General features: G+C 59.8%; 62 protein-coding genes (2 of these 62 running past the window's edge). 39 read left to right on the forward strand and 23 right to left on the reverse strand.

The window, feature by feature from the left end; genetic code table 11:
* The 12 genes from iolB to QF010_RS19405 form a co-directional block, all read left to right on the forward strand.
* Positions 1–33: the end of a 5-deoxy-glucuronate isomerase gene (iolB, locus tag QF010_RS19350; RefSeq protein ID WP_429533724.1), read on the forward strand. The gene continues 777 nt to the left of window position 1, outside the view; only the last 33 of its 810 coding nucleotides appear in the window; its start codon lies beyond the left edge, outside the window; its stop codon occupies positions 31–33.
* Between the two features lie 44 nt (positions 34–77).
* Complete coding sequence (locus QF010_RS19355; protein ID WP_033057631.1) at positions 78–1,580, forward strand: CoA-acylating methylmalonate-semialdehyde dehydrogenase; 1,503 nt, start codon at positions 78–80, stop codon at positions 1,578–1,580.
* A gap of 25 nt (positions 1,581–1,605) precedes the next feature.
* Positions 1,606–2,427 carry a TIM barrel protein gene (locus QF010_RS19360; RefSeq protein WP_429533725.1) on the forward strand — a complete coding sequence of 274 codons (822 nt, stop codon included), beginning with the start codon at positions 1,606–1,608 and terminating at the stop codon, positions 2,425–2,427.
* A gap of 11 nt (positions 2,428–2,438) precedes the next feature.
* Positions 2,439–4,370: a 3D-(3,5/4)-trihydroxycyclohexane-1,2-dione acylhydrolase (decyclizing) gene (gene iolD, locus QF010_RS19365; protein ID WP_429533726.1), complete on the forward strand. Its 1,932-nt coding sequence runs from the start codon at positions 2,439–2,441 to the stop codon at positions 4,368–4,370.
* Between the two features lie 39 nt (positions 4,371–4,409).
* Positions 4,410–5,420: a bifunctional inositol 2-dehydrogenase/D-chiro-inositol 1-dehydrogenase gene (gene iolG, locus QF010_RS19370; RefSeq protein ID WP_033057634.1), complete on the forward strand. Its 1,011-nt coding sequence runs from the start codon at positions 4,410–4,412 to the stop codon at positions 5,418–5,420.
* Between the two features lie 146 nt (positions 5,421–5,566).
* The gene (locus QF010_RS19375; RefSeq protein WP_429533727.1) at positions 5,567–6,619 is read left to right on the forward strand and encodes a Gfo/Idh/MocA family protein; all 1,053 of its coding nucleotides are present in this window, start codon (positions 5,567–5,569) and stop codon (positions 6,617–6,619) included.
* A 156-nt stretch (positions 6,620–6,775) separates the two neighbouring features.
* Positions 6,776–7,702 carry a sugar ABC transporter substrate-binding protein gene (locus QF010_RS19380; protein WP_033057636.1) on the forward strand — a complete coding sequence of 309 codons (927 nt, stop codon included), beginning with the start codon at positions 6,776–6,778 and terminating at the stop codon, positions 7,700–7,702.
* Between the two features lie 70 nt (positions 7,703–7,772).
* Entirely contained in the window at positions 7,773–9,338 is a 1,566-nt protein-coding gene (locus QF010_RS19385) for a sugar ABC transporter ATP-binding protein (protein WP_429509320.1), read from the forward strand.
* Positions 9,339–9,532: 194 nt separating this feature from the next.
* Entirely contained in the window at positions 9,533–10,555 is a 1,023-nt protein-coding gene (locus tag QF010_RS19390; RefSeq protein WP_008153855.1) for an ABC transporter permease, read from the forward strand.
* Between the two features lie 328 nt (positions 10,556–10,883).
* Positions 10,884–11,288: a TraR/DksA family transcriptional regulator gene (locus QF010_RS19395; protein ID WP_007907888.1), complete on the forward strand. Its 405-nt coding sequence runs from the start codon at positions 10,884–10,886 to the stop codon at positions 11,286–11,288.
* 582 nt (positions 11,289–11,870) lie between these two features.
* Positions 11,871–13,094, forward strand: coding sequence for a methyl-accepting chemotaxis protein (locus QF010_RS19400; protein ID WP_429533757.1), 1,224 nt, complete (start codon positions 11,871–11,873; stop codon positions 13,092–13,094).
* A gap of 759 nt (positions 13,095–13,853) precedes the next feature.
* Positions 13,854–14,069, forward strand: coding sequence for a hypothetical protein (locus tag QF010_RS19405; protein WP_033057639.1), 216 nt, complete (start codon positions 13,854–13,856; stop codon positions 14,067–14,069).
* On the opposite strand, the gene QF010_RS19410 is transcribed toward QF010_RS19405, so the two are convergent.
* The 3 genes from QF010_RS19410 to QF010_RS19420 all read right to left on the reverse strand — a co-directional run bounded on the left by QF010_RS19410 (position 14,066) and on the right by QF010_RS19420 (position 15,073).
* Positions 14,066–14,305 carry a DUF2789 domain-containing protein gene (locus tag QF010_RS19410; protein WP_008151672.1) on the reverse strand — a complete coding sequence of 80 codons (240 nt, stop codon included), beginning with the start codon at positions 14,303–14,305 and terminating at the stop codon, positions 14,066–14,068. The genes QF010_RS19405 and QF010_RS19410 overlap by 4 nt on opposite strands.
* 131 nt (positions 14,306–14,436) lie before the next feature.
* On the reverse strand, positions 14,437–14,667 hold the full coding sequence (locus QF010_RS19415; RefSeq protein WP_033057642.1) for a hypothetical protein: 231 nt from the start codon (positions 14,665–14,667) through the stop codon (positions 14,437–14,439).
* A 157-nt stretch (positions 14,668–14,824) separates the two neighbouring features.
* Complete coding sequence (locus QF010_RS19420) at positions 14,825–15,073, reverse strand: hypothetical protein (protein WP_033057781.1); 249 nt, start codon at positions 15,071–15,073, stop codon at positions 14,825–14,827.
* A gap of 413 nt (positions 15,074–15,486) precedes the next feature.
* On the opposite strand from QF010_RS19420, the gene QF010_RS19425 reads away from it, so the two are divergent.
* From QF010_RS19425 to QF010_RS19440, 4 genes are all read left to right on the forward strand, one after another.
* Positions 15,487–15,957: a hypothetical protein gene (locus QF010_RS19425; RefSeq protein ID WP_033057644.1), complete on the forward strand. Its 471-nt coding sequence runs from the start codon at positions 15,487–15,489 to the stop codon at positions 15,955–15,957.
* On the forward strand, positions 15,957–16,160 hold the full coding sequence (locus tag QF010_RS19430; RefSeq protein ID WP_033057646.1) for a hypothetical protein: 204 nt from the start codon (positions 15,957–15,959) through the stop codon (positions 16,158–16,160). Before QF010_RS19425 ends, QF010_RS19430 begins: the two co-directional genes overlap by 1 nt.
* A 118-nt stretch (positions 16,161–16,278) precedes the next feature.
* On the forward strand, positions 16,279–17,295 hold the full coding sequence (locus tag QF010_RS19435; protein WP_033057648.1) for an ABC transporter substrate-binding protein: 1,017 nt from the start codon (positions 16,279–16,281) through the stop codon (positions 17,293–17,295).
* 229 nt (positions 17,296–17,524) lie between these two features.
* Positions 17,525–17,962: a DUF3995 domain-containing protein gene (locus QF010_RS19440; protein WP_033057650.1), complete on the forward strand. Its 438-nt coding sequence runs from the start codon at positions 17,525–17,527 to the stop codon at positions 17,960–17,962.
* Between the two features lie 23 nt (positions 17,963–17,985).
* Here QF010_RS19440 and QF010_RS19445 read toward each other — a convergent pair whose 3' ends face one another.
* The 7 genes from QF010_RS19445 to QF010_RS19475 all read right to left on the reverse strand — a co-directional run bounded on the left by QF010_RS19445 (position 17,986) and on the right by QF010_RS19475 (position 25,322).
* Positions 17,986–18,348: a Na+/H+ antiporter subunit G gene (locus QF010_RS19445; protein ID WP_033057651.1), complete on the reverse strand. Its 363-nt coding sequence runs from the start codon at positions 18,346–18,348 to the stop codon at positions 17,986–17,988.
* Positions 18,345–18,623, reverse strand: a complete 279-nt coding sequence (locus tag QF010_RS19450; RefSeq protein ID WP_008151692.1) for a K+/H+ antiporter subunit F — start codon at positions 18,621–18,623, stop codon at positions 18,345–18,347. Before QF010_RS19450 ends, QF010_RS19445 begins: the two co-directional genes overlap by 4 nt.
* Positions 18,620–19,108, reverse strand: a complete 489-nt coding sequence (locus tag QF010_RS19455; protein ID WP_033057653.1) for a Na+/H+ antiporter subunit E — start codon at positions 19,106–19,108, stop codon at positions 18,620–18,622. The genes QF010_RS19450 and QF010_RS19455 overlap by 4 nt, the downstream gene beginning before the upstream one ends.
* Entirely contained in the window at positions 19,105–20,787 is a 1,683-nt protein-coding gene (locus QF010_RS19460) for a monovalent cation/H+ antiporter subunit D (RefSeq protein ID WP_429533728.1), read from the reverse strand. Before QF010_RS19460 ends, QF010_RS19455 begins: the two co-directional genes overlap by 4 nt.
* Positions 20,784–21,128 carry a Na+/H+ antiporter subunit C gene (locus QF010_RS19465; protein ID WP_007986256.1) on the reverse strand — a complete coding sequence of 115 codons (345 nt, stop codon included), beginning with the start codon at positions 21,126–21,128 and terminating at the stop codon, positions 20,784–20,786. The genes QF010_RS19460 and QF010_RS19465 overlap by 4 nt, the downstream gene beginning before the upstream one ends.
* Positions 21,128–24,046, reverse strand: a complete 2,919-nt coding sequence (locus QF010_RS19470; protein ID WP_429533729.1) for a monovalent cation/H+ antiporter subunit A — start codon at positions 24,044–24,046, stop codon at positions 21,128–21,130. Before QF010_RS19470 ends, QF010_RS19465 begins: the two co-directional genes overlap by 1 nt.
* Before the next feature lie 271 nt (positions 24,047–24,317).
* Positions 24,318–25,322, reverse strand: coding sequence for a DMT family transporter (locus tag QF010_RS19475; protein ID WP_429533758.1), 1,005 nt, complete (start codon positions 25,320–25,322; stop codon positions 24,318–24,320).
* Between the two features lie 15 nt (positions 25,323–25,337).
* Here QF010_RS19475 and QF010_RS19480 point away from each other — a divergent pair, with 15 nt between their 5' ends.
* The 5 genes from QF010_RS19480 to QF010_RS19500 all read left to right on the forward strand — a co-directional run bounded on the left by QF010_RS19480 (position 25,338) and on the right by QF010_RS19500 (position 30,715).
* Positions 25,338–25,901 carry a helix-turn-helix domain-containing protein gene (locus QF010_RS19480; RefSeq protein WP_429533730.1) on the forward strand — a complete coding sequence of 188 codons (564 nt, stop codon included), beginning with the start codon at positions 25,338–25,340 and terminating at the stop codon, positions 25,899–25,901.
* A 155-nt stretch (positions 25,902–26,056) separates the two neighbouring features.
* Positions 26,057–27,259, forward strand: a complete 1,203-nt coding sequence (locus QF010_RS19485) for an SfnB family sulfur acquisition oxidoreductase (RefSeq protein ID WP_429509325.1) — start codon at positions 26,057–26,059, stop codon at positions 27,257–27,259.
* Between the two features lie 10 nt (positions 27,260–27,269).
* Positions 27,270–27,707, forward strand: coding sequence for an acyl-CoA dehydrogenase (locus tag QF010_RS19490; protein ID WP_429509326.1), 438 nt, complete (start codon positions 27,270–27,272; stop codon positions 27,705–27,707).
* Positions 27,707–29,110, forward strand: a complete 1,404-nt coding sequence (locus tag QF010_RS19495; RefSeq protein WP_429533731.1) for an LLM class flavin-dependent oxidoreductase — start codon at positions 27,707–27,709, stop codon at positions 29,108–29,110. The genes QF010_RS19490 and QF010_RS19495 overlap by 1 nt, the downstream gene beginning before the upstream one ends.
* Positions 29,111–29,278: 168 nt before the next feature.
* Positions 29,279–30,715, forward strand: coding sequence for an FAD/NAD(P)-binding protein (locus QF010_RS19500; RefSeq protein WP_429533732.1), 1,437 nt, complete (start codon positions 29,279–29,281; stop codon positions 30,713–30,715).
* A 239-nt stretch (positions 30,716–30,954) separates the two neighbouring features.
* On the opposite strand, the gene QF010_RS19505 is transcribed toward QF010_RS19500, so the two are convergent.
* The 4 genes from QF010_RS19505 to QF010_RS19520 all read right to left on the reverse strand — a co-directional run bounded on the left by QF010_RS19505 (position 30,955) and on the right by QF010_RS19520 (position 32,753).
* Positions 30,955–31,179 (reverse strand): hypothetical protein, encoded by a 225-nt coding sequence (locus tag QF010_RS19505; protein ID WP_033057668.1) that lies wholly within the window; start codon positions 31,177–31,179, stop codon positions 30,955–30,957.
* Positions 31,180–31,286: 107 nt separating this feature from the next.
* A complete protein-coding gene (locus tag QF010_RS19510; protein WP_429533733.1) occupies positions 31,287–31,427 on the reverse strand; it encodes a hypothetical protein in 141 nt (46 codons plus the stop codon).
* Positions 31,428–31,512: 85 nt separating this feature from the next.
* On the reverse strand, positions 31,513–31,815 hold the full coding sequence (locus QF010_RS19515) for a phage infection protein (protein ID WP_429533734.1): 303 nt from the start codon (positions 31,813–31,815) through the stop codon (positions 31,513–31,515).
* A 197-nt stretch (positions 31,816–32,012) separates the two neighbouring features.
* Complete coding sequence (locus QF010_RS19520) at positions 32,013–32,753, reverse strand: response regulator (protein WP_033057672.1); 741 nt, start codon at positions 32,751–32,753, stop codon at positions 32,013–32,015.
* Between the two features lie 184 nt (positions 32,754–32,937).
* Here QF010_RS19520 and QF010_RS19525 point away from each other — a divergent pair, with 184 nt between their 5' ends.
* Positions 32,938–33,201, forward strand: a complete 264-nt coding sequence (locus QF010_RS19525; RefSeq protein WP_033057674.1) for a DUF2790 domain-containing protein — start codon at positions 32,938–32,940, stop codon at positions 33,199–33,201.
* A gap of 57 nt (positions 33,202–33,258) precedes the next feature.
* A complete protein-coding gene (locus tag QF010_RS19530) occupies positions 33,259–34,320 on the forward strand; it encodes an alpha/beta fold hydrolase (protein ID WP_429533735.1) in 1,062 nt (353 codons plus the stop codon).
* A 60-nt stretch (positions 34,321–34,380) separates the two neighbouring features.
* Here QF010_RS19530 and ppnN read toward each other — a convergent pair whose 3' ends face one another.
* Positions 34,381–35,754, reverse strand: coding sequence for a nucleotide 5'-monophosphate nucleosidase PpnN (gene ppnN, locus QF010_RS19535; protein WP_033057677.1), 1,374 nt, complete (start codon positions 35,752–35,754; stop codon positions 34,381–34,383).
* 211 nt (positions 35,755–35,965) lie between these two features.
* Between ppnN and QF010_RS19540 the strand changes: the two genes are divergently transcribed.
* The 3 genes from QF010_RS19540 (at position 35,966) to QF010_RS19550 (ending at position 39,401) form a co-directional block, all read left to right on the forward strand.
* The gene (locus QF010_RS19540) at positions 35,966–36,493 is read left to right on the forward strand and encodes a DUF3087 domain-containing protein (RefSeq protein WP_429509331.1); all 528 of its coding nucleotides are present in this window, start codon (positions 35,966–35,968) and stop codon (positions 36,491–36,493) included.
* 112 nt (positions 36,494–36,605) lie between these two features.
* Positions 36,606–37,022, forward strand: coding sequence for a hypothetical protein (locus QF010_RS19545; RefSeq protein ID WP_156363922.1), 417 nt, complete (start codon positions 36,606–36,608; stop codon positions 37,020–37,022).
* An 801-nt stretch (positions 37,023–37,823) separates the two neighbouring features.
* Positions 37,824–39,401 carry a sensor domain-containing diguanylate cyclase gene (locus QF010_RS19550; RefSeq protein WP_429509332.1) on the forward strand — a complete coding sequence of 526 codons (1,578 nt, stop codon included), beginning with the start codon at positions 37,824–37,826 and terminating at the stop codon, positions 39,399–39,401.
* A gap of 2 nt (positions 39,402–39,403) precedes the next feature.
* Here the strand turns inward: QF010_RS19550 and QF010_RS19555 are convergent, their stop codons facing one another.
* The 4 genes from QF010_RS19555 to QF010_RS19570 form a co-directional block, all read right to left on the reverse strand.
* Entirely contained in the window at positions 39,404–40,321 is a 918-nt protein-coding gene (locus QF010_RS19555) for a LysR family transcriptional regulator (RefSeq protein WP_033057683.1), read from the reverse strand.
* A gap of 21 nt (positions 40,322–40,342) precedes the next feature.
* Positions 40,343–40,717 carry a DUF2784 domain-containing protein gene (locus QF010_RS19560; protein WP_033057685.1) on the reverse strand — a complete coding sequence of 125 codons (375 nt, stop codon included), beginning with the start codon at positions 40,715–40,717 and terminating at the stop codon, positions 40,343–40,345.
* 60 nt (positions 40,718–40,777) lie between these two features.
* Entirely contained in the window at positions 40,778–41,653 is an 876-nt protein-coding gene (gene dapA, locus QF010_RS19565; RefSeq protein WP_033057686.1) for a 4-hydroxy-tetrahydrodipicolinate synthase, read from the reverse strand.
* 282 nt (positions 41,654–41,935) lie between these two features.
* Entirely contained in the window at positions 41,936–42,877 is a 942-nt protein-coding gene (locus QF010_RS19570) for a GGDEF domain-containing protein (protein WP_429533736.1), read from the reverse strand.
* 177 nt (positions 42,878–43,054) lie between these two features.
* Here QF010_RS19570 and QF010_RS19575 point away from each other — a divergent pair, with 177 nt between their 5' ends.
* The 3 genes from QF010_RS19575 to QF010_RS19585 are packed head-to-tail and all read left to right on the forward strand — an operon-like array spanning position 43,055 to position 44,283.
* Positions 43,055–43,753: an AzlC family ABC transporter permease gene (locus QF010_RS19575; RefSeq protein WP_008157336.1), complete on the forward strand. Its 699-nt coding sequence runs from the start codon at positions 43,055–43,057 to the stop codon at positions 43,751–43,753.
* Positions 43,753–44,064: an AzlD domain-containing protein gene (locus tag QF010_RS19580; protein ID WP_165353329.1), complete on the forward strand. Its 312-nt coding sequence runs from the start codon at positions 43,753–43,755 to the stop codon at positions 44,062–44,064. The genes QF010_RS19575 and QF010_RS19580 overlap by 1 nt, the downstream gene beginning before the upstream one ends.
* 60 nt (positions 44,065–44,124) lie before the next feature.
* Complete coding sequence (locus QF010_RS19585) at positions 44,125–44,283, forward strand: hypothetical protein (RefSeq protein ID WP_185753122.1); 159 nt, start codon at positions 44,125–44,127, stop codon at positions 44,281–44,283.
* A gap of 64 nt (positions 44,284–44,347) precedes the next feature.
* Here the strand turns inward: QF010_RS19585 and QF010_RS19590 are convergent, their stop codons facing one another.
* From QF010_RS19590 to QF010_RS19600, 3 genes are all read right to left on the reverse strand, one after another.
* Positions 44,348–44,575, reverse strand: coding sequence for a DUF6555 family protein (locus tag QF010_RS19590; protein ID WP_046053490.1), 228 nt, complete (start codon positions 44,573–44,575; stop codon positions 44,348–44,350).
* A 91-nt stretch (positions 44,576–44,666) separates the two neighbouring features.
* Positions 44,667–44,939, reverse strand: coding sequence for a hypothetical protein (locus tag QF010_RS19595; protein WP_033057786.1), 273 nt, complete (start codon positions 44,937–44,939; stop codon positions 44,667–44,669).
* A gap of 256 nt (positions 44,940–45,195) precedes the next feature.
* Positions 45,196–45,876 (reverse strand): SOS response-associated peptidase, encoded by a 681-nt coding sequence (locus tag QF010_RS19600; RefSeq protein ID WP_429533737.1) that lies wholly within the window; start codon positions 45,874–45,876, stop codon positions 45,196–45,198.
* Positions 45,877–46,177: 301 nt separating this feature from the next.
* Between QF010_RS19600 and QF010_RS19605 the strand changes: the two genes are divergently transcribed.
* The 3 genes from QF010_RS19605 to QF010_RS19615 all read left to right on the forward strand — a co-directional run bounded on the left by QF010_RS19605 (position 46,178) and on the right by QF010_RS19615 (position 48,535).
* Positions 46,178–47,125, forward strand: coding sequence for an ABC transporter substrate-binding protein (locus tag QF010_RS19605; protein ID WP_008157325.1), 948 nt, complete (start codon positions 46,178–46,180; stop codon positions 47,123–47,125).
* Between the two features lie 149 nt (positions 47,126–47,274).
* On the forward strand, positions 47,275–48,174 hold the full coding sequence (locus QF010_RS19610; protein WP_429533738.1) for a polysaccharide deacetylase family protein: 900 nt from the start codon (positions 47,275–47,277) through the stop codon (positions 48,172–48,174).
* A gap of 118 nt (positions 48,175–48,292) precedes the next feature.
* Entirely contained in the window at positions 48,293–48,535 is a 243-nt protein-coding gene (locus tag QF010_RS19615) for a DUF1652 domain-containing protein (RefSeq protein WP_429509338.1), read from the forward strand.
* Between the two features lie 30 nt (positions 48,536–48,565).
* On the opposite strand, the gene QF010_RS19620 is transcribed toward QF010_RS19615, so the two are convergent.
* Positions 48,566–49,450 carry a LysR family transcriptional regulator gene (locus QF010_RS19620; protein ID WP_033057700.1) on the reverse strand — a complete coding sequence of 295 codons (885 nt, stop codon included), beginning with the start codon at positions 49,448–49,450 and terminating at the stop codon, positions 48,566–48,568.
* A 127-nt stretch (positions 49,451–49,577) separates the two neighbouring features.
* On the opposite strand from QF010_RS19620, the gene QF010_RS19625 reads away from it, so the two are divergent.
* From QF010_RS19625 to benC, 7 genes are all read left to right on the forward strand, one after another.
* Complete coding sequence (locus QF010_RS19625; protein WP_429533739.1) at positions 49,578–50,726, forward strand: muconate cycloisomerase family protein; 1,149 nt, start codon at positions 49,578–49,580, stop codon at positions 50,724–50,726.
* A gap of 10 nt (positions 50,727–50,736) precedes the next feature.
* Positions 50,737–51,027 carry a muconolactone Delta-isomerase gene (catC, locus tag QF010_RS19630; protein WP_348123022.1) on the forward strand — a complete coding sequence of 97 codons (291 nt, stop codon included), beginning with the start codon at positions 50,737–50,739 and terminating at the stop codon, positions 51,025–51,027.
* Between the two features lie 55 nt (positions 51,028–51,082).
* Positions 51,083–52,012: a catechol 1,2-dioxygenase gene (catA, locus tag QF010_RS19635; RefSeq protein WP_429533740.1), complete on the forward strand. Its 930-nt coding sequence runs from the start codon at positions 51,083–51,085 to the stop codon at positions 52,010–52,012.
* 214 nt (positions 52,013–52,226) lie between these two features.
* Positions 52,227–53,186, forward strand: a complete 960-nt coding sequence (locus tag QF010_RS19640) for an AraC family transcriptional regulator (protein ID WP_033057708.1) — start codon at positions 52,227–52,229, stop codon at positions 53,184–53,186.
* A 283-nt stretch (positions 53,187–53,469) separates the two neighbouring features.
* Positions 53,470–54,834 carry a benzoate 1,2-dioxygenase large subunit gene (benA, locus tag QF010_RS19645; protein ID WP_033057709.1) on the forward strand — a complete coding sequence of 455 codons (1,365 nt, stop codon included), beginning with the start codon at positions 53,470–53,472 and terminating at the stop codon, positions 54,832–54,834.
* On the forward strand, positions 54,831–55,319 hold the full coding sequence (gene benB, locus QF010_RS19650; protein ID WP_429509341.1) for a benzoate 1,2-dioxygenase small subunit: 489 nt from the start codon (positions 54,831–54,833) through the stop codon (positions 55,317–55,319). The genes benA and benB overlap by 4 nt, the downstream gene beginning before the upstream one ends.
* A 10-nt stretch (positions 55,320–55,329) precedes the next feature.
* A protein-coding gene (benC, locus tag QF010_RS19655) for a benzoate 1,2-dioxygenase electron transfer component BenC (protein ID WP_033057713.1) crosses the window boundary here: on the forward strand, positions 55,330–55,430 show its start. Its footprint extends 913 nt past the window's final position; 101 of the gene's 1,014 nt are visible here — the first part of the coding sequence; its start codon is at positions 55,330–55,332; its stop codon lies beyond the right edge, outside the window.

The raw sequence follows: 55,430 nt of genomic DNA on the forward strand, positions 1-55,430 counted from the left end.
GATCCGCAGCACAGCTGGCTGCTCGATCTCTGAACTGAAAAGCCTGAATTCCAACCTCTGCATGGAGAACACGATCAATGAGCAGCGCCCCGATCATCGGCCATTACATCCACGGTCAAGTGCAAGACAGCAACAGCGAACGGTTCAGCAACGTCTTCAACCCGGCCACCGGCAGCGTCCAGGCGCGCGTCGGGCTGGCGAGCCAGAAGACCGTCGACGAAGCTGTCGCCTCGGCCCTGAAAGCCTTTCCGGCCTGGTCCGAGCAATCGTCCCTGCGCCGTTCGAGGGTGATGTTCAAGTTCAAGGAATTGCTCGACCAGCATCACGATGAGCTGGCAGAAATCATCAGCCGCGAACACGGCAAGGTGTTTTCGGACGCCAAGGGCGAAGTCACCCGGGGCATCGAAATCGTCGAGTACGCCTGCGGTGCGCCGAACCTGCTGAAAACCGAGTTCAGCGACAACATCGGCGGCGGCATTGATAACTGGAACCTGCGCCAGCCGTTGGGCGTGTGTGCCGGCGTGACGCCGTTCAACTTCCCGGTGATGGTGCCGCTGTGGATGATCCCGCTGGCGCTGATCACCGGTAACTGCTTCATCCTCAAACCGTCGGAGCGCGACCCGTCCGCCAGTTTGCTGATGGCCCGCCTGTTGAGCGAAGCCGGTTTGCCGGACGGTGTGTTCAACGTGGTTCAGGGCGACAAGACCGCGGTCGACGCGTTGCTGCAACACCCGGACATTGAGGCGATTTCCTTTGTCGGCTCGACGCCAATTGCCGAGTACATCCACCAGCAAGCCACCTCCCGTGGCAAGCGTGTGCAGGCACTGGGCGGGGCGAAAAATCACATGATCGTCATGCCCGACGCGGATCTGGATCAAGCGGCGGATGCCTTGATCGGTGCGGCTTACGGCTCGGCCGGCGAGCGCTGCATGGCGATTTCGATTGCCGTGGCGGTGGGTGATGTCGGCGACCAACTGATTGCCAAACTGCTGCCGCGTATTGATCAACTGAAAGTCGGCAACGGCCTGAAGGGCGACAGCGACATGGGGCCGCTGGTGACAGCCGAGCACAAGGCCAAGGTCGAAGGTTTCATCGACGAAGGCGTGGCCCAGGGCGCGCAGCTGATCGTTGATGGCCGTAACTTCAAGGTGCCGGGCGCCGAGAACGGCTTCTTCGTCGGCGCGACGTTGTTCGATAACGTCACGACCGAGATGAGCATCTACCAGCAGGAAATTTTCGGTCCGGTGCTGGGTATCGTTCGGGTGCCGGACTTCGCCAGCGCCGTCGCGTTGATCAACGCCCACGAGTTCGGCAACGGCGTGTCCTGTTTCACTCGCGACGGCGGCATCGCCCGCGCCTTCGCCCGCACCATCAAGGTCGGCATGGTTGGTATCAACGTGCCGATTCCGGTGCCGATGGCCTGGCACTCTTTCGGCGGCTGGAAGCGCTCGCTGTTCGGCGATCACCACGCTTACGGCGAAGAAGGCATTCGCTTCTACAGCCGCTACAAAAGCGTGATGCAGCGCTGGCCCGACAGCATCGCCAAGGGCCCTGAATTCAGCATGCCGACGGCCAACTAATTCACCTGTGCGGAGAACAATAATAATGAGCAAGCCCCTGCGTTTCGCCTTGAACCGTATGGTCGCCCCACGTTTGTCCCTGCCCGCGTTCATCGAGCTGGCGGTGACCCTCAAGGCCGACGCCATCGAAATTCGCAACGACCTTAAAGGCGTCGAGATCGAAGACGGCACCGCACCCGAGCGCGTCCGTGAGTTGTGTGCCGCCCAAGGCATTACCGTGCTATCGATCAACGCGCTGTATCCGTTTGATGTGTGGAATGACGAGCGCCGTGCGCACGCTTTGAAGCTGGCTGCTTATGCCCGTGATTGTGGCGCTCAAGGGCTGGTCATGTGCCCGCTCAATGACCGTGCTGACCCGCGTACCGAGGCCGCACGTGCTTCGGGTTTGCGCACGGCGTTGACTGAACTGGCGCCGATCCTGCGCGATCACGGCATTCTCGGTTTCATCGAGCCGCTGGGTTTCGAAGAGTGCTCGCTGCGCCGCAAGCGCACGGCAGTGGACGCGATCAAGGCCATCGGCGGGCTGGATGTGTTCCGGCTGGTTCACGACACCTTTCACCATCACCTGGCCAGCGAGCATGAGTTCTTCCCCGAGCTGACCGGGTTGGTACACATCTCCGGTGTCGAGGATGCGGAGGCACCACTGGCGAGCATTCGCGACGGCCACCGGGTGCTGGTGGGCGAGGGCGACATCCTCGGCAACGCGGCGCAAATCGACACCTTGCTCAGCAGCGGATACAGCGGCTACCTGTCGTTCGAACCGTTTGCCGACAGCGTCCATGGCCTGGCGGATATCCAGCAGGCGATCGGCGCGAGCATGGATCACCTGAAGAACTCTTTGGCCTGAAAGGTGCGGTTATGACCACAACAAGACTGACCATGGCCCAGGCCCTGGTGAAATTCCTCGATAACCAGTACATCGAGGTCGATGGGGTTCAAAGCAAGTTCGTCGCCGGGATCTTTACCATTTTCGGCCACGGCAATGTGCTGGGTCTTGGGCAAGCCCTGGAACAGGACAGCGGCGACCTGATCGTCCATCAGGGTCGCAACGAGCAAGGCATGGCGCACGCGGCCATCGGTTTCGCCAAGCAACACCTGCGGCGCAAGATCTACGCCTGCTCTTCATCGGTAGGCCCAGGCGCGGCGAACATGCTGACCGCCGCCGCGACGGCGACCGCCAACCGCATTCCCTTGCTGCTGTTGCCCGGCGATGTTTACGCCTGCCGCCAGCCGGACCCGGTGCTGCAACAGATCGAGCAGTTCCACGACCTGAGCATCAGCACCAACGACGCGTTCAAGGCCGTGAGCAAATACTGGGACCGCATCAACCGTCCCGAGCAACTCATGACGGCGGCGATCCACGCCATGCGCGTGCTCACTGACCCCGCCGAAACCGGCGCGGTGACCCTGGCCTTGCCGCAAGACGTGCAAGCCGAAGCCTACGACTACCCTGATTACTTCCTGCAAAAACGCGTGCACCGCATCGAGCGTCGTCCGCCGACTGAAGCGATGCTCGGTGATGCGCTGGCGCTGTTCAAAGGCAAGCGCAAGCCGCTGATTATTTGCGGTGGCGGGGTCAGGTACTCCGGTGCCAACGCGGCGTTGCAGGCGTTTGCCGAGCGCTTCGATATCCCCTTCGCCGAAACCCAGGCCGGCAAGAGTGCGGTGGTGTCCAGTCACCGGCTGAACGTTGGCGGGATTGGCGAAACTGGCTGCCTGGCGGCGAATCTGTTGGCCAGGGATGCGGATCTGATCATCGGTGTCGGCACCCGCTACAGCGATTTCACCACCGCGTCGAAATCCCTGTTCCAGCATCCGGACGTGCAATTTCTCAACCTCAATATCAGCCCCTGCGATGCCCTGAAACTCGACGGGGTGCAACTGTTGGCGGACGCCAAAGTCGGGCTGCAAGCCTTGGCTGAAGCCTTGGGCGGTTACCGTTCTGCGTGGGGTGATCAACCGCGCCAGGCCAAGGCGCAACTGGACGAGGAAGTCGACCGCATCTATCAGGTCGAATACCAGAGCAAAGACTTCATCCCGGAAATCAACGACCACATGGACCCGGCGGTGCTGCGCGAATTCATCGAGCTGACCGGTTCCTGCCTGACCCAGAGCCGCGTGCTCGGTGTGCTCAATGAAAACCTCGCCGATGACGCTGTGATCGTCGCCGCCGCCGGCAGTCTGCCCGGTGACTTGCAGCGCAGCTGGCGTAGCAAGGGGGTGAACACCTATCACGTCGAGTACGGCTATTCCTGCATGGGGTACGAGGTCAACGCCGCGTTGGGTGTGAAACTTGCCGAGCCGGATCGCGAGGTCTATGCGCTGGTCGGCGACGGCTCTTACATGATGCTGCACTCGGAGCTGGCGACCTCGATTCAGGAGCGACGCAAGATCAACGTGGTGTTGCTCGACAACATGACCTTCGGTTGCATCAACAACCTGCAGATGGGCAACGGCATGGACAGCTTCGGCACCGAGTTCCGGTTCCGCAACCCGGAAACCGGCAAGCTCGACGGCGGGTTCGTGCCGGTGGATTTCGCCATGAGCGCGGCGGCTTATGGCTGCAAGACCTACAAGGTGAACACGGTCGAAGAACTCAAAGCGGCATTGGTCGATGCGCGCTTGCAGACGGTGTCGACGCTGATCGACATCAAGGTGCTGCCCAAAACCATGATTCACGGCTACCTGTCGTGGTGGCGGGTCGGCGTGGCGCAAGTCTCCACCAGCGCCCGCACCGATGCGGTGGCCAAGACCCTGAATGAACGACTGGCCAAGGCCCGTCAGTACTGATTGCCCTGAACGAACAACAACAAATCCAGGAGTCATTAAATGTCTTTGAAGCTTGGCGTCATCGGTACCGGGGCCATCGGCCAGGATCACATTCGTCGTTGCAGCCAGACCTTGCTCAACAGCCAGGTGGTTGCTGTGACCGACATCAATTTGCAGCAAGCCGCGAAGGTCGTTTCCGACCTGAAGCTGACCGCCGAGGTCTATCCCGACGGCCACGCGTTGATCAAGGCGCCGGAGGTCGAAGCGATCCTCGTCACCTCCTGGGGCCCGAGCCACGAAGAGTTCGTGCTGGCGGCGATTGCCGCGGGTAAACCGGTGTTCTGCGAGAAACCGCTGGCGGTCACCGCTGAAGGCTGCCGCAAAATCGTCGAGGCCGAAGTGGCCCACGGCAAACGCTTGGTCCAGGTCGGTTTCATGCGCCCATATGACGAAGGTTATCGGGCACTGAAAGCCGTGATCGACAGCGGTCAGATTGGTGAGCCACTGATGTTGCACTGCGCGCACCGCAACCCGACCGTGGGTGAAAACTACAAGACCGACATGGCGATCACCGACACCCTGATCCATGAACTGGACGTGTTGCGCTGGTTGCTCGACGACGATTACGTGTCGGTGCAAGTGGTGTTCCCACGCAAGAGCAGCAAGGCGCTCGCGCATTTGAAAGACCCGCAGATCGTGCTGCTGGAAACCGCCAAGGGCACGCGCATCGACGTGGAAGTGTTTGTTAACTGCCAATACGGCTACGACATCCAGTGCGAAGTGGTGGGGGAGACTGGCATCGCCAAACTGCCGGAGCCGTCGCAGGTTCAGTTGCGCAGCGGCGCGAAGTTGTCCAACGCGATACTGATGGACTGGAAGGATCGGTTTATTGCTGCATACGACGTTGAGTTGCAGGCGTTCATTGATGGTGTGCGCGCTGGCCAGGTTGGCGGCCCATCGGCATGGGACGGCTTCGCCGCCGCTGTCGCAGCAGATGCGTGCATCGAAGCGCAAAACAGCGGCCAGATCGTAAAAGTAGCTCTCCCTGACCGCCCACACTTCTACGGCTAACCCGGATCCCCTGTAGGAGCGAGGCTTGCCCGCGAAGGCGCTGTGTCAGAGGACATCAATGTTGACTGTGCCGCCGCCTTCGCGGGCAAGCCTCGCTCCTACAGGGCTAAGCCCGCGGTTACATAACAATAAGAAGGAATGCACACATGCGTATCGGACTTGTCGGTTACGGCCATGGCGGCCGGTTTTTCCATGCTCCGCTGATCAGCAGTTTGCCGGCGGCGACGTTTGTGGGTGTGGTCACCCGTTCACCGGAACGCCGACAGTTGCTGGCGGCCGAGCACCCAGGAGTGCCCGCGTTCGACAGCATCGGCCAACTGGTGGAGGCCGGGATCGATGTGCTGGTGGTGTCCACACCGCTAAAGGGCCGTCCGGCGCTGGTGCTCGATGGCATCGAACACGGGGTGGCGGTGGTCAGCGACAAACCGTTCGCCGCTGATGCGCAGCAAGCCCAAACCCTGATCACCATGGCCGAGCGCCAGGGCGTGCAGCTCAGCGTCTACCAGAACCGTCGCTGGGATTCGGACTTCCTGACCGTGCGCAAACTCATCGAGTCCGGTGCGCTAGGCAAGGTCACCCGTTTCGAGTCGCGGATCGAGCGTTACTCGCCACAGGCGGTGAACAACGGCAGCGGCGGGGGCTTCCTTCGCGACTTGGGTAGCCATCTGGTGGATCAGGCGTTGCTGTTGTTCGGCCCGGTGACACGGGTCTACGCCGAACTGGATTATCTGGAAAAAAGCCAGGTCTTCGATAACGGCTTCTTTATAGCCCTGACTCATGCCAGTGGCGTCACCTCCCACCTGGGTGGCAGTTGCCTGCAAAACACCCCCGGCCCGCGCTTTAGGGTGACCGGCACCCAAGGTTGTTACAGCGTCGATGGTTTGGACGGGCAAGAAGCATCGGCACTCGCCGGGCTCTCGCCGAAATCCGAAGGTGAGCGCTGGGGTGTTGAAGAGCATCGCCGCTGGGGCTGGTTCGAACAGGGTGAGGTGCGCGAGCGGGTTCCCTCCGAGCGCGGTTGCTGGAATCAGTTCTATTTACAGCTACAAGCCGCGTTACAGAGCGGTGGCCCACTGCCCGTGGATGCCCGTGATGCACTGGCGACCACCCGTGTACTAGACGCTGCGCGACTGAGCGCCGAGCGGCATCAAGTGGTGGAATTGGGCCCCTTCAAGAGCCATGGAATAAATTTAGAATAAAATTCTAAAATGAGTTGATATGGAAATTAAATTCCAATAAAGTCATTTTCAGCGACCTGCCTCGCTACCTGTTTCAACTCTTTTCCCGCTTGCCTGCTTACTGAAATCGTCACGCCTCATCCATAAAACCAACAAGAATGTGGAGAAAGACTTTTCATGAAGACCAAGATCCGCTTCGCCTCACTTGCCTTGTCCCTGATGTTCGCCAGTGGCGCGGCGCTCGCCGATATGAAGATCGGCGTCAGCATGTCCCAATTCGATGACACCTGGCTCACCTATCTGCGCGAATCCATGGACAAGAAAGCCAAGTCCTATCCCGAGGGCGTACAGCTGCAATTCGAAGACGCCCGCAGCGACGTGGTCAAACAGTTGAGCCAGGTAGAAAGCTTCATCAGCCAGAAGGTCGATGCCATCGTGGTCAACCCGGTGGATACCGCCGCCACCAAAAAAATCACTGAAGCCGCCGTCAAGGCCGGCATTCCGCTGGTCTACGTCAACCGCCGCCCCGATGACCTGAAGCTGCCCAAAGGCGTGGTGACTGTCGCCTCCAACGACCTGGAGGCCGGTGAAATGCAGATGCAGTACCTGGCCGACAAAATGGGCGGCAAGGGCGACATCGTGATTCTGCTGGGCGACCTCGCGAACAACTCCACCACCAACCGCACCAAGGGCGTCAAAGACGTTCTGGCCAAATACCCGAACATCAAGATCGAGCAAGAGCAGACCGGCATCTGGTCGCGGGACAAGGGCATGACCCTGGTCAACGATTGGCTGACCCAGGGCCGCAAGTTCGATGCAGTCGTGGCCAACAACGACGAAATGGCCATCGGTGCCGCCATGGCCCTGAGTCAGGCCGGTGTCGACAAAGGCAGCGTTTTGATCGCCGGTGTCGACGGCACGCCCGACGGGTTGAACGCGATCAAGAAAGGCAGCATGGCGGTCTCAGTATTTCAGGACGCCAAAGGTCAGGCAGATGGTTCGATCGACACCGCCGTGAAAATGGCCAGGAACGAGCCGGTTGAACAGGCCGTTTGGGTGCCATACCGCTTGATCACCCCGCAAAACGTCGACACGTTCAAATAGCCCGCCCGTTCAATAACAACAATAAACACGCAAGGTTGCGACCGCGACCTTGCTGATGGAGTACCTGATCATGTTCGCTTCAGCGACTGCTTCGAGCACCCCGTTGGTGGGTATCCAGCCAGCTGCAACTCCTGTCGATGAGCCGTACCTGCTGGAGATCATCAACGTCAGCAAGGGTTTTCCCGGTGTGGTGGCCTTGTCCGATGTGCAGCTTCGGGTACGCCCGGGTTCCGTGCTGGCCCTGATGGGCGAAAACGGCGCCGGCAAATCCACCCTGATGAAAATCATTGCCGGCATCTATCAGCCGGACGCCGGTGAACTTCGCCTGAAAGGCAAACCGGTGGTGTTCGAAACGCCATTGGCTGCGCTCCAGGCCGGGATCGCGATGATTCACCAGGAACTCAACCTGATGCCGCACATGAGCATCGCCGAGAACATCTGGATCGGCCGTGAGCAGCTCAACGGTTTCCACATGATCGACCACCGCGAAATGCATCGCTGCACGGCGAAACTGCTGGAACGCCTGCGGATCAACCTCGATCCGGAAGAACAGGTCGGCAACCTGAGCATCGCCGAACGGCAGATGGTCGAGATCGCCAAGGCTGTGTCCTACGATTCCGACATCCTGATCATGGATGAGCCGACCTCGGCCATCACCGACAAGGAAGTGGCGCACCTGTTCTCGATCATTGCCGACCTCAAGAGTCAGGGCAAAGGCATCATCTACATCACCCACAAAATGAACGAAGTGTTCAGCATCGCCGATGAAGTGGCGGTGTTCCGTGACGGCGCCTACATCGGCCTGCAACGGGCCGACAGCATGGACGGCGACAGCCTGATTTCGATGATGGTCGGCCGCGAGCTGAGCCAGTTGTTCCCGGTGCGTGAAAAGCCGATCGGCGATCTGTTGCTATCTGTGCGTGACCTGAAACTGGACGGCATTTTCAAGGATGTTTCCTTCGACCTTCACGCTGGCGAAATCCTCGGCATCGCGGGGTTGATGGGCTCAGGACGCACCAACGTTGCCGAAGCGATTTTCGGCATCACCCCGAGCGACGGTGGCGAGATTCGTCTCGACGGCGAAGTGGTGCGCATCAGCGATCCGCACATGGCGATCGAGAAGGGCTTCGCGCTACTGACCGAAGATCGCAAGCTCAGCGGCCTGTTCCCGTGCCTGTCGGTGCTGGAGAACATGGAAATGGCAGTGCTGCCGCATTACGCCGGCCACGGTTTCATCCAGCAAAAAGCCCTGCGCGTCTTGTGCGAAGACATGTGCAAGAAACTGCGGGTGAAAACCCCGTCGCTGGAGCAGTGCATCGACACCTTGTCCGGCGGTAATCAGCAGAAGGCCTTGCTGGCTCGCTGGCTGATGACCAATCCACGGATCCTGATTCTCGACGAGCCGACCCGCGGCATCGACGTCGGCGCCAAGGCCGAGATCTACCGGCTCATTTCCTGCCTCGCCAGCGAAGGCATGGCGGTGATCATGATTTCCTCGGAGCTGCCGGAAGTGCTCGGCATGAGCGACCGGGTGATGGTCATGCACGAGGGCGACCTGATGGGCACTCTCGACCGCAGCGAAGCGACCCAGGAACGAGTGATGCAATTGGCCTCGGGTATGTCCCAGTGTCATTAATTCGAGTGTGAACACAGTCCTGTGGCGGGGGAGCTTGTTTGTGGCGAGGGAGCTTGCTCCCGCTGGGTCGCGAAGCGGCCCCAAAAGAATGGGACTGCTGCGCAGTCCAGCGGGAGCAAGCTCCCTCGCCACAGGCAATCACTGGCCACAGGGTATGTATTCGATGCCGGAATTCATTAGAAGGGTGAGTGTTTATGAACGCGATACTGGAAAACAAGCCAGCAACGGCACCGGTCAAGAGTCGCCGGCGCTTTCCGACCGAGTTGAGTATTTTCCTGGTGCTGATTGGCATCGGCCTGGTCTTTGAAGTGTTTGGCTGGATCGTGCGCGACCAGAGCTTCCTGATGAACTCCCAGCGTCTGGTGCTGATGATCCTGCAGGTGTCGATCATCGGTCTGCTGGCGATCGGCGTGACCCAGGTGATCATCACCACGGGTATCGACCTGTCCTCGGGCTCGGTGCTGGCGCTGTCGGCGATGATCGCTGCCAGTCTGGCCCAGACGTCGGACTTCGCCCGGGCGGTGTTCCCGTCGCTGACTGACTTGCCAGTGTGGATTCCGGTGATTGCCGGGCTCGGGGTAGGGCTGCTGGCGGGTGCGATCAACGGCAGCATCATTGCCATCACTGGTATCCCGCCGTTCATTGCCACCCTCGGCATGATGGTCTCGGCTCGTGGCCTCGCGCGTTACTACACCGAAGGCCAGCCGGTGAGCATGCTCTCGGATTCCTACACGGCGATCGGACACGGCGCGATGCCGGTGATCATTTTCCTGGTGGTCGCGGTGATTTTTCATATCGCCCTGCGTTACACCAAGTACGGTAAGTACACCTACGCCATCGGCGGCAACATGCAGGCGGCGCGTACCTCGGGGATCAACGTCAAGCGGCATCTGGTGATCGTCTACAGCATCGCCGGGTTGCTGGCAGGCCTGGCGGGTGTGGTGGCGTCGGCACGGGCCGCGACCGGGCAGGCCGGGATGGGCATGTCTTATGAGCTGGACGCGATTGCCGCAGCCGTGATCGGCGGCACCAGCCTGGCCGGCGGAGTAGGGCGCATCACCGGCACGGTGATCGGCGCACTGATCCTCGGGGTCATGGCCAGCGGTTTCACCTTCGTCGGCGTCGATGCTTACATTCAGGACATCATCAAAGGCCTGATCATCGTGGTCGCAGTGGTCATCGATCAGTACCGCAACAAGCGCAAACTCAAGCGTTGAGCCTCAGATAAAGCAGCCAATGCGCCACGCCTGACCCGCGTGGCGCAGCCGTTTGTCTTCTATATACAGCCGCTCGATTGAATTTCTTGCTATAAACGCACTCCGATAACCACCGCAAAGACTGCCATAGAGCACTTTCAGGGCTTTGTCGGACAAATTCGCTGTCTTTTCAGTTGCTGAGGCCTCAAGTCGGCCTTAGACTGCCGCCCCTCGTAAATTGAGTGCCGGGTGGCGCTTGGAATTACACGGCGCCGTTCCGATAGCCGACCCAGGTCTGCCGGAACGCTCCCTAATTCGCCTTAATGCACGTTTTTTTATAGAGATATCAATGACAAAGGACAAGTTGCTGGCCATGCCGGCGGATGACTACATGAATGCCGAGCAACATGCTTTTTTCTCTGAGCTGTTGCAGAACATGAAAGTCGAAACTCATGAGCGCATAGAACAGAACCGCATCGCCATCGAAAGCCTGGACACCCCGGCCGATCCGGCCGACGCCGCTTCTGTTGAAGAAGAGCGCACCTGGCTGGTGAACGCGATCGATCGCGACCAGCGCATGCTGCCTCAGTTGGAACAGGCTCTGGAACGCATCAAGGAAGACAGCTTTGGCTGGTGCGACGACAGCGGCGAGGCCATTGGCCTGAAGCGCTTGCTGATCAGCCCGACCACCAAGTACTGCATCGAAGCTCAAGAGCGTCACGAACAGATCGACAAGCACCAGCGTCAGGCCTGATTTCGTAACGCCCCGCATCGCGGGCAAGCCTCACTCCTGTCAGGAGCAAGGCTTGCCCGCGATGCTTTTTTTCGTCTGCGAAAAACCCGCGCACTTCTATTGATCTGCTGCAAGGCCCACTACTAATGGACCATAGATAATGGCCTTGTAGTGGCGTTTAATGCCGATACAACAATTAGAATGACTCGGGGGATGACGAAGATGACGCGTGACGGATCTGTGGTGGCAGCAGTGTCTGCCCCCGTGCTTTTGCCGAAAAACCTTTGGCTGACGCCGACTCTGCAAAGCATCGCCCTGATGCTCTTGTTGTGCGGCATGACGCTGGGCGGCTGGTCGCTTTACCTTGGCCTGCCATTGGCGGTGCTGGTGATCTGGGTACCTCGCTTGCGCTCGCGCGCTACCCCTGAAGCAACCCCCGTCGACAGCGCCAGCGCGATTGCCGAGTTGACTCGCGATCTTTCCTACACCACCAGTCATAACGCGTTGTCCGCCGCCGGTGTGGCCTTTTCGGTCAAGCAACTGGCCGACAAACTGCAATCGCAGCTCGGTGCCGCGGCGCAGATTGTCAGCAACGCCGAAGTGATGATCGCGACCGAACAAGCCACCTCGACACTCAGCCGGGAAGCCCTCAGTGCGGCCAGCGAGGCCCATCGGAGCAGCGCGGCAGGGCGTACGGAACTGATCGAGTCCATCGCCCGTATGCATCAACTCAGTCAGCGCGCCAGTAACAGCCGTGAACTGATCGAAGCCCTGAGCCTGCGCAGTGATGATATCCAGCGGGTCACCCTGGTGATTCAGTCCATCGCTAGCCAGACCAATCTGCTGGCATTGAACGCGGCTATCGAGGCGGCGCGGGCCGGGGAGCATGGTCGCGGATTTGCGGTGGTGGCCGATGAGGTTCGCGGTCTGGCCGCGCGTACTGCGACGGCTACTGGCGAAGTCGGGGAAATGGTCGCTGATATTCAGCAACGCACCTCGCAAGTGGTGGAGCAGATCCGCCAACTGTCCAGCGACCTCGACACCGGTGTCGAGCAGGTCGAGCACACCGGTCAGCATCTGGAGAACATTGCGCGTCTGGCTGCCGGCGTCGAAAGCCAGGTAGGGGAAATCGCCAGGGGTGCCGACACCAACCGCGAACAACTCGATAGCCTGTTTCACGCCATCGAACAGATGCGCAGCGACCTGGCGATCAGCGACCAACAGACCCAGCGCCTGGCCCAGGCCGCCGTGCAAATGGAAGGTCAGGCCGAAACCATCAGCGAACGCCTCGCCGAAGTCGGGCTGGATGACTATCACCAACGGATTTATGACCTGGCCCGCGAAGGCGCGAGTCAGATTGCGGCGCGCTTCGAGGCGGATATCGATGAGGGCCGCGTGAGCCTCGATGATCTGTTTGATCGCAATTACCAAACCATTCCCAACACCAGCCCGGCCAAGTACCAGACCCGATTCGATCGCTACGCCGATCAGGTCTTGCCGGCGATCCAGGAACCCTTGTTGCCGCGTCATGAAGGCCTGGTGTTCGCCATCGCCTGTACGCAGCAGGGGTATGTGCCGACCCACAACAAGGTCTTCAGCCAACCACTGACCGGTGATGCGCAGGTCGATACCTTGCAGAACCGCACCAAACGCAAATTCGCCGACCGCACCGGGATCCGCTGTGGCAGTCACCAGCAGGCCGTATTGCTGCAAACCTACACCCGCGATACCGGTGAACTGATGCACGACCTCTCGGTGCCGATCATGCTCAAGGGCCGGCATTGGGGTGGTTTGCGATTGGGTTACAAGCCGGAAAAATCTCGTTGAGTTGATTGTTGTTGTTGTTAACGGGGGTTGGGGTTGGGGCTGGATTGGGGGCATATCCGTTTCTGCGGTGATGGCTGATTACGGTTTCGCTTTTACAGCGAGTCACTTGGAAAAGCCCCAAGTAACCAAGGGCTCTTGCCCCGCCATTCGGTGCCTCGCCTAGGCTCGGCATGCCCTCACTCCGGCATTGCTCCGGGGGCCCGCCGCCATCGGCCATCCATGGCCGGGGGCGGCTACCGCGGCATCCTTGCCGCGGTGCCCCCTGCGCAACGCCTGCGTTCGGCCTCTGGGAAAGGGGCGGCAGATCTGAAGCCAAAGCAACGGCAACAACCACAGCCACAGCAAGATCAAAAGATCGTAGCCTCGTTTCACTCGACAGCTCCTACCGGGGGAGGGGGTGTACGCACGCTTCTCACCACTCAACAGGCCGAGCGTTAGCTCGCCTGCCGCTTTTGATCTTGATGCACCGCCGCCTCGAGAGGCCCACGGAGCAGGACCGGAGCGAGGGCATGCCGAGCCTGGGCGAAGCACCGAACGACAGGGGCAAGAGCCCTTGGTTACTTGGGGCTTTTCCAAGTGACCCGCTGTAAGAGCGGAACCATAAGTCGCCGTGACCGCAGAAACGGATATGTACCCAGCCGTCACGGCATTGTTGCGATTCTGACAATTAATCTGTGCAGCGCCGTTGCTGTTTCCTCGCCGATGAACTCATTACCATGCCTACATAGTTAGGTTGCTAATGAAACTCGAGAGGTCAACATGCAAAGCAAAGTCGATGTCGCAGTCATGATAGGCAGCGGTGTGCCTGCCAGTTTGCGTACGATGGGGAAGAGCGTGTGTTGGGTGGTGCTACTCAATGGCGAACGCCGCGGAACGGCGTTCTCAAGTCGCGAAGAGGCGCAGGAGTGCAGGGCTGCCTGGTTGGCGCAACTGAACGCCGAAACACCCGACAGCCTGCATGGAATCAGCGGCTAGTGAATCTGATGCATACGCAGGTTCAGGTCGTCGACCACCCGCGCCCAATCCGCGTCTTCACGCAATTGTTCTTTCAGGAAGCCGGCCTGCTGCGGGGTCCAGAACTCGGCATCGATGAGTTTCTTGTTGTCGGCCAGGGGTGAATGGCTGGCAATGAAATCGTCGATGGCCTTCTCGCTGGAGTCCAGACCGAGTTGGTCGAACAAACCTTTCAAGTCATGTGTCGGTGAATCCATGTTCATCTCCTTGCGGGTCGCGTCGAGTGCGAGATCTGAGGGGCGGCTTCAATACATCTGAGAGAGCCGCGCTTCAGGAGTTCGATGGCGATGTTCAAAAGCAGAAGAGAGCATAGACTGCAAACCGGCTATCAGGCTTTCAATGCGCCTTCATCGACGGCAAGTTTCAGCGCCTTGGCGGCTTCCTGGGCGGCAATGGCGGCGACGTCCGAGGTCTTGAACCAGCGATCTTTCTCGACCTGGTGATAGGTCACGGTGGTCAGCGGTGGTTTGGCGCGCATGATAATGACTGCCTGGAATTCGCCTTCAACTTCTCTGGCTTCGCCCCGGATAAAAAACTCACCGATATCAAATTCCGTCACGTAGCAGCCTTCCTTTGAAATATTCTGTTGTTTTGAACGCCGCCCACCCTGGGGACGGGTTTCATTGGTCGGGCAGTATGGCAGTAGTTGCATGCCGGCGGCTGAGTTAAGTCGCCGGCATGACGAAGCGTCTATGGAACTGAATGTGACGGGACCGTCAACCGCGTAACTCGAGCGAGCGGGCAAGGGCGCAGGCTTCGTTATGATTGCCGCGGAAACCTCTGACGCGGCCGGTGGAAATTTCCTTGATATGAAAAAAGGCATTGCCGGCCAGAATGACCTGAAAGCGTGGCGGGGCAAGCTCTTCAGGGTAGTATTCATACGATTGAAACATCCCTGGGGGCAGTGTTCTCGAACTGTTCGTGTTAGGCGCCTGGGGGGGAGCAAAATGTGTCAGCGTGCACATATGAAGTCCTTTTCGTTGTTTTACCGACGTGCGTACGTGGTTTTGGGTAGTCTCGATGAGCATCGCTGCTCTAGAATCACCGTCAGTGTTTGGCGATCGATGTTCATCTAAAGCAATTTTTTGCTGGCGATATGTCGGAAAAGTGCTTTTTTTAAAGAGTTTTTTCCCTAAAGTTGGTAGTCCCGTTTTTCTGGCCGTCGAAAGGGCTTTTTCCTTCAACCTCTGACGAACACCAGGCAAGACGACGTGAGTGTTGTTCCAGTAGTCTTCTAAAACCTCGCGATGAATGAGCGCTCCGCTCGTTTCAGGATGTCAACCCGGGTCATTTGGCTACACCTTCGGCATTGCCGCTTTTTTCTGCTGTGCGCTATTTTCCTGCGTGCAGCATCATTTTCAGATGTGGGGATGTTTCCTTGGCAGTAAGTAATCTCGATATGCATGCTTTGTTCGTGTTGGGTGATTTGCGCGCAAAGCTGGTTAAACAGTTCCAGTCACGTTTTGTTTACATCACCGAACAGAACGCTGAAGGCATTTATATTGCCGAGATCGACACCGAAGAGGCGCTGGTGGTTGATGACAAACCAGGGCTTAAACTCAAGGTCGGCGATCATTTCAGCGCCTCTGTATTGCCCAGTCGCGAAGGCGGCAAGCTGGACATCAAGTTCCGCGAAATCAAACTGACGGTGTACGGCCTGGGTGATTACGCTTTCGTCACCACCGCTGATGGCCACGGGATCGTGTTCAAGGAAGGGCATAGCGTGGTGATGGTGTTCGCCGCTCACCAACAGTTGCAGGAAGGCCTGACCAAAACCCTGAAAGCCGTGACCGGCAAGGCTGCCAAGTGGCGCAAGGGGGAACTGGTCACCTTCAAGGCCAGCGAATAATGACCCTGACCCGCGCCGACTTCCACGAACAGAACCAGGCCAACGCACAAGCTGAAGCCCAGCGGCTGTTCGACCAGAAGGCTGTTTTGCAAGGTGCATGGCTGAGTTGGGTGGCGTCACAGATCTATGCGTTGCGTCCGGCGGAGTACGCCAGCATGGTACGAAGAGCGTTGGCGCGTTTGCAGGAACCTCCCGAAAACTGATTGACCTCCCTCGAAAGCAGGAACCTCTACTACAGTCAGTTGACTGAGTATTCAGAGGCTTCGCGGTCTTCTGCCAGGCCATCCTGCTATTGCTGTGAACAGCACGAGGTGCAAAAGCATGAACGGATTTCGACGGTTGCTGGCCGCTACCCTGGCCACTTTCGGATTGTTGGCTTCACCCGTTCCGGTGTTCGCTGCCCAGGCGCCGATCCACTTCGCCGATCTGAACTGGGAAAGCGGCAGCCTGATCACCGATATCCTGCGGATCATCGTCGAGAAGGGCTACGGGCTGCCGACCGATACCTTGCCGGGGACGACCATCACCCTGGAGACCGCACTGGCCAACAATGACATTCAGGTCATTGGCGAAGAATGGGCCGGTCGCAGTCCGGTCTGGGTCAAGGCTGAGGCCGAAGGCAAAGTCGCGAGTCTCGGCGATACGGTCAAGGGCGCCACCGAAGGCTGGTGGGTGCCCGAATACGTGGTCAAAGGCGACCCGGCGAAAGGCATCAAGCCGCTGGCGCCGGGCCTGCGCAGTGTCAGCGACCTGCCGAAATACAAGGGCGTGTTCAGCGATCCGGAAACCCCGGGCAAGGGGCGCTTCCTCAACAGCCCGATCGGCTGGACGTCGGAAGTGGTCAACAAACAGAAACTCAAGGCTTATGGGCTTGACGACAGCTATGTGAATTTCCGCAGCGGCTCCGGTGCAGCGCTGGATGCGGAGATCAGTTCTTCGATTCGACGCGGCAAACCGGTGCTGTTCTATTACTGGTCACCCACTCCGTTGCTCGGCCGCTTCAAACTGATTCAGCTCGAAGAGCCGCCGTTCGACGCCGATGCCTGGAAAACCCTGACCGACGCCGACCACCCGAATCCGAAACCGACTCGCTCACTGCCCTCGAAGCTGTCCATTGGCGTGTCCACGCCATTCCAGAAACAGTATCCGCAGATTGCCGAGTTCTTCACAAAGGTCGATTTGCCAATCGATCCATTGAACAGGGCGCTGGCCGAGATGAGCGAAAAACATACCCCGCCACGGCAGGCGGCGCAGGCGTTCATGAAGGCGCACCCGGACGTGTGGCAGGCCTGGGTGCCCAAGGATGTGGCGGATAAAGTGTCTGCCGAGTTGAAATGATGTGGTGAGGCTGATAGCGCCTTTCGCGAGCAAGCCCGCTCCCACAGTTGATCGCGTCCCCCTGTAGGAGCGAGCCTGCTCGCGAAACTCTAAGAATCGGGTCTGAACTCGGCATACACCTCATTGGTCAGGTTTCGCACCCGGCCGGTGACGGGCGATGACGAATACCCTTACAAAATCGTTCAAGGAAGTTCATTCTGCTGCGACATTTCACGCTGGAAGTCCGAATATGAGCCTATTGATCGCGCAATGGATGGCTGCCATCTTCCTGTTGATCAGCCTGATCCACCTGTACTGGGCGGCAGGTGGCAAGTTGGGGAGCGAGGCGGCGGTCCCGCGAATATCCACGAAGGACGGCGGGGAATCCAGGCCGGCCTTCAAGCCTTCAGGCTTTGCCACGTTGCTGGTGGCGGTCGGGTTGCTGCTGATTGCGATGCTGGTGTGCTTGCGAGTCGGCCTGTATCTGCCGACGGTGCATCACTGGTCGCTGCAATGGGTGATCAGCGCGATTGCGATGCTGATGTTCGCCCGGGCGATCGGCGATTCGCATCTGATGGGGTTCTTCAAACAGGTGAAGGATTCGAAATTTGCCCGGCTCGACACCTGGGCCTATTCGCCGTTGTGCGTGGTGTTGGGGGCGGGGTTGTTGGCCGTTGCCTGGATCTGAGCTAAAGCAAGATCTTTTGGCGTCTAACTCCCGCTCTCGGTGCGCCGGCTACTCACCTCAGCCGGCACATCATCCCCCGCCATGCGCTTGCGAAACAGCGCCGCCCGCGCCAGCAACAGCGTGGTCACCGGCACCGTGATCGACAACAGAATCGGAATCAGCCAGGCATGCAACACCGGCCCGGACTTGAGTGCCGAAAAGTAAATGATCGAGGCCAGCGCCACGCACCAGGCGCCCAAGGTCGACGCCAGCGCCGGTGGGTGCATGCGCTGGAAATAGTCCTTCATCCGCACCAGGCCAATGGCGCCGATCAGCGCAAACAGGCTGCTGAGCACCAGCAGGATCGCCACCGGAATTTCAACCCACAGAGACAGTTCAGCGCTCATTCGATCACCTCGCCACGCAGCAGGAATTTCGCCAGGGCAAACGAGCCGACGAAACCGAACAGCGCAATCAGCAGCGCCGCCTCGAAGTAAGTGTCACTGGCATAACGAATGCCCAGCGCCAGCATCATCAGCATCGCGATGATGTACAGGTAATCCAGCGCCAGAACCCGGTCCTGGGCCGACGGCCCCTTGAACAGCCGGATCAGGGTCAGAATCATCGCCAGCGAAAAGATGAACAGGCTCAACAGGATCGCGTTCGACAGCAAGGCGCTCATTCGAAGATCTCCATCAAGGGGCGCTCGTAGGTCGCCTTGAAGTGCTGGATGAACAGCGCTTCGTCATCCAGATCAAAGACGTGCAGCAACAGAATGCTGCGGTCCAGCGCCAGTTCCGACCATACGGTGCCGGGAATCACCGTGCAGATCATCGACAACGCGGCCAGGCCATTGGCGTCACGCAAGTCCAGCGGCACTTTGATGAAGCGCGAACGCGGTGGACGGCGACCGGCGTTGAGCACGCCCCAGGCCACGGCGAGGTTGGACACCACCACGTCGCGACCGACAAGAAAGAACAAACGCACAATGACGCCCGGCCGACGAGTGCGGATCGGCAGCGGTCGCAGCTTGCGCATCATCAACGGCGCGCAGAACCCCAGCACCGCGCCCAGCAGCAGATTGCCGGGGCTCATCGACAGGTTCAGCACCAGCCACAGCAGCCACAGGGACAGCGACAACCAGGGAGCCGGAAACAGACGCTTCATGGTGTGACCTCCGCTACCGCGGCTTTGGCTTCCGGGCTTGGAATCGCACGGGTACCGAGCACCGCCATCACGTATTGCTGCGGGTTGTTCAAGGCTTGGGCGGCCGCCTGGGTGTAACGCAGCAGCGGTTCAGCCTGGAAGGTCAGCGCAATGCTCAAACCCAGCAGCGCGATGATCGGCACGCATTCGAAACGTCGCAGCAACGGCGACGGTCGCTCTTCAGGCGTCCAGAACCGCTGGATGCCCAAGCGCGAGAACGCGATCAACGACGCCAGCCCGGAGAGGACCAGCAACGCCAGCAAGCCCCACGCGGCATTGGAAATCGGCTCATCGCTGCCATTGCCCAGGCCCAACGGATTGAGCAAGGCGCTGAGCAGGCCGAGTTTGCCAATGAACCCCGAGAGCGGCGGCATGCCGATGATCAGCAGCGAGCAGGCAATGAAGCTCAACCCGAGGAACGCCATGGTCCAGGGAATCACCTGGCCGACCACGGCTTTCTGCTCGTCATCGAGGTTGATGCCTTTGGGCGGCTGCAAGGATTCCAACGGGCGCGGCAGATCGCCGTCATCGAACAACGGCATTTCATTGGCCGAACGCGAGCGCTCGATCAACTCGGCCAACAGGAACAACGCGCTCAGCGCCAGGGTCGAGCTGACCAGATAGAACAGTGCCGCGCCGATCAGGTTGGGCTGGGCGAAACCGATGGCCGACAGCAAAATCCCGGCCGACACCAGAATGCTCAGGCTGGCCAGGCGCTCCAGTCGTTGTGCGGCGAGGATCGCCACGGCGGCGCAGACGATGGTCGCCATGCCACCGTAGATCAGCCAGTCACCGCCAAAGTACGCCGAGGCGCCGGCCTGGCCTGAGAACAGCAGGGTCCACAAGCGCAGCAAGGTGTAGACGCCGACCTTGGTCATGATCGCGAACATCGCCGCCACCGGCGCGCTCGCCGCGGAATAGGCCGGCACCAGCCAGAAGTTCAGCGGCCACATCCCGGCCTTGGCCAGGAACGCCACGGCCAGAATCCCCGCGCCGGCATGCAGCAGGCCGCGATCGGCTTCCGGCACCAGCGGGATTTTCAGCGCCAGGTCGGCCATGTTCAGGGTGCCAGTGACGCCGTAGATCAACGCCGCGCCGATCAAAAACAGTGACGAGGCCAACAGGTTGATCGAGATGTAATGCAAACCCGCCGATACCCGCGACCGGCCCGAACCGTGGAGCATCAGGCCGTAAGAGGCCGCCAGCAACACTTCAAAAAACACAAACAGGTTGAACAGGTCCGCCGTCAGGAACGCGCCATACAGGCCCATCATCTGAATCTGGAACAGCGCGTGGAAACTCGAACCGGCGCCGTCCCAACGGGCCATGGCGAACAGCAGGGCGCTGACACCGATAATCCCGGTCAGCACCAGCATCAGCGCCGACAGTCGATCGACCACCAGCACGATACCGAACGGCACCTGCCAGTTGCCCGGCAGGTACACGCCGATGGAGCCGGGGACGCCCGTTTCCTGAGTCCATTGCAGCAACAGCACGGCAATGCCCAACCCCACCAGGCTGGATAACAGGTTGATCTTGGCCTTCAGCGGACGGTGTTTCTCCCCCAGCATCAGCATCACGGCGGCGGTCAGCAGCGGCAGCAGAATCGGTGCAGCGATCAGGTGCGGCATCAGATTCATTCTTTAGGCTCCCGGCCATCCACATGGTCGGTACCGGTCAGGCCCCGGGAAGCCAGCAGCACCACCAGAAACAACGCGGTCATGGCGAAGCTGATCACGATGGCGGTCAACACCAGCGCTTGCGGCAGCGGGTCGGTGTAGTGCAACAGGTCCTGCGGCACGCCGTCCTTGATGATTGGCTCCTTGCCGATAAACAGGCTGCCCATGCTGAAGATGAACAGGTTGACGCCGTAGGACAGCAAGCACAGGCCCATTACCACCTGAAACGTCCGTGGCCGCAGGATCAGCCAGACGCCGGACGCGGCCAGCACGCCGATGGCGATTGCGATGACTTCTTCCATCAGACGGTTCCTTGTGTGGCGACGGATCGAGGCAGGGCAGCGGTTTTGTGACCCCGTACCGATTGGTGGGCGAGGGCGGTGAGGATCAACAGGGTCGAACCGACCACCACGGCGTACACGCCAATGTCGAAGAACAGCGCACTGGCGATGTGAATGTCACCGAACACTGGCAGTTCGAAATGCCAGGTGTGGGTGGTCAGGAACGGATACCCGACGGCCATCGCTCCAAGCCCGGTGACCGTGGCAAACAGCAGGCCGGTGCCCATCCAGCGCAGCGGTCGCAGGCTCATTTGTGCCTCGACCCACTGCGTGCCGGCGACCATGTATTGCAGGATGAACGCTACGGACATCACCAGGCCCGCGACAAACCCGCCACCCGGTTGATTGTGGCCGCGCATGAACAGGTAGACCGACACGATAAATGCGATCGGTAGCAGCAGACGCACCAGCACCGCCGGCACCATCATGAAGCCGAGCGCGGTGTCACTGGCGTGACGCGGGTTGACCAGATCGGTGACCACGTCCGGTGCCAGCAAACGTTGCTGGGCGGGCAATTGCAGGCTTTCTTTCGGAGGTCGGAAGCGTCGCAGCAGGGCGAATACGGTCAGGGCCACAGCCACCAGCACGGTGATTTCACCGAGGGTGTCGAAGCCGCGGAAGTCCACCAGCATCACGTTGACCACGTTGCTGCCGCCGCCTTCGGGCAGGGCGCGGCTGAGGTAGAACGAGGAAATGTCGTTCGGGGTCTGGCGCGTCAACATCGCGTAGGCCAGCAACGCCATGCCGCCACCGACCACGGTCGACAGCAGCAAGTCACGGATACGGCGGATGCGCGCCTTGCGCAGGGTGCTCGGCAGCGGCGACACCTCTTCGATCCGTCGAGGTAGCCAGCGCAGACCGAGGAGGATCAACACTGTCGTCACCACTTCCACGGCCAATTGCGTCAGCGCCAGGTCCGGTGCCGAGAACCAGACGAAGGTGATGCAGGTCATCAGGCCGCAGACGCTGACCATGGTCAGGGCCGCGAGCCGGTGATACTTGGCCTGCCATGCCGCGCCGAGGGCACAGGCAATCGCCAGCAGCCAGAGGGTCACGAACACAATCGAACCCGGAATCTTCGGCCGGTCGCCCCAGCTCAGGCTGCTGTGGAGCATCGGGATCAACCCGGCCAGCACGGCCGCGAGCACCACCAGGAACAATTGGGTTTGCAGGCGCTTGGTGCTGATCCGCCGCTCGAGACGACGGGCCAGGCGCATCATGATCACCAGGCCGCGTTCGAACAGGCGCTTGCCGTTGAACCGGCCAATGATCGGCGGGTACTTGAAACGCCCGTGTTTGAGCTGATTGCGCAACAGCAGATAAAGCACGATGCCGCAGGACATGGCGATCAGGCTCATGATCATCGGCGCGTTCCAGCCGTGCCAGATCGCCAGGCTGTATTCAGGCAAAGTGCCGCCCACCACCGGCAGGGCAGCCGCGGCCAGCAACGGGCCGACCACCTGCGCCGGGAAAATCCCCACGACCAGACAGGCGAATACCAGCAACTCCACCGGCGCGCGCATCCAACGGGGCGGCTCGTGCGGCGTGTGCGGCAGGTCGGTGGCGGTCGGGCCGAAGAACACGTCGACGGTAAAGCGCAGCGAGTAGGCAACGCTGAAGGTCCCGGCGATGGTCGCGACGATGGGCAGCGTCATCTCGATCCAGGCCGTGGCATTGATGAACACGGTTTCGGCGAAGAACATCTCTTTGGAGAGGAAGCCGTTGAGCAGCGGCACGCCGGCCATGGAGGCGCTGGCGACCATGGCCAGGGTGGCGGTGAACGGGATCAGCTTGATCAGGCCGCTGAGCTTGCGAATGTCGCGGGTGCCGCTTTCGTGGTCGATGATCCCGGCGGCCATGAACAGCGAAGCCTTGAACGTGGCATGGTTGAGAATGTGGAACACCGCGGCCACGGCGGCCAGCGGACTGTTCAAACCCAGCAGCAGGGTGATCAGGCCGAGGTGGCTGATGGTCGAGTAGGCCAGCAATCCTTTGAGGTCATTCTGGAACATTGCGCAATACGCACCGAGCAACAGCGTGCAAGCGCCGGCGCCGCTGACGATGTAGAACCATTCTTCACTGCCGGACAGCGACGGCCACAGTCGTGCGAGGAGAAACACCCCGGCCTTGACCATGGTCGCCGAGTGCAGATAGGCCGAAACCGGTGTCGGCGCCGCCATCGCGTGGGGCAGCCAGAAGTGGAAGGGGAATTGCGCGCTTTTGCTCAGGGCGCCGATCAGGATCAGGGGTAGCAGAATAGGGTAGAGGGCGTGTGCGCGAATCAGATCGCCGGCGGCCAGGACCTTGTCCAGGTCATAGCTGCCGACCACATGGCCGAGCAGCATGACCCCCGCCAGCAGACACAAACCGCCTGCGCCGGTGACCATCAGTGCCATATAAGCACCGCGTCGCGCATCGGCGCGGTGGTGCCAGTAGCCGATCAACAGGAACGAAAAGAGGCTGGTCAGCTCCCAGAAAAACACGATCTGGATCAGGTTGCCGGAGATCACCAGCCCGAGCATGGCGCCCATGAACGCCAGGAAAAACGCGAAGAACCGTGGCACCGGATCGTCAGGTGACATGTAGTAGCGGGCGTACAACGAAACCAGTGTGCCGATGCCCAGCACCAGCATCGAGAACAGCCAGGCGAAGCCGTCCATGCGCAAGACGAAGTTCAGGCCAAGGCTGGGCAACCAGAAAAACTCTTCGCGGATCACGCCGCCATCGGCGATTTGCGGGTACAAGAGGGCGACCTGAACGGTGCCTATCAAGGCAACCAGACCAGCCAACAAAGATTCGGTGTTACGCGCGTTGTGCGGCAGCAAGGCTGCCAGACAGCTTCCGATAAAAGGCAGAAGCAGTAGAACTATCAGGGACATAGGCTTCTAATCTGCGGAAGTTTGTGAAGCATCATACGTGCCAGCTCCCGGATAACCAAACGCCAAGCTGTCGCAGAATCCTACAAGGTAGACGGAAAAAACCTGATTCACATTGTTTCAGGAAGTGCGATTTCGCCTGTGCTGGCCCCATCGCGGGCAAGCCCGCTCCCACAGGAATTGTGGTTGTACACAAAACTCATGTACACCTTCAGACCCTGTGGGAGCGGGCTTGCCCGCGATGGCTTCCTATCAAACACCGCAGAATGGCGGCTTATCGCTGTGTTTCCCGCTCCATCTCTTCTTCAGCCGCAGCAGCCTTACCCTTGGTCTTCAACTCACTGACAATCACCGCCGCCACAATCAACCCCGCACCCACCAGCGCAATCGCCGGCAACCGCTCCCCGGCGATCCGCCCGACAATCCCGGCCCACACTGGCTCACCGGCATAAATCAAGGTCGCCCGGGTCGGCGAAACACTCTTCTGCGCCCAGTTCATCGCCACTTGAATCGCCGCACTGGCCGCGCCCAAGCCCAACGCGCTGCATAACAGCAGCCAGGAGAAGTCCGGAATCCTTTCCTGAGTCGGCACCACCATCAAAAACGCCAGCGCCGAGGTGACCGCCAATTGCACCACCGTCACCCGCCGCACATCGACTTGGCCGGCATAGGTGCTGATCAAAATGATTTCTGCCGCAATCGCCACGGCGCTGATCAACGTGGCGATTTCACCCGGGCTGAAATTGAACGAAGCGCCGGCCGGTCCCGACAGCAACATCAACCCGGTAAACGCCAGCATGATCCCGATGCTCGGCATCAACCCCGGACGCCGCCCCAGCACCAGCCATTGCAGCAACGGCACGAAGGGCACGTACAACGCGGTAATAAACGCCGACTGACTGCTGGGAATGCTCTGCAACCCGACGGTCTGCAAACCATAACCAAGCATGATCGCCACACCGATAAAGGCCCCGGCCTTGAGTTCGAACAGCGTCAGCTCGCGCAGATGACGCCAGGAGAACAGCGCAACAATGATCGCTGCCGCGGTAAAGCGCAGGCCGACGAAGAACATCGGTCCGCTGACCGTCATCGCGTGCTGCACCAGCAAGAAGGTGCCGCCCCAGACCATGGTGATCAGCACCAGCACGCACTCGGCCTTGCTGAACCGCGAGAAACGGGGGGAAGTGTGAGGGGTATTCACCGACGTCATGACCTTGCGTGCTACCTGAGGGGGACGCACAATGCGCCGAATGTTGCGCAGTATACTGCCCAACCCCATCAAGTGAGCAATATAGTGCACAAAGATTCTACCCAGCGGGCTTCGGTCCTCCAGCACGTCAGCCTAAACGTTCGACGCTTGCGCCACGCCGCCGACATGAGCCAGGCGACGCTGGCGGAAAAATCCGGGGTCAGCCGCCGGATGCTGGTGGCCATCGAGGCCGGCGAGAAGAACGTCAGCCTGACCACCCTCGACCGCGTGGCCGAAGCGTTGGACGTCGCGTTCAGCGACCTGATCCAGGCCCCGGATGCCCGCGACCCGAGTCGCATCAACGAAGTGGCCTGGGCCGGGACGATTCCTGGCAGCAAAGCCGTTTTACTGTCCAAAGCCACCGCCACCCGTGAGGTGGAACAGTGGGAATGGTGCCTGCAACCGGGGGAAATCTACCCGTCGCAACCGGATGCCGAGGGTTGGAGTGAACAGATCTACGTGTTCGAAGGCTGCCTGACGCTGATGCTGGGCGATACACCGCATGAGATCGCTGCCGGCGAGTTCTACATGTTTGCCAGCAACCAGCCCCACGCCTATCGCAACGATGGGGCGGTGGCGGCGCGGTTTGTGCGAAATGTGGTGATCTAACTGTTTGCGGATCAACACTGGATAGACACTTTGCTGTTTTAAAGCGGCGAGCCGTTCTCGGATAATTCTTTAACCTATTGAAAATAAATTAATTTAGTTTCAGGCACGACTCCTGCAAAAGCTCTGGTGCATTCACCAGATCCCGGAGTCGGCCCATGACAGCCTCTGCCCAACCCCTTCGCACCGCCCATGTGATCCGCTCGGACGCCGAAGCCATCGCCGTCGCCCACAAGCTCGCCGCACGCTTCGCCATCGAGGCCAGCGTGCGGGATCGCGAGCGACGCTTGCCGGTCGCCGAGCTCGACGAGTTCTCCGCCAGCGGCCTCTGGGGCATCACCGTTCCCAAGGCATACGGTGGCGCCGGCGTTTCCTACGTGACCGTCGCTGAGGTGATCAAGATCATTTCCGCCGCCGATTCGTCCCTCGGCCAGATCCCGCAAAACCACCTCGGCGTGCTCGACATCCTGCTGCAAACCGCCACCGAAGAGCAGAAGCGTTACTACTTCGGCAAAGTCCTGCAGGGTTACCGTTTCGGCAACGCCTTCTCCGAATCCAAAAGTAAAAATGCCGGTGCCTTTGAAACCCGTATCCGCTTCGATAAAGACACCGCGCAGATTGATGGCGAAAAGTTCTACTGCACCGGCGCCTTGTTCGCGCACATCGTGCCAGCGGTGGCGGTCAATGAAGAGAACAAGGCTTTCATCGCCTTCATCGAGCGTGACACTCCCGGCTTGACCGTTATCGACAGCTGGGACGGTTTCGGCCAGCGCACCACGGCCAGCGGCGGTGTCACCCTGAACGCGGTGAAGGTTCCGCTCAGTGCTGTGATCCCGGCTCACAAGGCCTTTGACGAACCCACCGCCGACGGCCCGATTTCACAAATCATTCAGGCGGCCGTGGACACCGGCATTGCCGTCGGCGCCCTGGAAGAAACCAAACGCTACGCGCGCGAAGCCCGGCCCTGGATCGACAGCGGGCAGGATCACGGCTGGCAGGACCCGTTCAGCATCGCTGCGATCGGCGACCTCGAATGGCGGGTCCACGGCACCGAAGCGATCCTCAAAAAGTCCGGTCGCGCAATCGACCATGCCTTGCTCAACCCCAACGAAGACACAGTTGCCCGCGCCTCGGTGGTGGTTGCCCAGGCCAAAGTGCTGTCCGCCGAGATCGCCTTGCTTGCCAGCAGCAAACTCTTCGAACTGGCCGGTACTCGCTCGGTGCTCGGCAAATACAACCTCGACCGTCACTGGCGCAACGCCCGGACGCACACCCTGCACGATCCGGCACGCTGGAAATACCACCTGATCGGCAACTACCTGCTCAACGGCGTGAAGCCTGCGCGCCACGCCTGGAACTGAGGAGCCCACCATGAACGCTTTGACTCAACCGATTGTTGCCGGGCAGCCCCTGGCCAAAAGTCAGCATGATTTGCACAACGCTCGCAGCGTGCTTGATGCGACGTTGCGTTTCGTCCGGCAGCAGGCCCAAGCCACGGATGACCCTTACGTCATCAGCCGCTTCGGCGATTTGCACATCCGCATCGAAGTCGCCGCCGCGCTGCTCGAACGCGCCGAAGACTTTCTGAACCGCGTTGATGACGACACGGAAATCAGCGTCGCCATCGCCGAGTCGCACCTGGCCAGCGTCGACGCTTTAAATGCTGTCAGCAACGCCGAATTCGAACTCACCGGCCAACGCACTGTGTTGCCCGGATCGCTGCATGATCCGTTGCACCGCAAACTCCACCTCATCGGCAACTTCCGCCTCAACGGCATCCACCCCCCAAGCTTCAGGAGTGCTGTTTGATGGGCCGAGAAATTCGTCTCAACGCGTTTGACATGAACTGCGTCGGTCACCAGTCGCCGGGTTTATGGGCGCATCCACGAGATCGCTCCTGGCAGTACAAGGATCTGGAGTACTGGACCGATCTGGCGAAAATCCTCGAGCGCGGCAAGTTCGACGGTTTGTTCATTGCCGACGTGTTGGGCATCTACGACGTCTACAACGGCAATGGTGACGCGGCGATCCGTCAGGCGGCGCAGGTGCCGGTCAACGACCCACTGCAATTGATTCCGCCGATGGCGCTGGTCACCGAGCATCTGGGGTTCGGCCTGACCGCCTCGTTGTCGTTCGAACACCCGTATCCGTTCGCCCGACGCCTGTCGACGCTCGATCACCTGACCAAGGGCCGTGCCGGCTGGAACATCGTCACCTCTTACCTGGAAAGCGGTGCGAAGAACCTCGGCCAGAAAAACCAGACCGAACACGACGCCCGTTACGACTTCGCCGAAGAGTACCTGGAGGTTTGCTACAAACTGTGGGAAGGCAGTTGGGAAGAGGGTGCGATCCTGCGGGATCGCGAGCGGCGGATCTTCAGCGACCCGAGCAAAATCCACGAAATCCGGCACGTCGGTAAGCACTTCCAGGTACCGGGCATTCACCTCTGCGAACCTTCGCCACAACGCACACCGGTGCTCTATCAGGCTGGCGCATCGAGTCGCGGCAAGCAGTTTGCCGCCGAGCATGCCGAGTGTGTGTTCGTTGCTGCTCCGTCGAAAGTGCTGCTGAAGAAAACCGTTGCCGACATCCGTCGTCGCGCTGCCGAAGCCGGACGCGATCCGTCGAAGATCCTGATCTTCAACCTGCAAACCGTGATCCTCGGCGAGACCGACGCCAAGGCCAAAGCCAAGTTCGAGGAATACAAAACCTGGGTCAGTTATGAAGGTGCGATGGCGTTGATCTCTGGCTGGACCGGGATCGATTTCAGCCAGTTCAAACCGGATGAACCGCTCAAGCATGTGCACACCAACGCCATTCAATCGGCGGTGGAAGCGTTCTCCACGGCGGACCCGAACAAGGTCTGGACACCTAACGAACTGGCTGACTGGGTGGGCATCGGCGGTTTTGGACCGTTGTTTGTCGGCAGCCCGGAGACCGTCGCCGACTTGTTGCAGGAGTGGGTCGAGGAGACCGATGTGGACGGCTTTAACCTGGCCTATGCACTGACCCATGAAACCTTCATCGACGCTGTGGAATTACTGGTGCCGGAGTTGCAGAAACGTGGGGTCTACAAAACCGAATACGCGCCGGGGACCTTGCGCGAGAAGTTGTTTGGGGAAGGGCCGAGATTGCCGGAGACTCATCCGGGTGCGGGTTATCGAGACCTGTCTGCGTTGCGACAGCAGGAGAAGAAAGTGGTCTCCTATTGATGATCGTTTCCACGTTCTGCGTGCCAACGATCAGGATCAGAGGCAAGCGTTGCGAGTCAGCGGTATTTCTCCGTCCTACTTTGGTATTGCTTGATGAACCTTCATAGGTTTGGCGCCTATTATCGTCCAGGAGATTTTCGAGATGAAACATTGATCAGTGAGAACGCCATGACTGAAACCCAAAGCGGGCAGGCCACCGACGCCATTCGCCACGCGGACATCCTGATCGTCGGCGGCGGCCTCAGCGGTACAATGCTGGCGGCGCAGTTGCTGCGCCTGCCGGGCAAACGCCAAGTGCTGGTGATCGAACCCCGCGCCGAACTGGGACGGGGCGAGGCGTACAGCGCGGTCGAATTGGGCCATACGCTCAACGGCAACGCGGCGCGGATGAGCGTCGACCCGGACAACGCCGACGACCTGACCCAATGGCTGACCGAGTACATCGCGGCCGGCGGTTGGCCGGAGTCTGATGAGCAACATGTGCCGGTGAGCGAATTGTTCCCGCCACGGGGGATTTTCGGTTTGTACGTGCAGCAGCGCCTGGCGGAAGCGCAAGCGGTGGGGGTGGTGAACGGTTCAACGGTCGAGCATGTGCGGGCCGAGGTGGTTGACCTGCAAACCCGGGACGATTCTGTGTTGCTGACGTTGAGCGACGGGCAACGCTTGCAGGGCGCCTATGCCGTACTGGCGACCGGGATGTTTCCCGCTGCGCGTACCCCACAGACCGAATCCAGCGGCTTGAACGCCGCCGCGCTTGACCCGTGGGACGTCGCGGCGATGCAGCAACTCGATCCGCAGTCGACCGTGCTGATCATCGGTTCGGGCCTGACCATGGTCGATGCCGTGGTGTCGCTGGAACAGGCCGGGCATCGCGGGCCGATCGAAGTGTTTTCCCGGCATGGCTTGCTGCCTCATGTACGTCGTCAGCCACCGGCCTGGGTGGATTTTCTCGCCGAGGATCAGAGCCTTCGCACACCGCGACAGCTGGTGCGCGAACTGCGTCGGCATTGCCGGGACGCGATCGCTCAAGGCATCGACTGGCAGGCGCCGCTCGACACCGTGCGGGCACACATCGGCCGCTTGTGGAATCAGGCGACGGACGTGCAGCGTCGGCAGTTTGTGCGGCATGTGCGGCCATGGTGGGAAAGTCATCACCACCGCTCGCCGCCGTTGAGTGCCGAACTGGTAGAGCGCTTGCACAAGGAAGGGCGGTTGCGGATTCAGGCGGCATCGTTCAAAGGGCTGGAGCCTTCAGCGGACGGCGCAGTGAGCATCCGCATTCGGCGTCGTGGTGAAGCAGAAACTACCGTTGTCAGCGGCGCGGCGTTGATCAATTCCAGCGGCATCGAATACGACTGGCGCCGGGTCGCCCGACCGCTGCCACAGCAACTGCTGGCACGCGGACTAGTCCGGCCGGGGCCGTTGGCGCTGGGGATCGCGGCAGCAGTCGATGGCGCGGTGTTGGGCGCCGATGAACACGTCGCCAGCCGTCTGTTCGCAATGGGCCCACCGTTGCGCGGCATGTGGTGGGAAAGCACCGCGGTGACTGACGTCGCGAGCCAGGCCAAGGCGCTTGCCGCTCGCCTGACAACAACGCCCCTGTAGCAACTGCCGAGCCTGCGAGGCTGCGTTCGATCGCGCAGCGGTCGTAAAACCTGAGTGCACGATCTGGCTGAAAAAACGTATCACCTGATTCTGCGACCGCTGCGCGCTCGAACGCAGCCTCGCAGGCTCGGCAGCTGCTACAGATATCTCGAGCCTGTATTTCAACATTAAAGACAAGAAACCCCGGGGAGATCGGATCTCCCCGGGGTTTCTTGTTTCAAGCAGAGCAAATCCGTTGATCAATAACGCTGATACTTCGAACCGAACTCAGGGCGGTTTTCAGCGACGTAGAGTTTGCTCGCCTGACTGTCTTTGTGATCAACGCCGACGGTGTTCACGTTCAGTGTGGCCGGTTGGCTGACTTTGGCCGTGGCAACAATCTGCGAGGTGGCGTGAGGGGCGGCGATGGCGGAGGTGGCGCCAAGAACCGAAAGGGCAAATCCAAGACCGATAATGCTTTTCATGATGATGCTCCAGAGCGTGGGGAGAAGATGTGGCCACTGTAGTGCTGGAGCATCGCGATGAAAAAACACCCTGACGCATAGTTGTAATCGAGAGCGTTGATCCATTGTCAGCGGGGTGTGTTGTCGCTGAGCCAGCGCTGCTTGAGTTGTTCCAGACGCCCATCGCGGTTCATCTCGTCCAGCGCCTGTTGCCAGCGTGCGGGAAAATGCAGGGCTGATAACTTCGCTTGAACGGTGTACTTACCCATGAAACACCCCATCAGTTGTGTCCAACTTTTGGGGTGCAGACCCGAGCGTGGGAACGATCAATCTCTGCCGCTGTGTAGATCTCTTTCAATACCGCTGATATTTCGAGCCGAACTCGGCGCGGTTTTCCGCGACAACCACACCACCGCGTACCGCATTGCTCGGGCTGACCGATGCAACACGTTCGCGCAGTTCTTGCAGACGGTCGGCACCGCCTTCGGCCACGCGATTCTCGATCAGACGATCGGAGCCGCCTTCCACCAGCAGTTGTTGAACCTGGCCAGGGGACGCAGCCTTGCCGGTGTGGGCCGATGCCAGGCTCGACAGGCCGAGACCACCAACCAGCGCCAGACCGAGTGCCAGGGACGAGACTTTCGAGAAGTTGAACATGGGTAATTCTCCGTGCGTTTAGTTTGAGTGGGTCGGTAGCTGCTGCTATCCGGTGATCACAGTTAAACGCTCGGGTGTATCGGTGATGTGTGCTCGAACCAGCCGAAATCGGTGTCTGCGTATCTGTCGCCGGTTCTTATACAGACGGATACAAAGCCCTATGAAAAAGTCCCCTCAGGTTCGGCTGGGAGAGCGCTTCATGATTCTGCACCGAGCAATTCCACCGGGTAGGAGAACACATAGCCTTCGCTGCGTACGGTTTTGATGTAGGTCGAGTCCCGTGAGTCATCCATCAATCGCTGGCGCAGACGGCTTACCAGCAAATCAATCGAGCGGTCGAACAGGTCGGCGTCGCGACCCTGGGTCAGGTTGAGCAGTTGGTCACGGCTGAGCACCCGTTGCGGGTGATCGAGGAACACCCGCAACAGACGGTATTCGGCGCCACTGAGGGCTACCATCGTGCCGTCTTCGTCGAGCAAGTGCCGGGCGGTGGTGTCCAGGCGCCAGCGACCAAAACCCAGCAATCGGCCCGTTTCGGTGATCAGCAGGTTGGGCGGCAGCATCCGGGTGCGGCGCAACACGGCATTGATCCGCGCCAGCAGTTCGCGGGCGGCGAAGGGTTTGGTCAGGTAATCGTCGGCGCCCATTTCCAGGCCGAGGATGCGATCGGTTTCGTCGTTGCGTGCGGTGAGCATCAGGATCGGCGTGGCTTTGTGTTTGCCCGAGCGCAATTCGCGGCACAGCAGCAGGCCGTCATCGCCGGGCATCATGATGTCCAGCACGATCAGGTCCACCTGATTGGTTTCCAGAAAACTGCGCATCTGCCGGCCATCGGCAACCACCGTGGTGCGCAGGCCGTTTTTCTTCAGGTAATTGCCGACCAGTTCGCGAATCTCCCGGTCGTCGTCGACGATCAGGATGTGGTTCACATGTTCCATCGCTCAAGCCTCTTGTTATTCGCTTTGTATCGCACTGTATCTGGCGCCCTTTGTGACACCTTACGCCTTAATACGCCTGGTTTTACGACACATGGCAGATACCTCGGGCCGATTAAATGGGTTCCATCGAGACAAGACGACTTGCCTCGCAACCACCGCCCATTGCAACCCTGAGGAAATCACCATGAACTGGAACAAACTGATTGCCGCCAGCTTCTTCGCGGTCCTGAACGTTGCAGCGTTTTCGGCCCATGCCGATGTTCAAGCGCCGTCGCAGACAACTTCTCACGGCACCCACCTGGATATCAAGAAAGTGGTTTCCGTCGTCGACAACGGCGGCGGCAATTGCGGCATTGTCGATGCCCGCCTGACCTACCTCGATTCCAGCGGCACGCAGAAAGTCCTCGATTACAGCAAATTCGCAGAGTGCGGAAATCAGGGCGGTTGATCTTTCCACTACGCTTATCGTCCAGAACACCCGGTCAATGACTTCCAGGGAATCACCATGAAGATGAATGTGTTGAGCACAAAAAATGACTCACGTCGTCGTTTCTTTGGCCCATCGGTCCTCGCTTTCGCGCTGATGCAGTTAGGTGCCCTTGGTGCAGCCAATGCGCAAGCCGCGACGCCAGAGCCCGTGGTGGCCAGCGCCGGCACCCTCAAGTCGGACTCGTTTGGTCCGCTGAAGCATGTCAACGCCGGGTTGCTGAGTGTGGCTTACGCCGAAGTCGGCCCCGCCGATGGTCCGGTGGTGATCCTTCTGCACGGCTGGCCCTACGACATTCACAGCTATAGCGAAGTGGCGCCCTTGTTGGCAGCCAAGGGTTACCGGGTGCTGATCCCGTATGCACGGGGCTACGGCGACACGCATTTCCTGTCAGACAAGACTGTTCGCAACGGCCAGCCCGCCGCGTTGGCCAGTGATGTCATCGACTTTATGGATGCGCTCAAGATCAAGAAGGCAGTGCTCGGTGGCTACGACTGGGGCGCGCGCTCGGCGGACATCGTCTCGGCGCTCTGGCCGGAGCGGGTGGAGGCGCTGGTTTCGGTGAGCGGCTACCTCATCGGCAATCAGGCCGCCGGCAAGAATCCGCTACCGCCCAAGGCAGAGTTGCAATGGTGGTACCAGTTCTACTTCGCTACCGAACGTGGCCAGGCCGGTTACGAAAAAAATCGCCATGACTTCGCCAAGTTGATCTGGGAGCTGGCATCGCCGAAATGGACTTTCGACGACGCGACTTTCGATCGCAGTGCCGCCGCCCTGGAAAACCCTGACCACGTCGCTATCACTATCTTCAACTATCGCTGGCGGTTGGGCATGATTCAGGGCGAACCTCAATATGAAGCGCTGGAGCAGCGGCTGGCCAAGGCCCCGGTCATTACGGTGCCGACCATCACCATGGAAGGGGATGCCAACGGGGCGCCGCATCCGGCTCCCGAGGATTATGCCAAGCGCTTCACCGGCAAATATGAGTTCCGACTCATCAACGGCGGCATCGGCCACAACTTGCCGCAGGAAGATCCGCAGGCCTTTGCCAAGGCAGTGATCGACGCGGATCACCTCTGAGCATGAGTACCGCGAGATCGTTCCCACGCGAGAGCGCGGGAATGATCTTTATTAGCTTTGTTACGCAACCACTTGATAACACGGCACATACGCCGCGCCGCCCGGCAGTTTCATCCGGTGCTGGGCGACGAAGGCTTTGAGCAGTTGATCCAGCGGTTGCATCACCGCCGCATCGCCACGGATCTGGTACGGCCCGTGTTCTTCGATCAGGCGGATGCCCTTGTCCTTGACGTTGCCGGCGACGATGCCGGAGAACGCGCGGCGCAGGTTGGCGGCCAGTTCGTGGGCCGGCAGGTTGCGGCTCAGTTTCAGGTTGGCCATGTTTTCGTGGGTTGGATCGAACGGGCGCTGGAAGCCTTCGTCGATCTTCAGCAGCCAGTTGAAATGGAACGCGTCATTGCGCTCGCGGCGGAACTGTTTGACTGCCTTGAGACCTTGGGTCATATGACGCGCGACTTCAGCCGGGTCGTCGATGATGATCTCGTAGTGTTGTTTCGCAGCTTCACCCAAGGTGGCGCCGACAAACGCGTCCAGTTGCTCCAGATACGGCGCGGCGTGTTTCGGCCCGGTGAGGACTACGGGGAAGGGCAGGCCGGCGTTGTCCGGGTGCATCAGGATGCCGAGCAGGTACAGGAACTCTTCGGCCGTGCCGGCACCGCCCGGGAAAATGATGATGCCGTGGCCGACGCGGACGAAGGCTTCCAGACGTTTTTCGATGTCCGGCAGGATCACCAGTTCGTTGACGATCGGGTTCGGCGCTTCGGCGGCGATGATGCCCGGCTCAGTCAGGCCGAGGTAGCGGCCGCCGTGGATACGCTGTTTGGCGTGGGCGATGGTCGCGCCTTTCATCGGGCCTTTCATTACGCCAGGACCGCAACCGGTGCAGATGTCGAGGCTGCGCAGGCCCAGTTCGTGGCCGACTTTCTTGGTGTATTTGTATTCTTCGGTGTTGATCGAGTGGCCGCCCCAGCACACCACGATCTTCGGCTCGACGCCGGGGCGCAGGGTGCGGGCGTTGCGCAGCAGGTGGAAGACGTAGTCGCTGATGCCCTGTGAGGTGCTCAGGTCGATGCGTTGGGCGTCGAGTTCGTTTTCGGTGTAGACGATGTCGCGCAGGGCGCTGAAGAGCATTTCGCGGGTGCTGGCGATCATTTCGCCATCAACGAAGGCATCGGCCGGGGCGTTCAGCAGTTCCAGGCGTACGCCGCGGTCCTGCTGGTGAATGCGGATTTCGAAGTCCTTGTAGGCTTCGAGGATGGTCTTTGCGTTATCGACATGGGCGCCGGTATTGAGGATGGCCAGGGCGCACTGGCGGAATAAGGTGTAGGTGCTGCCGGATCCGGCTTCGCTCAGTTGCTGTACTTCACGTTGAGAAAGGGTTTCCAGGCTGCCTTTTGGGCTGACCGAGGCGTTGATTACTTGTCGTTGGGTCATTCAATGATCCTTAAAACGATGCCACTCATACAGGCAAATGGCATCCGAATAGTATGTATCCATGAAAGAAGATGGCACGAACTGCGCTGTATCGCCATTTCCCCGTTTGACGATGAAAAGATGAAAAGGAGCCCCAGCATAGCTAAATCCCCTGCAGAGGCGATAATGCCCCGCAGCCTTTTTACCCATGCCCTCAAGGAACCCCGTCGCGATGTTCGAAATCCAGCCGCAGAACCCCGAACGCTATCGAAGCCAGACGCGACGCAGCACGATAATCATAGCCTTGATTTTCCTGGCCCTGGCGATGGTGTTGTCGACCACGGCGGTGGCGCTGTTCGGTGAACCCGGTGGCGACAATCTGCGATTCAACGTCGGCGGCGTGTTTGTGTCGGTGCTGCTGATGGTCGCGCTGATGCGCGGCACGTTCTGGACCCAGCCATGGATGGCCCCGGCGGTTTACGGCTGGCGGCTCAAGCGCAGCCTGATGAGCATCACCAACGTCATGCATCAGGTGACGGCGGCGGTGGAGAAGGGTGATCCGACGGCCATGAAGCTGCTGCGTTTCTACCATCTGGGGTTGAGCCAGATGCACGAACTGGACGGCAACTCCAGTGATCACAGCCAATTGACCCGCGAGATGGATCAGCACAAGGCTCGAATGGAAGCGCTGGGCATCGAGACGGATCAGACGCAATTGAATCCGGCCTGGATCGAGGCCGTGAAGCAGACGTCGAAGTAACACAATGGTGTGGGCGAAATCCGCAGCATTGGCTGTAGGGTTTCGGGGACGTGGCAATTAGGCTGAACCTTCATGTCCCGTACGGGAGCCTGACGCCGGCAAGGAAACGCTTATGTCCCTGAAACACACGCTTCACCCGATCCTGATCTTCGCCGCCATCCTCGGCGTGGCCATGGCCGCCAACGGCGTGTTCATGCTGATCAATCCCTCGCTGTGGTACACCGCGGTACCCGGCGTGGAACGCACTGGCCTGTTCAATCAGCATTTCATCCGGGATATCGGTTTGCTCTATGTGGCGATTGGCGCCGCGTTCATCGGCGGCAGCGTGAGCCCGATCTACCGGGTTCTGCTCTGGGCCTCGGCGACAACCTGGCTGACGGCACACGCGCTGTTTCACTTCTGGGAAGTGGCGGCCGGGATCTGCGGGCCAGAGGTCCTGTGGGTGGATTTTCCGGCGGTCACGCTGCCGTCGATTATCGGGATTGGCCTGACGTTTTGGGCGTGGAAGAGGGCGAGTAGCCCTTCTTAAACCCGTAGACGCAGGTTTTCTCGAACCACGTCGAGGCGATCGACCTGTCTTTTGTTGATTGTGTACATATCCGTTTCTGCGGTCACGGCGGCTTAGGGTTCCGCCCTTACGGCGGGTCACTTTGGAAAAGCCCCAAAGTAACCAAAGGGCTCTTGCCCCTGTCGTTCGGTGCCTCGCCTAGGCTCGGCATGCCCTCGCTCCGGTCCTGCTCCGTGGGCCCGCCGCCATCGGCCATCCATGGCCGGGGGCGGCTAACCCGGCATCCATGCCGGGTTGCCCACTGCGCAGAACCTCCACTCGGCCTCTCGAGGGGGCGGTGCATCCAGATCAAGAGCTGCAGGCGAGCTAACGCTCGGCCTGTTGAGTGGTGAGGGGCGCGCGTACACCGCCTTCCCCCCTGTAGGAGCTGTCGAGTGAAACGAGGCTGCGATCTTTTGATCTTGCTGTGGCTGTGGCTGTGGTTGTTGCCGCTGCTTTGGCTTCAGATCTGCCGCCCCTTTCCCAGAGGCCGAACGACAGGGGCAAGAACCCTTTGGTTACTTTGGGGCTTTTCCAAAGTGACCCGCCGTAAGGGCGGAACCAATAGCCGCCGTTACCGAAGAAACGGATATGCCCCCCAACCTTAAGTGAACAGCATTACGCCGTTTGTCGAGACAGCCGAGCGAATACTTCTCGCGTAGATCAACCTATCGGGTGTTTGATGAGGCATAGTCGCCTGGCACCAGGCGGCTCATACCCGTCAGGGGGCAGAAAAAGGGCGAACGGGAAGATTCGCCCTGTGATCAGGATTCAGGGAGCGTCATGGGTCATCCATCCGTTAACAATCGAATTGAACAATCCCGCCATGACGTGCCTTGGGTCGCCGAGGAGGGCGGGGCAGCGATCAAGGTTCGCTCTGTGGTGCTTCTGCTGGTCGCGGTGTGCCTGTCCATGACGGCTATCGTGATTTGGGAAGCCTGGAACTCGCGCCAGTACCATCTGCATGACAAGGAAGTGGCGATGTCCAACCTTGCGCAGACCTTGGCTTCGCAGGCGCAGGCTTCGATCAAACAGGCCGATACGCTGCTGTTTACGGTGGTGGATCGCCTCGAAAACGACGGTATGGACCAGGCCCGGCTGCCCGAACTGGAGCGATTGCTCAGGGTCCTGCGCAGTGAGTTGAGCCAACTCCATGGCTTGTTCGTGTATGACGAAAAAGGTCGGTGGATCGCCAATTCCAATGGCGCCGTCGTGCCCAATGCGAACAATGCCGACCGTAAATACTTCATCTTCCACCGTGATCATCCTGATCGTGGGCCTCACATTGGTCCGCCGATCAAGAGCCGTTCGAGTGGTGAATGGATCATAACGGTTTCCCGCCGTATCAATCATCCGGATGGCAGCTTTGCCGGCGTAGCGCTGGCAACCATCTATCTCAGCCATTTCCTTGCGCTCTACAACAGCATCGACATGGGGGGTAACGGCGTGATCAACCTGATTGCCGCTGACGCCACGATCGTCGTTCGCCGGCCGTTCAAAGAAGCTGAAATCGGCCTCAGCGTTGCCAAGGGACCGCTGTTTACGCAACTGTTGCCCAAGGGCAATTCGGGCACGGCAACGGTCCCCTCCTATGTGGATGGCGTCGAGCGGGTGGTCGGATTTCGCAGGGTCGACGGTTATCCGCTGATCATCTTCGCTGCGCTGAATAAAGATGAGGTCCTGGCCACCTGGCGTAAGGAGGTACTGCTGAGTGCCGGGATCTTCTCGTTATTCCTGGGGTTTCTGGGCGTACTCGGTTATCGCCTCATTCGCCTCATGACGCAGCAGAATCACGTGCAGAGCGTATTGCTGGATGCGCAGGAAAAACTGATCGAGGTCAATCACAGTCTAGAGTTGCTGGCGCTGGAGGATGCGCTGACCGGGCTGTCCAATCGGCGTCAGTTCGATCTGTTCATCCTTGCCGAAATGGGTCGCGCCAGGCGCAACCAGACCCACCTCGCGCTGCTGATGATCGATGTCGATCACTTCAAGAGCTTCAATGATCTTTACGGCCATGTGGCCGGCGATGAGTGTTTGCGCAACATCAGCACGATCATCAGGGACAACATCAAGCGCCCCGGCGACCTGGCTGCCCGCTATGGCGGCGAAGAGTTTGCGGTGGTCCTGCCCGGGACCGACTATGTGGGGGCGTTTCTGGTGGCGGAAAAAATGCGTCGCGCGGTTCAACAGGCCGGCATCGAGCACAGTGAAGGTGCTGAGGGCACGGTGACGGTCAGCCTGGGCGTCGCCGCTTATGATCCGGCGTCCCAGACCCAGCCCGATGACTTGGTGGGGGCGGCCGACAAGGCGCTGTACGTGGCCAAGGCCAGCGGTCGGAACATGAGCGTCATTGCCAACTGAATTCAAACAAACCGGTCACTCCCCTGAACCAGCTTGGTGGACAGGTACGATTGCTTGAGTTTTTCCAGCCACCAGCCCAGGGCGCGGCCGTCGTGATCGCCACGCCAGCCGGCATACAAAATGTTCGGCTCACGGGGATCGGCCATCTGTTTTTCAACCAGCGTGCCGTTTTTCAGTAGCGAGCCGACCCGATGTTTCGGTAACCAACCCACGCCCAACCCGTCACACTGGGCGAGAATCTTGGCGCGCATGGTCGGCACGGCAAGCACCGGTTGGCCGCCGGAGACACCGTAGGTGCTGCCCTCGGTCGCTCTGGATGAATCGGCCACGACAATCGCCCGATGCTGCGCAACCATGGCGCGTGAAATCGGCTCCTCGGCCTTGGCCAGCGGATGTTTGGGCGACACCGCGAACACCCATTCCATTTCCCCCAGTTGCATCCAGCGCAAGGAGGGGATGGCCGGTGGTTCGTTGGTGGCGCCGATGATCAAGTCCGCGCGGCCTTCACGCAGGGCTTCCCAAACACCTTTGAGGACTTCCTGAGTGATGCGCAACGGCACGCCGGATTCCAGCGCATCGAACTCGTGAATCACCGGGATCAACGCTTCGAATTCGAGCAACTCATCGGTGACGATCCATAGCCGGCTCTCCCAGCCATTGGCCACTTGCTGCACCCGCTGGGTCAGCCGCGAGACGTCCTGCATCAGTCGCGCCGCCTCGTTTACCAGCAACTCACCTGCCGGGGTCAGCTGCAAGCGGTAGCGACGACGGTCGAACAGCAAGGCATCAAAACGTTCCTCCAGTTGCCGCGCCGCGTAGGACACCGTCGAGGGCGCTTTGCCCAAGTGGGCTGCGGCCCGCGACAGGCTGCCGGTTTCGCGGATGGCTTCCAGCAAGGTCAGATCTTCAATCGATAACATGGGCGCAATCCTTGATCGGGTTCAGGTGGCCCGACGTAATTTCCACAGCCTGATCAACCGAAGGTAGACCAGTACGTTGATCGCCAGCACCACGCTGCCCAGTCCCAGTTGAATTGCCGGTGTCAGGCCCGCCGGGTAAATGACCGGCCACACGTAATGGTCGATGAAGCCGCCGCTATAACCGGTTTGCCCGGCCGCATCGCGCATGAGGTTTTCCCACTGCGTCAGCGGGCAGGTCAGGTGGAAGACTTCCACCGACACGCCCCATACAGCCGCAGGCAGGTGCCACCAGATCAGGGCGCGCCATTTGAGCACCAGCAGCCCGCCGAACAGCACGAACAGAATGAACAACAGGTGGAACAGGACCAGCCCGTCGGCGGCGATTCGGTAAAGCATGTCGACTCCCTGACGCGTTATGCGAATGGCTCCATGGTACTCGGGCTGGTTGCTGGCGCTCTATCGATTGTTGCTGTTCAACGCCGCCAGCACTTCCTTCAGACGCATCGCCATGGCTTCGCTGCTGCGTAGCATCGGCGCGCGCAGTTCGTCATCGATCAAGCCTTCAAGGGCCAGGGCGGTTTTCACCGGGGCGGGATTGGGCTCGATGAACAGGCTGTGAATCAGCGGCAGCAGTTGGAAGAATGTCGCTCGACCCGCCGCTAACCGGTTGTCGCGTATCTGTTGATACAACGCCACGAACAGCGCCGGGTGAACATGCGCCGAAGCGGCAATCGCGCCTTTGGCACCCAGGCACAAGGCACTGAAGATCTGGTTGTCTTCGCCGCACAGCACGTCGACCTTGCCACTGCCTAGCAGTGCCAGGGTGTTGGCCTGATTGCCGCCGCAATCCTTGATCGCGACGATTCGCTCATGGGCGACGATGTTGAGCAGGGTTGCCTGCTCGAACGCCACGCCGGTGCGGTAAGGGATGTCGTAAAGAATCAGCGGAACGCTGGAGGCGTCGGCAACGGTTTGGTAAAACGCTTCGAGGCCTGCCTGGGAAGGGCGGATGTAATACGGCGGCGGGACCAGTAAACCGGCCAGCGGACGTTTCAGGATCTCGCTCTGAAATTGCAGCAGCTCGGTCATATTGTTGCCGGCCAGGCCCATGACCACCCGTTCCGCCGGCACCTGCGCCAGCACCGCGTCGAGCACCGCCAGTTGCTCGTGTTTGCTCAGTGCCGCCGCTTCCGCGGTGGTGCCGCAGACCACAACGCCATCGATGCCTTTTTCCAGCAGATGATTGACCAGCCGGTGCAAGCCGACGAAATCGATCGCACCGTTGCGAAACGGTGTAACGAGAGGGACCCAGATACCTTGAAACGATGACATGCACTTACTCCTGAAGGTTGACCGATTTCGTCACCGTCAGAAGCGTAGAAGGCACAAAGCAAGGGAGGGTGTCCGTCGCGCTCAATGTCCTGTCAGCTCATCTGACGGGACAGCGCGCCCCGGTCACATGAGCGACTGTTTCTTCGATTTGAGGGCGTGCGCAACGCAACCTTGCGCCTTGGCATTCAAGCCAATGACGACAGTGTTGAGGTTGAAGATTGCGGACATACTTGCTTACACCCTGAATGAGGCGCTCAGTTTTAAAAGCCGGCGCGATTTTTGTCAATCGCGAAAATCAGCGAACTCCGCACGCATCCTGCCGTTGTGCTTGGCCTTGTAGAGCAATTTGTCGACCTGTTCGACGAATTCCAGTGCGCTCGCGTGCAGCGTTGCAGTCGTGGTACCGACCCCCAGGCTCAAGCTCAGCAACTGAGAAACCGCGGAAAATTCGTGGGGGATTTGCTGTTGGCGAATCAGGTGCAGGCATTTGTTTGCCACCAGCCTTGCGGATTCGGCATCGGTTTCCGGCAGCAGCCAGACGAACTCTTCACCGCCGATCCGCGCGATGAAATCCCGTGGCCGGTTGGCGGCCAGGGACAAGGTCTGAGCGACGCGCCGCAAGCATTCGTCACCCTTGATGTGCCCGTAGTGGTCGTTGAATTGTTTGAAGTAATCAATATCCAGGATCAGCAGCGACAGCGCCGATCCCGTGCGTTGAGCGCTGCTCCATTCCCGCTCCAGCACGGTGTCGAACATGCGTCGGTTGGCGATGCCGGTCAGCCCGTCCTGGAATGAATATTCTTCGAGTTGCTTTTGCAGGCGACTCAGGTGTTCCTCGGTTTTCTTGCGCTCGCTGATGTCGAACATGAAGCCCACCAGCGCTTCCACTTCACCGTCCTTGCGCACCACGTGCACCACATCGCGAATCCACACGTAGTCGCCGTTGTGGGTGAGTGCCCGATAGTCCGCCTCGTGATCCACGCCAGCCCGCGATTGCGACACGCAGAACTCCACCACGTAGTCGCGATCATCCGGGTGCATGCGCTCGACCCAGTCATTGACCCCCACCCAACTGTCCTGTTTCCAGCCCAGCAAACGCTCGATCTGTGGACCGATATAGCTGAAGGTCATGGTTTTCCAGTCGATCCGCCATGGGATTGCTTTGGTCGACTCGAGCAGGGTTTTGTAGACGTCGCTGTCGGTTTCGGTTTCGATTGAGCTCATGAGGGGCCGGATCTCAAAGGTGAAAAAGCTGCGCCATCATGTTGCTACTACTGTAGTGAATCAAGCGTGCAGCCGATGAGTGGAACAAGTTTCGCAGCACAAGTGCGCAAGATTGTTCAAGCCTTCGGCCAGCGACTGCTGGCACAGTCTGTGGTCTTTCCCTGGTTGTAGAGCGTTATGTCCAATTCACTCATGCCGCGCAGTGCCTTTCTTCGCGGTGCTGCGGCGATCATGCCGTTGTCCCTGGCCACCGCGCCCTGGGGACTGCTGGCCGGCTCCATGGCCATCGAGGCCAATCTCACGCCCCTGCAAGGCCAGGGGTTGTCGAGCATCGTGTTTGCCGGGGCGGCGCAACTGGTGGCCATCGGCATGCTCAAGGGCGGTGCCGGGATTTTTTCGATTTTGCTGACCACGTTGCTGCTGACCTCCCAGCATTTGCTCTACGGCATGAGCATGCGTTCGGTGATTTCGCCGTTGCCGGGTCGCTGGCGTGTGGGGTTGGGCTTTTTGCTCACCGATGAGCTGTTCGCTCTGACCAGTGCGCATGACAAACAACAGTTCAACCGCTGGTACGCGTTGGGCGTCGGCCTGACGTTTTACATCGCCTGGAACCTCTTCACCCTGGCCGGCATCGTGCTGGGCAGCAGCATTCCGGGGCTGGAGCATCTGGGACTGGACTTCTCCATCGCGGCGACCTTTATCGCCTTGATCACCCCGGTGGTGCGGAACGTGCCGACCGTGGTGTGCGTGGCGGTGTCGCTGTTCTGCTCGGTGCTGTTCAGCTACTGGCAATGGGGCTCGGCGCTGGTGCTGTCGGGGTTGGCAGGCATGACCGCAGGCTTTATCTGCAACAAATTCTACGGTGGACGCACATGATGGTCTGGGCAGTTATTTTCGGCATGGGGCTATTGGTGTTCCTCAACCGCTACGTATTCCTTGAGCCGCGGCTGCCCGTGCGTTTGAGCAGCAATGCGCGGCAGTTCCTGGGTTTTGCGGTGCCGGGCATGCTGACGGCGATCTGTGGGCCGATCGTGTTCATGCCGGACAAGCAGCTGAATCTGCAGTGGGACAACCCGTACCTGATCAGTTCGCTGGTGGCGGTGGGGCTGGTGCTTTACACCCGCAATACCTTGCTCAGTATGTTGTTGAGCATGGGGTTCTTCTTTTTGCTGCGTTGGTGGCTCTAAGTCGTTCCCGTCGAAACTGTTCTACGCTTAAAGGGGACCCCTACAGGAAGAGAGGTGAGCATGGCTAATGATCCAAAGCGTCCGGACCCGGATGAAGAGCTGGATGAACCCACGGAAGAGGAAATCGAGCGGCAGAGGCGTTCGACACCGGACTGGAAGCACCCCGACGACGGTAAAGAGCTGTCAGATCGCGACCAGGAGCGTCCGCTGAAACCTTGACCGCACTGCACATACAAAAAAGCCCCGCTATCAAAGCGGGGCTTTTCATTGGGCGATTATTAAATCAGATCGCTTCATTCCAGCGAATGTGCGTAATGCCTAATTGCTGCGCTTCGATGCGCGCGGTTTCGAGGTTGGCGTGTGCGGCGATTTGACGATCGGAGTCGGGATAAGCATGGGCGGAAGCCGAATGTATTGCCTCCACATCCGAGAACTGTTCAGCCAGTTTGAAAAAGTGCTGACGAACACCGTCGAACATATAGTGCACAGCATAGGGGACGAGTTTGCTCATATATTCCTCCTTGGGCCGAGCCTCAGTTATTGAGAGTGGTTTGATGTCGGGTTCGTTCAGTTCGTTGACTGAATGAACCCGGCCCATCAACTCAAACGTCTTCCAGCAGCAGAAAATCGGGGTGGGAGGCCCGATAACCCAAGGTCTTGTCGATCCAGGCGTTCAGCTCGTTGACCATGACCGGAGGTTTGCCTGGATAGCGTTCGAGGGTTGTACGCAGGAGGTTGCCGATAGTGGCAATTGAATGCAGGTTGCGGGTCGTTATGTATTGCCCGATAAAACAGTCGAGTGGGTAATGTTCTGTCTTCGAAAGATAAACACACGTCAGACTATCGACTTGATTAATTGTGAAATCGTCGCGCAATTTGATTCTCTGCAAGGCTTGTTGTTGTAAGGATTTCCTTGGTTTATTGACTCTTTGGTCAATTGCGGGGTGCCGAAGGGAACGCGGCGCGCATGCTATCCATAGTTATTCTGAATGTATCGAAGTGTCGGACCGGCGGTTGCTCGATTAAATCACAAATAAAAGCAACGTGTTTCCTGGGTGAAACAACCTGTGGAACGTTCAAGTGATCAATAGATATATATAACTGCTGTTTATTATCTTTGTATTGATACGTTTATGGCATTTCATCAATTAGTGCAGCGCCTTGATTTCTTGAATTGCCCACTGCTCTGTCCACCTTGTACCACTCGAAAACCTCGCTGACTTCACCCTGCAACAGCGCCATCTGCTCAGCGCGTTCTCTGGGGGTGGCCGGGTCAAGCCATTCCCGCGCCAGCGGCGCAGACAACACCACGGGGCGCCGGTCATGAATGTCGAGCATGCCGCCCGCACTGTCGGCGGTGATGATCACAAAACCGTCGTCGGCCCGCGGCTTACCACCCGGGCCGGGAAACTGCCCGATCGCCGCGCACAAAATCGGCGCCCGGTCCCGTCGGCGGATGAGCCACGGTTGCCTCGTGGAATCCCCGGCGTCGACCCATTCGAACCAGTTGTCGATCGGCACGATCGCGCGGTGCGGCCAGATCGCCCGGAAGAACGGGCCGTGGGCGACTTTTTCGACCCGTGCATTGATCGGTGCCGCCCGATCCTTCGCCCAGTGCGGCCGCCATCCCCAGCGCTGAAAATCGGCGTGCAGGCCGTTGCTCTCCAGATGCAGGAGGGCGAGTTGCGTGGTGGGCGCCGCGTTGTAGCGGGCCAACGGTTCATCACCGACGTGGTTGATCAACGCGTCGGGGATGCTCAGCACCGCGACAAAGTCGTGAATGCCACGGTATTGCGACAGGCGTCCGCACATAGGCCGATGTTCCGATTGAAGGGCTCAGCACTGGCTGGAGATTTCAGCTTAGTTGCTCAGATCACCTGGGCGCGCTGCAACTCGGTCAACGCTTTGGGCAGGGCTTGAGCAAAACCGCGGAGGCCGACTGCGTCGACACCGGAATCGGGGCAGGGAAATGTTCAGGGGAAAACAGTCTGTTTAGTCGCTGTTGCTGGGCAAACACTGTTCGCTGCGGGTCATGAGCTTATGCATAAATCGAATTTAAGAAGCTCGTTGTAAGAGCGTTATGGTCTATCCAATAACCCTCAAGGAGCTCCCGATGAACCTGTCCCGATTCGTGCGCAGTTTGCTGACCAGCGCACTGTTCGCCGCACCGCTGGCTTACGCCGCCGAGCCCGTCGTCCTGCACGTCGGTGATCAGAACTACTACAACGTTCGTGCTTCGGTGGAGGCGTCGGGCGTACTCAAAGACGCGCCGTATACCGTCGACTGGAAGCACTTCCAGGCCGCCGCCCCATTGGCCGAAGCGCTGAATACGGGTGCGCTGGATCTGGGTTTTCTTGGCGATTCGGGTTTTCTGTTCCTCGCCGCCAAACAGGCGCCGGTGAAACTGATCGGCGTGTCGCGGCAGAACCCTGACACCATCGCCTTGCTGGTGCCCAAGGATTCGCCGGTTAAAACCATCGCCGACCTGAAGGGTAAGAAAGTTGCTTACTGGCCCGGTGCCTGGAGCCAGCAACTGACCCTGCGCGCCCTGGAAAAAGCCGACCTGCCGGAAGACTATGTCGACTTCATCAAGCTGATGCCGATCGATGCCGCCGCCGCGTTGCCTCAGGGCAGCATCGACGCGTTCCCGGTCTGGGAACCCTACATCTCCCAGCAGATTCTGTTCTCCGGCGCCCGGCCGATCCTCACCGCCAAGAACCTGATGCCCGGCCTGAGCGCCATCGCCGCCTCGACGCCGTCGATCGACAGCAAACGCGAAGCCATTGCCGACTTTCTGGTGCGCCTGAAAAAGGCCCGGGCCTGGGTCGACAACCACACCGACGAGTACGCCGATCTCTGGGCCAAGAAAGCCAACCTTGACCAGAATGTCTCACGCCATTGGTTGCGTCAGGCCCACATGACCGTCGGCCCGGTGGATGCGCAGGCTGCCAAGGATCTGCAAAGCACCGCGGACTTCCTGTTCAAGGTAAAAGCGCTGCCGGCTGCGTTGGCGACTGCGCCGATTATCGACAGCTCGTTTCAACAGGCGTTTGCCCAGTAACCCACGATGCCGGGGAGCACTGGAACCAAACACTGTGTACCCTTATCCAACCTCGGCCCGCAGCGACCTGCGGGCCGACGAAGGATAAATGGGCGAAGGATTTTTGCCCTTTGACGTGTTGACCGTAACGGTCTGGCCCAAGGCAAAACATGAAACGGCTGTTCAAGGTTCTCTCTGCACTCATCATCGCCACAGGGCTGGTTGGGTGCATCGCTTCTCCCATCGAAATGACGCCGCAGACCGAGCAGCGTCTGAGCGCGCAACCACCGATCCGTTTTCTGCTGACCTTCGACGACGGTCCCAGCGCATCGAGTTTCTGGAATCCGACGATGACGGTGCTCGACAGTCTGGCGACGAACCCGGTGCAGCCGAACCTCAAGGCGGTGTTCTTCGTGCAGACGGGGGCGCCACGTGCCGGCGACAGCGATATCGGTCGCGAGGTCATGCGCCGCGAACAGGCAGAAGGGCAGATTCTGGGCTTCCACACGGCCACCCATTCGCACACCAACCACCGCTCCCTGAGCCCGGAAGAACTGGACCAGGCGCTGAACAAAGGCAGCGCCGACATCGCCGCGATCACCGGCACACCACCGACGCTGGTGCGCCCGCCATTCTGGAGCTACGACAAACGCACTTTCGCGGCCTATCAGCAACACGGCCTGCATATGCTGCTGACCGACCTGAGCGCCAATGACGGCAAGATCTGGGGCTTCAACGCCAGCCCCCGGCGGCGAGCCCACTTCTTGCGCACAATGTCCGAAGTACGCGAGCGCATCGCCCTTGGCGAGTTACCGGTGGTGGACGGGGTGATTCCGGTGGTGGTGACCTTCCACGACCTCAATCGCTACACCGCCCGGCATACTCGCGAATACCTGCAAATCCTTCTCGACAGCGCACAGGCGACCGGTGTGAAAATCGCCGAAAAGCCGTTTTACGACGACACGGCAGCGCTGCAACGGGCCGCCATGGCGCGTACCGTTCGCGACAGTTCACAGCCGGTTAAATTACCGGGGCTCTGGAACTGGATCTGGGGCACGGATTCTCACTGAAAGGGCTCCAAAGTGAGAAACAGCTAACATTTTTTTCAGCATTGGCGGGCGCAGGATGGGGAAAGCGCATCTATGCTGAGAAAGTTGGATCCGATTAATGGCCACGGAGGCGCCCGTCATGGTTTCAGTTCCTGAGCTTTGCCGCATTGTTGAATCCGGTTTTCAACCGCTTTCCTGTGCCTGCACGGTGAATCCCGACGGAACGTTACGGATCAAGGTCTACGACCCCGCCACCGGGCGAATGGATCTGTTGATTACCGGTGTATCACCCGAACGGCTGACCAGCGTTCGCGATATCTCCAATCTGATTGGCGAGTTGCGCATCGAGATGCGCGCCGGTCGTCGGGCGTTTGCCGGCTGAAGCGGATCTATGTAGCAGCTGGCATGCGGGTCAGGCCCGCGGTTGCAGTTCATCAATCATCTGCAAGCAATGATTCAATCCCGGCGATACGTCGCCCACGCGCCTGCTGAGAATGATCGGCGAGGTCGCGTTGTCTTCCAGCAATGGCGTGAAACCAATGTCGTCGCGGTGCAGCAATTGCACCGAGGCCGGCACCAGGGTGACGCCGATTCCCGCTCCCACCAGACCGATAGCTGTTTGCAGCTCGTTGGTCCATTGCGCCACATGGATGCTCACGCCATAGGATTCGAACAACGCGATCACATGGTCGGCGTAGCTCGGGCGCGGGTTGCCGGGGTACAGCACGAAGGGTTCTTTCGCCAATTCGCGAAGGCTGATCGGCCCGGCCAGTAAGGGGTGACCGGCGGGCAGGGCGGCGACCAACCGGTCTTCGGTCAACACCGTCTGGATGATCGCCGGGTCGTCGATGCGGATTCGGCCGAAACCGATATCGATACGCCCGGCCTTGAGCGCCTGTACTTGCTGCAATGTGGTCATTTCCGAGAGCCCCAGTTCAAGCTCCAGGGGCTCGCCGCTGCGCAAACGGCGAATCAGTTCCGGTAGCACGCCATAGAGCGTCGATGGGGCGAAACCGATGCCCAGCCAGGTCTTTTCGCCCAGACCGATCCGTCGGGTGTTGTCGCACACCTTGCCCAGTTGCTCGAGCAGGGCGGTGGAGTGTTCATGGAAAAACCGCCCGGCGTCGGTCAGCTTCAGCGGCCGCCCGCGCTCCAGCAGCAACACCCCGAGCTCATCCTCCAGTTGCTGCATCTGCCGGCTCAGGGGCGGTTGGGCGATGTGCAGCAGTTCGGCGGCACGGGTGAAATTGAGGGTTTGAGCCAATACCTGAAAATACCGCAGGTGACGCAGTTCCATGAGGCCTCCAGACGTAAGTCGGTTTCATACCTTAAAGGTATCAAGTCAGACCAATTCTATATTGGCTTCCCGAAAAAAGCCGTACCAGAATCGGTTCTAGAACTTTAAGAACCTGACGGGTATCGACATGCTTGCAACAGCCATTGAATCGATCGAGACGATCATCGTCGATCTGCCGACCATCCGCCCGCACAAGCTGGCGATGCACACCATGCAGAACCAGACCCTGGTGATCATTCGCGTGCGCTGCGCCGACGGCATTGAAGGTATCGGCGAATCCACCACCATCGGTGGCCTGGCCTACGGCAACGAAAGCCCTGACAGCATCAAGACCAACATCGACAAACACTTCGCGCCGCTGCTGCTGGGCCAGGACAGCGCCAACGTGAACGCCGCGATGTTGCGCCTGGAGCGCAGCATCCGTGGCAACACCTTCGCTAAGTCAGGTATCGAAACCGCCTTGCTCGACGCTCAGGGCAAACGCCTTGGGCTGCCGGTCAGCGAGTTGCTGGGCGGCCGCGTTCGCGATGCCCTGCCAGTGGCGTGGACCCTGGCCAGTGGCGACACCGGCCAGGACATCGCCGAAGCGGAAAAAATGCTCGACCTGCGCCGCCACCGGATTTTCAAACTGAAAATCGGTGCCGGTGAGGTCAACCGCGACCTGGCCCACGTCATTGCGATCAAGAAAGCCCTGGGCGACCGCGCCAGCGTGCGGGTCGATGTCAATCAGGCCTGGGATGAAGCGGTCGCACTGCGCGCCTGCCGGATTCTGGGAACCAACGGTATCGACCTGATCGAACAGCCGATCTCGCGCAATAACCGCGCCGGCATGGCGCGCCTGAACACCATGAGCCCGGCGCCGATCATGGCCGACGAATCCATCGAGTGCGTGGAAGATGCGTTCAACCTGGCCCGTGAAGGCGCGGCCTCGGTGTTCGCCCTGAAAATCGCCAAGAACGGCGGTCCGCGCGCCGTGCTGCGAACCGCTGCGATTGCCGAAGCGGCCGGTATCGGCCTGTATGGCGGCACCATGCTCGAAGGTGGCATCGGCACCCTGGCCTCGGCCCATGCCTTTGTCACACTGAACAAACTGGCGTGGGATACCGAGCTGTTTGGCCCGTTGTTGCTGACCGAAGACATTCTCAGCGAACCGCTGGTCTATCGCGATTTCGAGTTGCACGTGCCGAAAACACCGGGCCTGGGCCTGAGCCTCGATGAAGAACGTCTGGCGTTCTTCCGTCGTGACAAAACGTCTACTGCCATTCATCACGCCTGAGGAGAGCATTATGCTGTTCCACGTAAAAATGACCGTGAACCTGCCGGTCGACATGAATCCACAAGCCGCCGCCACATTGAAGGCTGACGAAAAAGCCCTGGCCCAGCGCCTGCAAGAGCAGGGCAAGTGGCGTCACCTGTGGCGCATCGCCGGTCACTATGCCAATTACAGCGTTTTTGACGTCGACAGCGTTCAGGAACTGCACGACCTGCTCATGCAATTGCCGTTGTTTCCGTACATGGCGATCGAGGTCGACGCGATGTGCCGGCATCCTTCTTCCATTCGCGAGGATGACCGCTGAACCCAGCCTGTTCAGTTCGCTACGCTAATAATTACAAGATGAGGAACCCACCAAAATGAACGTCAAGATTTCCCACACTGCCAGTGTCCAGAAGTTTCTCGAAGAGGCCAGCGGCCTGCACAACGACGCCGGCGACCCGCGGGTCAAGGCCCTGGTCTACCGCATCCTGCGTGATTCGGTGAACATCATCGAAGACCTGGCCGTGACCCCGGAAGAGTTCTGGAAAGCCGTCAACTACCTCAACGTGCTGGGTGCGCGTCAAGAGGCCGGGTTGGTGGTGGCCGGGCTCGGTCTGGAGCATTACCTCGACCTGCTGATGGACGCCGAAGACGAACAGGCCGGCAAGGCCGGCGGCACCCCGCGGACCATCGAAGGCCCACTGTACGTGGCGGGTGCGCCGCTGTCGGAAGGCGAAGCGCGACTGGATGACGGCGTCGATCCGGGTGTGGTGCTGTTCATGCAGGGCCAGGTCAAGAACACCGCTGGCGAACCGTTGGCCGGCGCGGTGGTGGATGTCTGGCACGCCAATACCGGCGGCACTTACTCCTACTTCGATACCACTCAATCGGAGTTCAACTTGCGTCGTCGTATCGTCACCGATGCCGAGGGTCGTTATCGCTTCCGCAGCATCGTGCCGTCGGGCTATGGCTGCCCGCCGGACGGTCCGACCCAGCAACTGCTCGATCAGCTGGGCCGTCATGGTCAACGGCCGGCGCACATTCACTTCTTCATTTCCGCGCCGGATCATCGTCACCTGACCACCCAGATCAACCTCGATGGCGATCAGTACCTGCACGACGATTTCGCCTATGCCACCCGTGACGAGCTGATTGCCAAAATCACTTTCAGCGACGATCCACAACGCGCAGCGGCCCATGGTGTGAGCGGTCGTTTTGCCGAAATCGACTTCGATTTCACCTTGCAAACCTCCGCGCAACCCGACGAGCAGCAACGCCACGAACGAGTCCGCGCACTCGAGGACTGATCGCACAACCCTGTAGGAGCGAGCCTGCTCGCGATGGACGTTAACGATGACGCTGGGTGCCTGATTCCCCGCAGCGCCCTCGAGTCCATCGCGAGCAGGCTCGCTCCTACAGGTTTCATTGAGAAAGGCCCACAGGTCAGTCCACTGACACACCGCTGCAAGCACTGCCTTAGAATGGCCCGACGTTACCTATAACAACAACGAGAGTGACCCGATGATGCAAGCGCAACTGTTGAGTCAGCGCAGCACCGTATTCGACCACGCCGACCCTTACGCGGTGTCGGGGTACGTCAATCAGCATGTCGGTAACCATTGCATCCTGATGCCCCGGGCCGGGCGACCGCTGGCCAGTCTCAATCATCGCAAGTTTGCCAGCCTCGACCTGTGCCGCATCAGCTATGGCGGCAGCGTACGGGTTACCTCCGGCGCGCTGGAAAGCATCTATCACCTGCAAGTGTTGCTGCGCGGCAACTGCCTGTGGCGTGGCCACGGCCAGGAACACTACTTCGCGCCCGGCGAGTTGCTGCTGATCAATCCCGACGATCCGGTGGACCTGACGTATTCCGACGATTGCGAAAAATTCATCCTCAAAGTCCCCACCCCGTTGCTGGAATCCGTGTGCGATGAGCAGCGCTGGCGGTATCCGGGGCAGGGCGTGCGGTTTCTGGAGAACCGTTATCAGCTCAACGAACTGGAAGGCTTTGTCGGTCTGCTGGCGATGATTTGCCAGGAAGCCGAGGCCACCGAGCAGATTCCCAAGGTGCAGGAGCACTATGCACAGATCATCGTCAGCAAGATGCTCAGCCTGATGAAGACCAATGTCAGCCGGGTCAGTCTCGGTTCACAGACGGCCACGTTCGAGGTGATTGCCGACTACATCGCGGGCCACCTCAAACAAGACATCGACAGTGAAGAACTGGCACGCCAGGCGCGGATGAGTCTGCGCTCGTTGTACGGATTGTTTGAACGCAACGCCGGCACCACGCCGAAAAACTACATCCGGCAAAAACGCCTTGAGCGCATCAACGCCTGCCTGAGCGACCCGACCTGCAACGTGCGCAACGTCACGGAAGTGGCCATGGATTACGGCTTCCTGCACCTGGGACGATTCTCCGACAGCTACCGCAAACAGTTTGGCGAACTGCCGTCGGACACCCTCAAGCGCCGGCACTGACCACACAGTTAGACCGAACGATGAGCAACCTGTGGCGAGGGAGCTTGCTCCCGCTGGGCTGCGAAGCGGCCCCCTGCATTTTGCCTGGCGCACCGCATTGGCAGGATTTGCGACTGCTGCGCAGCCGAGCGGGAGCAAGCTCCCTCGCCACAGGTTCAGCGTCGTTCAAGCACCCATCGCGTTCTGCACAAAACGGATACAGGTCTGCACCCAGCGGATAGTCCGCCCCATCCCCCCCGTCCTAGCATGGCCCTGCCTGATAAAAACAATGGAGGCGGCGGCCATGTCCCTGCGACCCGAATACCTTCACTCCCTGCTCGAAGATGACAAAGAACAGGGCATCTATCGCTGCAAGCGCGAGATGTTCACCGACCCGCGGCTGTTCGATCTCGAGATGCAGCACATCTTCGAAGGGAACTGGCTGTACCTGGCCCACGAAAGCCAGATCCCCAACAAAAACGACTTCTACACCACCACCATGGGGCGCCAGTCGATCTTCATCGCACGCAACAAGGACGGTGAGCTCAATGCGTTCCTCAACGCCTGCAGTCATCGCGGCGCAACGCTGTGCCGACACAAGTCCGGCAACAAGAGTTCGTACACCTGCCCATTCCATGGCTGGACTTTCAACAACTCCGGCAAGTTGCTCAAGGTCAAGGATCCGGCCGAAGCGGGCTACCCGGCGAGCTTCAACTGCGAAGGCTCCCACGACCTGACCAAAGTAGCGCGTTTCGAGTCCTATCGCGGCTTCCTGTTTGGCAGCCTCAAGGCTGATGTCGTGCCGTTGGTTGAACACCTGGGCGAGTCAGCAAAGATCATCGACATGATCGTCGACCAGTCCGCCGATGGCCTGGAAGTGCTGCGCGGTTCCTCCAGCTACATCTACGAAGGCAACTGGAAACTCACCGCCGAAAACGGTGCCGACGGTTATCACGTCAGCTCCGTGCACTGGAACTACGCCGCCACCCAGAACCAGCGCAAACAGCGCGAAGCCGGTGACGAAAACCCGACCATGAGTGCCGGCAGCTGGGCCAAGCAGGGCGGTGGTTTCTATTCCTTCGACAAGGGCCACATGCTGCTCTGGACCCGTTGGGCCAACCCCGAAGACCGTCCGCTGTACGAGCGTCGCGATGAGCTGGCCCAGGACTTCGGCCAGGCTCGCGCCGACTGGATGATCGAGAACTCGCGCAACCTGTGCCTGTACCCGAACGTGTACCTGATGGACCAGTTCAGTTCGCAGATCCGCATCGCCCGGCCGATTTCGGTCGACCGCACGGAAATCACCATTTATTGCATCGCCCCCAAAGGTGAAAGCGACCACGCCCGTTCGAGCCGGATTCGTCAGTACGAGGATTTCTTCAACGTCAGCGGCATGGCCACCCCGGATGATCTGGAAGAATTCCGTTCCTGCCAGACCAGTTATCAGGGCAGCGTGACTGCCTGGAACGACATGTCCCGTGGCGCCGAACACTGGGTCGAAGGCGCCGATGAGGCGGCCAAGGAAATCGACCTGCATCCGCTGCTCAGCGGTGTGCGCACCGAAGACGAAGGTCTGTTCGTGCTGCAACACAAGTATTGGCAGCAGACCATGCTCAAGGCTCTGGCCGCCGAGCAGTCCGACCTGATTCCTGTGGAGGCCGTGCAATGACCATCACCTATGACGCCGTACGCGATTTTCTCTTCCGCGAAGCGCGTTACCTCGATGACCGGCAATGGGACGAATGGCTGGAGTTGTACGCTCCGGACGCGACGTTCTGGATGCCGGCCTGGGACGACAACGACGAGCTGACCGAAGACCCACAACGGGAAATCTCGCTGATCTGGTACGGCAACCGCACGGGCCTGGAAGACCGCGTCTTCCGCATCAAGACCGAGCGATCCAGCGCCACCATGCCGGACACCCGCACCTCGCACAACATCAGCAACATCGAGCTGCTCGAACAGGCCGACGGGTTCTGCAAAGTGCGCTTCAACTGGCACACCCTGAGCTTTCGCTACAAGACCGTCGACAGCTATTTCGGCAGCAGTTTCTACACCCTCGATGTGCGCGGTGAAAACCCGCTGATCAAGGCCAAGAAAGTGATCCTGAAGAACGATTACGTTCGCCAGGTCATCGATGTTTACCACCTGTGAGGCAGCCGTCATGACTCATTCCATCGCATTCAATTTTGAAGACGGCGTCACCCGGTTCATCGACGCCAATGTCGGCGAAACCGTGGCCGATGCCGCGTATCGCCAGGGCAT

The sequence above is a fragment of the Pseudomonas silensiensis genome, assembly GCF_050434865.1.
Classification (GTDB): Bacteria; Pseudomonadota; Gammaproteobacteria; order Pseudomonadales; family Pseudomonadaceae; genus Aquipseudomonas; species Aquipseudomonas fluorescens_W.

Coding starts and splice junctions, on each gene's coding strand:
- QF010_RS19375 (WP_429533727.1), top strand. CDS start 5,567: ATGCGTATCGGACTTGTCGGTTACGGCCATGGCGGCCGGTTTTTCCAT.
- QF010_RS19555 (WP_033057683.1), bottom strand. CDS start 40,321: ATGTTATCGATTGAAGATCTGACCTTGCTGGAAGCCATCCGCGAAACC.
- ppnN (WP_033057677.1), bottom strand. CDS start 35,754: ATGACCCAACGACAAGTAATCAACGCCTCGGTCAGCCCAAAAGGCAGC.
- benA (WP_033057709.1), top strand. CDS start 53,470: ATGTCCCTGCGACCCGAATACCTTCACTCCCTGCTCGAAGATGACAAA.
- QF010_RS19440 (WP_033057650.1), top strand. CDS start 17,525: ATGAGCCTATTGATCGCGCAATGGATGGCTGCCATCTTCCTGTTGATC.
- QF010_RS19580 (WP_165353329.1), top strand. CDS start 43,753: ATGGTCTGGGCAGTTATTTTCGGCATGGGGCTATTGGTGTTCCTCAAC.
- QF010_RS19500 (WP_429533732.1), top strand. CDS start 29,279: ATGACTGAAACCCAAAGCGGGCAGGCCACCGACGCCATTCGCCACGCG.
- QF010_RS19485 (WP_429509325.1), top strand. CDS start 26,057: ATGACAGCCTCTGCCCAACCCCTTCGCACCGCCCATGTGATCCGCTCG.
- QF010_RS19640 (WP_033057708.1), top strand. CDS start 52,227: ATGATGCAAGCGCAACTGTTGAGTCAGCGCAGCACCGTATTCGACCAC.
- QF010_RS19355 (WP_033057631.1), top strand. CDS start 78: ATGAGCAGCGCCCCGATCATCGGCCATTACATCCACGGTCAAGTGCAA.
- QF010_RS19450 (WP_008151692.1), bottom strand. CDS start 18,623: ATGAGCGCCTTGCTGTCGAACGCGATCCTGTTGAGCCTGTTCATCTTT.
- QF010_RS19465 (WP_007986256.1), bottom strand. CDS start 21,128: ATGGAAGAAGTCATCGCAATCGCCATCGGCGTGCTGGCCGCGTCCGGC.
- QF010_RS19475 (WP_429533758.1), bottom strand. CDS start 25,322: ATGGGGTTGGGCAGTATACTGCGCAACATTCGGCGCATTGTGCGTCCC.
- QF010_RS19520 (WP_033057672.1), bottom strand. CDS start 32,753: ATGGAACATGTGAACCACATCCTGATCGTCGACGACGACCGGGAGATT.
- QF010_RS19570 (WP_429533736.1), bottom strand. CDS start 42,877: ATGAGCTCAATCGAAACCGAAACCGACAGCGACGTCTACAAAACCCTG.
- QF010_RS19460 (WP_429533728.1), bottom strand. CDS start 20,787: ATGAATCTGATGCCGCACCTGATCGCTGCACCGATTCTGCTGCCGCTG.
- dapA (WP_033057686.1), bottom strand. CDS start 41,653: ATGTCATCGTTTCAAGGTATCTGGGTCCCTCTCGTTACACCGTTTCGC.
- benB (WP_429509341.1), top strand. CDS start 54,831: ATGACCATCACCTATGACGCCGTACGCGATTTTCTCTTCCGCGAAGCG.
- QF010_RS19585 (WP_185753122.1), top strand. CDS start 44,125: ATGGCTAATGATCCAAAGCGTCCGGACCCGGATGAAGAGCTGGATGAA.
- QF010_RS19495 (WP_429533731.1), top strand. CDS start 27,707: ATGGGCCGAGAAATTCGTCTCAACGCGTTTGACATGAACTGCGTCGGT.
- QF010_RS19545 (WP_156363922.1), top strand. CDS start 36,606: ATGTCCCTGAAACACACGCTTCACCCGATCCTGATCTTCGCCGCCATC.
- QF010_RS19510 (WP_429533733.1), bottom strand. CDS start 31,427: ATGGGTAAGTACACCGTTCAAGCGAAGTTATCAGCCCTGCATTTTCCC.
- QF010_RS19395 (WP_007907888.1), top strand. CDS start 10,884: ATGACAAAGGACAAGTTGCTGGCCATGCCGGCGGATGACTACATGAAT.
- QF010_RS19590 (WP_046053490.1), bottom strand. CDS start 44,575: ATGAGCAAACTCGTCCCCTATGCTGTGCACTATATGTTCGACGGTGTT.
- QF010_RS19505 (WP_033057668.1), bottom strand. CDS start 31,179: ATGAAAAGCATTATCGGTCTTGGATTTGCCCTTTCGGTTCTTGGCGCC.
- QF010_RS19410 (WP_008151672.1), bottom strand. CDS start 14,305: ATGGATTCACCGACACATGACTTGAAAGGTTTGTTCGACCAACTCGGT.
- QF010_RS19490 (WP_429509326.1), top strand. CDS start 27,270: ATGAACGCTTTGACTCAACCGATTGTTGCCGGGCAGCCCCTGGCCAAA.
- iolD (WP_429533726.1), top strand. CDS start 2,439: ATGACCACAACAAGACTGACCATGGCCCAGGCCCTGGTGAAATTCCTC.
- QF010_RS19615 (WP_429509338.1), top strand. CDS start 48,293: ATGGTTTCAGTTCCTGAGCTTTGCCGCATTGTTGAATCCGGTTTTCAA.
- QF010_RS19445 (WP_033057651.1), bottom strand. CDS start 18,348: ATGAGCGCTGAACTGTCTCTGTGGGTTGAAATTCCGGTGGCGATCCTG.
- QF010_RS19435 (WP_033057648.1), top strand. CDS start 16,279: ATGAACGGATTTCGACGGTTGCTGGCCGCTACCCTGGCCACTTTCGGA.
- QF010_RS19470 (WP_429533729.1), bottom strand. CDS start 24,046: ATGTCCCTGATAGTTCTACTGCTTCTGCCTTTTATCGGAAGCTGTCTG.
- QF010_RS19400 (WP_429533757.1), top strand. CDS start 11,871: ATGATCGCGACCGAACAAGCCACCTCGACACTCAGCCGGGAAGCCCTC.
- QF010_RS19540 (WP_429509331.1), top strand. CDS start 35,966: ATGTTCGAAATCCAGCCGCAGAACCCCGAACGCTATCGAAGCCAGACG.
- QF010_RS19360 (WP_429533725.1), top strand. CDS start 1,606: ATGAGCAAGCCCCTGCGTTTCGCCTTGAACCGTATGGTCGCCCCACGT.
- QF010_RS19560 (WP_033057685.1), bottom strand. CDS start 40,717: ATGCTTTACCGAATCGCCGCCGACGGGCTGGTCCTGTTCCACCTGTTG.
- QF010_RS19575 (WP_008157336.1), top strand. CDS start 43,055: ATGTCCAATTCACTCATGCCGCGCAGTGCCTTTCTTCGCGGTGCTGCG.
- QF010_RS19610 (WP_429533738.1), top strand. CDS start 47,275: ATGAAACGGCTGTTCAAGGTTCTCTCTGCACTCATCATCGCCACAGGG.
- QF010_RS19600 (WP_429533737.1), bottom strand. CDS start 45,876: ATGTGCGGACGCCTGTCGCAATACCGTGGCATTCACGACTTTGTCGCG.
- QF010_RS19625 (WP_429533739.1), top strand. CDS start 49,578: ATGCTTGCAACAGCCATTGAATCGATCGAGACGATCATCGTCGATCTG.
- QF010_RS19530 (WP_429533735.1), top strand. CDS start 33,259: ATGAAGATGAATGTGTTGAGCACAAAAAATGACTCACGTCGTCGTTTC.
- QF010_RS19515 (WP_429533734.1), bottom strand. CDS start 31,815: ATGTTCAACTTCTCGAAAGTCTCGTCCCTGGCACTCGGTCTGGCGCTG.
- QF010_RS19385 (WP_429509320.1), top strand. CDS start 7,773: ATGTTCGCTTCAGCGACTGCTTCGAGCACCCCGTTGGTGGGTATCCAG.
- QF010_RS19405 (WP_033057639.1), top strand. CDS start 13,854: ATGCAAAGCAAAGTCGATGTCGCAGTCATGATAGGCAGCGGTGTGCCT.
- QF010_RS19420 (WP_033057781.1), bottom strand. CDS start 15,073: ATGTGCACGCTGACACATTTTGCTCCCCCCCAGGCGCCTAACACGAAC.
- iolG (WP_033057634.1), top strand. CDS start 4,410: ATGTCTTTGAAGCTTGGCGTCATCGGTACCGGGGCCATCGGCCAGGAT.
- QF010_RS19525 (WP_033057674.1), top strand. CDS start 32,938: ATGAACTGGAACAAACTGATTGCCGCCAGCTTCTTCGCGGTCCTGAAC.
- QF010_RS19620 (WP_033057700.1), bottom strand. CDS start 49,450: ATGGAACTGCGTCACCTGCGGTATTTTCAGGTATTGGCTCAAACCCTC.
- catC (WP_348123022.1), top strand. CDS start 50,737: ATGCTGTTCCACGTAAAAATGACCGTGAACCTGCCGGTCGACATGAAT.
- catA (WP_429533740.1), top strand. CDS start 51,083: ATGAACGTCAAGATTTCCCACACTGCCAGTGTCCAGAAGTTTCTCGAA.
- QF010_RS19550 (WP_429509332.1), top strand. CDS start 37,824: ATGGGTCATCCATCCGTTAACAATCGAATTGAACAATCCCGCCATGAC.
- QF010_RS19455 (WP_033057653.1), bottom strand. CDS start 19,108: ATGAAGCGTCTGTTTCCGGCTCCCTGGTTGTCGCTGTCCCTGTGGCTG.
- QF010_RS19430 (WP_033057646.1), top strand. CDS start 15,957: ATGACCCTGACCCGCGCCGACTTCCACGAACAGAACCAGGCCAACGCA.
- QF010_RS19605 (WP_008157325.1), top strand. CDS start 46,178: ATGAACCTGTCCCGATTCGTGCGCAGTTTGCTGACCAGCGCACTGTTC.
- QF010_RS19390 (WP_008153855.1), top strand. CDS start 9,533: ATGAACGCGATACTGGAAAACAAGCCAGCAACGGCACCGGTCAAGAGT.
- QF010_RS19380 (WP_033057636.1), top strand. CDS start 6,776: ATGAAGACCAAGATCCGCTTCGCCTCACTTGCCTTGTCCCTGATGTTC.